General features: G+C 71.7%; 32 protein-coding genes, 1 tRNA gene and 1 pseudogene. 21 read left to right on the forward strand and 13 right to left on the reverse strand.

Translation table 11 applies throughout. The annotated features are described in order from the left end of the window. Positions 1 to 101: 101 nt before the first annotated feature. From ACZ38L_RS16840 to ACZ38L_RS16860, 5 genes are all read right to left on the reverse strand, one after another. Positions 102 to 3239, reverse strand: coding sequence for an ATP-binding protein (locus ACZ38L_RS16840; RefSeq protein WP_465693769.1), 3138 nt, complete (start codon positions 3237 to 3239; stop codon positions 102 to 104). Between the two features lie 160 nt (positions 3240 to 3399). Beyond that, complete coding sequence (locus ACZ38L_RS16845) at positions 3400 to 5160, reverse strand: relaxase/mobilization nuclease domain-containing protein (RefSeq protein ID WP_465693773.1); 1761 nt, start codon at positions 5158 to 5160, stop codon at positions 3400 to 3402. Continuing rightward, the gene (locus ACZ38L_RS16850) at positions 5157 to 5705 is read right to left on the reverse strand and encodes a plasmid mobilization protein (RefSeq protein WP_465693776.1); all 549 of its coding nucleotides are present in this window, start codon (positions 5703 to 5705) and stop codon (positions 5157 to 5159) included. Before ACZ38L_RS16850 ends, ACZ38L_RS16845 begins: the two co-directional genes overlap by 4 nt. 284 nt (positions 5706 to 5989) lie before the next feature. Further along, positions 5990 to 6973, reverse strand: a complete 984-nt coding sequence (locus tag ACZ38L_RS16855) for a DUF2637 domain-containing protein (protein WP_465693779.1) — start codon at positions 6971 to 6973, stop codon at positions 5990 to 5992. A gap of 126 nt (positions 6974 to 7099) precedes the next feature. Beyond that, positions 7100 to 8065, reverse strand: a complete 966-nt coding sequence (locus ACZ38L_RS16860) for a hypothetical protein (protein ID WP_465693783.1) — start codon at positions 8063 to 8065, stop codon at positions 7100 to 7102. Between the two features lie 502 nt (positions 8066 to 8567). On the opposite strand from ACZ38L_RS16860, the gene ACZ38L_RS16865 reads away from it, so the two are divergent. The 5 genes from ACZ38L_RS16865 to ACZ38L_RS16885 all read left to right on the forward strand — a co-directional run bounded on the left by ACZ38L_RS16865 (position 8568) and on the right by ACZ38L_RS16885 (position 14995). Then, on the forward strand, positions 8568 to 9062 hold the full coding sequence (locus tag ACZ38L_RS16865) for a helix-turn-helix domain-containing protein (RefSeq protein WP_465693786.1): 495 nt from the start codon (positions 8568 to 8570) through the stop codon (positions 9060 to 9062). Positions 9063 to 9619: 557 nt separating this feature from the next. Continuing rightward, the gene (locus ACZ38L_RS16870) at positions 9620 to 9841 is read left to right on the forward strand and encodes an excisionase family DNA-binding protein (protein WP_406112864.1); all 222 of its coding nucleotides are present in this window, start codon (positions 9620 to 9622) and stop codon (positions 9839 to 9841) included. After that, complete coding sequence (locus ACZ38L_RS16875; protein ID WP_465693793.1) at positions 9841 to 10998, forward strand: site-specific integrase; 1158 nt, start codon at positions 9841 to 9843, stop codon at positions 10996 to 10998. Before ACZ38L_RS16870 ends, ACZ38L_RS16875 begins: the two co-directional genes overlap by 1 nt. Before the next feature lie 574 nt (positions 10999 to 11572). Beyond that, complete coding sequence (locus ACZ38L_RS16880) at positions 11573 to 13603, forward strand: hypothetical protein (RefSeq protein ID WP_465693798.1); 2031 nt, start codon at positions 11573 to 11575, stop codon at positions 13601 to 13603. Positions 13604 to 14257: 654 nt separating this feature from the next. Further along, complete coding sequence (locus tag ACZ38L_RS16885; RefSeq protein ID WP_465693803.1) at positions 14258 to 14995, forward strand: hypothetical protein; 738 nt, start codon at positions 14258 to 14260, stop codon at positions 14993 to 14995. 322 nt (positions 14996 to 15317) lie between these two features. Here the strand turns inward: ACZ38L_RS16885 and ACZ38L_RS16890 are convergent. Then, positions 15318 to 15391, reverse strand: a tRNA-Gly gene (locus ACZ38L_RS16890). 213 nt (positions 15392 to 15604) lie between these two features. Here ACZ38L_RS16890 and ACZ38L_RS16895 point away from each other — a divergent pair. Further along, positions 15605 to 15790, forward strand: coding sequence for a hypothetical protein (locus ACZ38L_RS16895; protein WP_465693806.1), 186 nt, complete (start codon positions 15605 to 15607; stop codon positions 15788 to 15790). An 80-nt stretch (positions 15791 to 15870) separates the two neighbouring features. Further along, complete coding sequence (gene dcd / locus ACZ38L_RS16900) at positions 15871 to 16446, forward strand: dCTP deaminase (RefSeq protein ID WP_465693809.1); 576 nt, start codon at positions 15871 to 15873, stop codon at positions 16444 to 16446. A gap of 70 nt (positions 16447 to 16516) precedes the next feature. Here dcd and ACZ38L_RS16905 read toward each other — a convergent pair whose 3' ends face one another. From ACZ38L_RS16905 to ACZ38L_RS16920, 4 genes and pseudogenes are all read right to left on the reverse strand, one after another. Continuing rightward, positions 16517 to 17422, reverse strand: coding sequence for a metal-dependent hydrolase (locus ACZ38L_RS16905; protein ID WP_396556599.1), 906 nt, complete (start codon positions 17420 to 17422; stop codon positions 16517 to 16519). 38 nt (positions 17423 to 17460) lie between these two features. Then, positions 17461 to 18366 (reverse strand): Yip1 family protein, encoded by a 906-nt coding sequence (locus ACZ38L_RS16910; RefSeq protein WP_465693815.1) that lies wholly within the window; start codon positions 18364 to 18366, stop codon positions 17461 to 17463. Between the two features lie 178 nt (positions 18367 to 18544). Then, positions 18545 to 19618: pseudogene (gene manB, locus ACZ38L_RS16915) on the reverse strand (mannose-1-phosphate guanylyltransferase); the annotation flags it as partial. A gap of 291 nt (positions 19619 to 19909) precedes the next feature. Further along, positions 19910 to 22138 (reverse strand): (Fe-S)-binding protein, encoded by a 2229-nt coding sequence (locus ACZ38L_RS16920; RefSeq protein ID WP_465693817.1) that lies wholly within the window; start codon positions 22136 to 22138, stop codon positions 19910 to 19912. Positions 22139 to 22429: 291 nt separating this feature from the next. On the opposite strand from ACZ38L_RS16920, the gene dnaK reads away from it, so the two are divergent. The 6 genes from dnaK to ACZ38L_RS16950 all read left to right on the forward strand — a co-directional run bounded on the left by dnaK (position 22430) and on the right by ACZ38L_RS16950 (position 28997). Further along, positions 22430 to 24274 (forward strand): molecular chaperone DnaK, encoded by a 1845-nt coding sequence (dnaK, locus tag ACZ38L_RS16925; protein WP_396556605.1) that lies wholly within the window; start codon positions 22430 to 22432, stop codon positions 24272 to 24274. Next, positions 24271 to 24882, forward strand: coding sequence for a nucleotide exchange factor GrpE (gene grpE / locus ACZ38L_RS16930; RefSeq protein WP_465693823.1), 612 nt, complete (start codon positions 24271 to 24273; stop codon positions 24880 to 24882). Before dnaK ends, grpE begins: the two co-directional genes overlap by 4 nt. A 90-nt stretch (positions 24883 to 24972) precedes the next feature. Next, entirely contained in the window at positions 24973 to 26121 is a 1149-nt protein-coding gene (dnaJ, locus tag ACZ38L_RS16935; protein ID WP_465693826.1) for a molecular chaperone DnaJ, read from the forward strand. A gap of 6 nt (positions 26122 to 26127) precedes the next feature. Beyond that, the gene (locus tag ACZ38L_RS16940) at positions 26128 to 26622 is read left to right on the forward strand and encodes a heat shock protein transcriptional repressor HspR (protein ID WP_465693830.1); all 495 of its coding nucleotides are present in this window, start codon (positions 26128 to 26130) and stop codon (positions 26620 to 26622) included. Between the two features lie 114 nt (positions 26623 to 26736). Beyond that, positions 26737 to 27738, forward strand: coding sequence for a hypothetical protein (locus ACZ38L_RS16945; protein WP_465693835.1), 1002 nt, complete (start codon positions 26737 to 26739; stop codon positions 27736 to 27738). Between the two features lie 635 nt (positions 27739 to 28373). Next, positions 28374 to 28997 (forward strand): hypothetical protein, encoded by a 624-nt coding sequence (locus ACZ38L_RS16950; protein ID WP_396556617.1) that lies wholly within the window; start codon positions 28374 to 28376, stop codon positions 28995 to 28997. A 446-nt stretch (positions 28998 to 29443) separates the two neighbouring features. On the opposite strand, the gene ACZ38L_RS16955 is transcribed toward ACZ38L_RS16950, so the two are convergent. The 3 genes from ACZ38L_RS16955 to ACZ38L_RS16965 all read right to left on the reverse strand — a co-directional run bounded on the left by ACZ38L_RS16955 (position 29444) and on the right by ACZ38L_RS16965 (position 33379). After that, positions 29444 to 30493, reverse strand: coding sequence for a TrmB family transcriptional regulator (locus ACZ38L_RS16955; protein WP_465693841.1), 1050 nt, complete (start codon positions 30491 to 30493; stop codon positions 29444 to 29446). 718 nt (positions 30494 to 31211) lie between these two features. After that, positions 31212 to 32189, reverse strand: coding sequence for a LuxR C-terminal-related transcriptional regulator (locus tag ACZ38L_RS16960; protein ID WP_465693844.1), 978 nt, complete (start codon positions 32187 to 32189; stop codon positions 31212 to 31214). A gap of 86 nt (positions 32190 to 32275) precedes the next feature. Then, a complete protein-coding gene (locus tag ACZ38L_RS16965) occupies positions 32276 to 33379 on the reverse strand; it encodes an SLAC1 family transporter (RefSeq protein ID WP_465693848.1) in 1104 nt (367 codons plus the stop codon). A 70-nt stretch (positions 33380 to 33449) separates the two neighbouring features. Here ACZ38L_RS16965 and ACZ38L_RS16970 point away from each other — a divergent pair, with 70 nt between their 5' ends. The 8 genes from ACZ38L_RS16970 (at position 33450) to pyrE (ending at position 43922) form a co-directional block, all read left to right on the forward strand. Next, positions 33450 to 34352 carry a LysR family transcriptional regulator gene (locus ACZ38L_RS16970; protein ID WP_465693852.1) on the forward strand — a complete coding sequence of 301 codons (903 nt, stop codon included), beginning with the start codon at positions 33450 to 33452 and terminating at the stop codon, positions 34350 to 34352. Positions 34353 to 34403: 51 nt separating this feature from the next. Beyond that, positions 34404 to 36998, forward strand: a complete 2595-nt coding sequence (gene clpB, locus ACZ38L_RS16975) for an ATP-dependent chaperone ClpB (protein ID WP_465693855.1) — start codon at positions 34404 to 34406, stop codon at positions 36996 to 36998. A gap of 133 nt (positions 36999 to 37131) precedes the next feature. Then, positions 37132 to 37674 (forward strand): type III secretion system chaperone family protein, encoded by a 543-nt coding sequence (locus tag ACZ38L_RS16980; protein WP_465693858.1) that lies wholly within the window; start codon positions 37132 to 37134, stop codon positions 37672 to 37674. Between the two features lie 193 nt (positions 37675 to 37867). Further along, positions 37868 to 39037, forward strand: a complete 1170-nt coding sequence (locus ACZ38L_RS16985; RefSeq protein ID WP_465693862.1) for a pyridoxal phosphate-dependent aminotransferase — start codon at positions 37868 to 37870, stop codon at positions 39035 to 39037. Between the two features lie 545 nt (positions 39038 to 39582). Next, the gene (locus ACZ38L_RS16990) at positions 39583 to 40242 is read left to right on the forward strand and encodes a DUF2617 family protein (RefSeq protein WP_465693867.1); all 660 of its coding nucleotides are present in this window, start codon (positions 39583 to 39585) and stop codon (positions 40240 to 40242) included. A gap of 397 nt (positions 40243 to 40639) precedes the next feature. Further along, entirely contained in the window at positions 40640 to 42205 is a 1566-nt protein-coding gene (locus ACZ38L_RS16995) for a spermine/spermidine synthase domain-containing protein (RefSeq protein ID WP_465693892.1), read from the forward strand. Between the two features lie 89 nt (positions 42206 to 42294). Next, positions 42295 to 43371 carry an SRPBCC family protein gene (locus tag ACZ38L_RS17000; RefSeq protein ID WP_465693871.1) on the forward strand — a complete coding sequence of 359 codons (1077 nt, stop codon included), beginning with the start codon at positions 42295 to 42297 and terminating at the stop codon, positions 43369 to 43371. Positions 43372 to 43382: 11 nt separating this feature from the next. Continuing rightward, the gene (pyrE, locus tag ACZ38L_RS17005) at positions 43383 to 43922 is read left to right on the forward strand and encodes an orotate phosphoribosyltransferase (protein ID WP_465693875.1); all 540 of its coding nucleotides are present in this window, start codon (positions 43383 to 43385) and stop codon (positions 43920 to 43922) included. Positions 43923 to 44057: the final 135 nt, after the last annotated feature.

Below are 44057 nucleotides of genomic sequence, written 5' to 3' on the forward strand. Positions count from 1 at the left end.
TTCTTCCGCACACCACCCCCGCCCCCCCCCCCCCCCCTCCCCCCCCCCCCCCCCCCCCCCCCCCCCCCCCCCCCCCCCCCCCCCCCCCCCCCCCCCCGGCCCTAGCCGAGGTAGGTGTACCGGAAGAGGCCATCGAACCCGAGGCCGCAGTACATCTCCTCGAACGACTCCCACTCCCGCTCGTCCTCGATGTCGCCTCGGGCGGCGGTAACGTCGGCGGCCTCCAGGTCACGCTCTCGCCACTCGTGGGCACAGCGGCAGCGCACGAAGACCTGGGGGCCGACGTTCAGGAGGAGCCAGTCGCGGCGGGCGTGGCAACGCGGGCAGGTGATGGTGATGCCGCGGGGGTTGAGCTCGGCGGGGTGCGGGACGGCGAGGACGACGTTGCGGGCGGGTTCGGGGGCGGGGTTGTAGAAGTCGTGGTCGTAGTCGGTCATGCGGTCCTTTCGCATCGGCTGCGGAGCAGCAAGGACCATATGACGCACCGCCGTTGAATGGATCCCGGCAGGCGAAATGGACATCGAACCGACACCCGTGCCGGTGGCTGCCGCCTCCGGTGGTGAGGGCGGCAGCCGTCGGGGTGTGCTGGCTATCGGCTGTCGGTGGCCTGTTGCTCGGCTACGGCCTGGCGGGCGAGGGCGGTGAGGTAGGGGTCGTCGGGCATCCGGTTGTCGACCAGGGTGGTGACGGCGTCTTCCCAGGAGAGGGCGGGGCGGTCGGCGTGGAGCTGGGCGAGGTCGGCTGAGCCGATGGCGGTGATCTGGTCGGTGTCGAGGCCGGCGAATACCGCTTGGACGAGCCGGTCCATGGGGAACATGGCGTCGATCGCCTCGCCGACAGCCTCGACGACGCGGTGCCGCACGCGCTGTCGGGCGATGGACCACAGCTGGCCGTCGGGCGGTACGACCTTGCCGAGGGCTTGGTGGCGGGCGAGTCCTTCCTCGATGTAGGCGATGAGCTCGGGGGAGGAGAAGGCGTTGAGTTCGACGCGCTGGTAGCGCCACTTGGCGGGCTCGCCGTTCGGGCGCCAGGCGAAGGGCTCGCCCGTGAACCAGTGGCGGGCGGTGTCGGATAGGTGGGGCAGGATGCGGGCGGGCAGAGCGGCGTCGCGGGTGTCGGGCTCGGCCTCCAGTCCCTTGGCGGTGGCGTCGTCGACGGTCAGGCCGAGATCGATGACCTCCACGCGGTGGTCGGGCATGCGGGCGGTCTCCTCGCCGAGGGTGCGGGCGATGTTGTAGCCGTACGGGTCGGCGTCGTGGAGGACGAAGATCTGCACGTCGCCGGGGGGGCATCTTGGCGAGCAGTTCGCGGCATGCCTCGGTGCCGTAGCCCTCGTTGGTGATGACGGCCATGTCGTACTTCTCGGCAATGCCGGACTCGCGCACAGGTGGCCACAGGCCCGTCTTCTCGATGACGAGGATCTTGTTGTAGCTCCACTTCGGCGGGACGTACCGCTGGACCTCGCGGGTGCCCAGGCGCACGTCCCGCGTTCCGTCGGGGTCGTGGGGGTGGTGCAGGGTTCCGCGCGGCTCGCGGTACAGGCCCTGGACGGGTCCGTTCTGGCGCTCCCAGTCGGGGATCAGCTGCTGCTCGACGTAGGGGGCGTTGAGCTTGGCCCCGACGGGGAGGAGCTTCAGCGCGAGCGGCCGGATCTTGTAGAACAGGGTGTGCGCGGAGAACGACAGGCCCTCGGCGCCTCGGGCCTGGGCGATGGCCTCACGCATGACCGTGAACACAGCGTCCTTCTTGGACACCTTCGGCGCAGTCAGGTTGGCGGTGTTGGCCTTGTACTCGCGCTCGGCAGCCCGCTGCTCACGCCGGTCGGCGGCCTGCTTGGAGCGCTGGTCCTTGGCCAACACCTTCGTCGCAGCGGTGAGGGCCTTCGCGCAGGCGTCGGCGACCTCGCGCGGGACGACGAGCGCGGTCTTGCCCTTGTCGGTGAACTGCGGGACCGGGCAGACCAGATGGACGATGGCTGCCCGGCGCGACTGGTTGCCCAGGTTGGGGACGGCGTCAGCCTGGGACAGGAACGATCGCACCCCGGTGCTGGTGACGCTGTCGCCGAGCAGCAGGGTCTGGGCGAGCGGGTCGCCGAAGGTGGCCGAGTAGTTCACGGCGAAGCACACGGCGCCGGGTCGCTTCGTGCGGGCGATGGCCACCTCGATGCTCCACGGGATCCCCGCCGCGTCGGTCAGCTGCTTGCGCGCGAACCAGGCCTCCTCGACGCCGAACGCGTGGTCGAGGACGTGGGTGTAGTGGTCGCGGGGGACCTGGCCGAGGTAGGAGGGCGTGAGCGGCTTGCTGTGGTGCTTCATGGCGGCCAGCAGCACCGGGATCTGGTCCGGGTTCTCCTCGAACCTGGACAGGTGCGTAATCGCGGGAACCTGCTCGGCGACCTTCTTGGCTTTGGCCGAACCGGTCAGGCCCGCGAAGGTGTTGGTGAACACCCGAACCGTCAGGTCTGCACCACCCCGGCGGTGCTCGCGGATGTGGGCGAAGACCAGCTTCGTCATCGCGGCCTCGTCGTAGTGGTGTGCGCTGGTCGGGTCGGTGGGCAGGGGCTTGCGCCACCCCTTGGGCGCGGTGGGCTCGTAAATTCCGGCCTCCTCTGCGCCTTCGGTCTGAGCGTGGTCAACGATGCGGGCGTGCGGGTTGACGAGGGCGAACTTTTGCAGCCAGCCCGCCGCTTTCTCGGCCGTGACCTGGTCCGCGGGCAGCGGCACGGTGACCGAGGTGCCGGTGGTGCGGCTGGAGGGGGCCTTGGTGTGGCGGGTGGCGACGTCGCCCGAGGGGTCTGCGGACACCGCGATCTCGTGCCGCACCCCCAGCGCCTCGACCACCACCGGCTCGGCGATGCCGAGCGCGTAGGGGATACCGAGCAGGGTCTTGAACGCGTTGCCCTGCATTCCGCGGGTCGGCGAGCGCAGGCTCTCCTTGTCGGACACGTTGCGGGAGAAGTCCAGGATCCGCTCGACCACCTCGCCCGGCATGCCGGGCCCGTTGTCCGTCACACAAACCCGCGCCACACCGTCGGCCCACGACACTGCGAGGCCGATCTCGGGGCGGTCGCTCTTGGTCTCCGCCGCGTCGAGGGCGTTGTCGAGCAGTTCCTTGATGACGACGTCGCCGAACCGCTCGCGGGGCTGTCCGGTCTGGGACTGCAGGGCCCGCCAATCCAGGAACTCCGCAGTGCGGGAAGTCGAGAACACGGTGCGCTGCACGACCGGGATCGAACTCAAGAAGCTGTCTCCATCACTGGTGAGGATGTGCGGATCCGCCCCCCACCGGCTGGGCGACGGACGGACACGGGAAGAAGAGCCTGCTGGCCTCGTAGCTGCCGGCAGGGCGGGATGGTGGGCGGGTGTGCGATGGTGCTGGCACCCGCCCACCAGGGGTTGGTCAGCGCGTGCGGCGCACCTGGTCGGGTGCGGGCGGCGCTGGCGGCCGAGGCGGCTGCGCGACCGTGCCTGCCGGTGCGGTGGTGCGGCCGGTGGCGCTCCTGGAGCGAGCCGCATTGGTACGGCGTTCCTCCGCTGTGGCCTTCGGCGCGGGCGCCGGGAGGCCGGTGTTATGCCGGACGCGCCAGGTCAGCACGGCGGCGGGCGAGTCGGCGCTGGCCAACTCCCTCTGACCGGCGGCCTGGGCGAGCAGGGCCTGCGGGTCGTGGCCTGCCTGTTCGGCTTCGGCCAGGGTGGCGGCGAGCGCCGCCCAGCCGTCCTCGGCGAGCACCCGGGCGGCCTGGTCGGCGGGCAGCGCCTGGCGGACCGCTGTCTCCTGCCGCTCTCGGACCGGCTCCGGGAGCTGGCGGCCCCGGGTGTCGAGCAGGGCGATCGGGCGTCCGGCATGCCTGCCGTAGGCGGCACGCAGATGTGTGGCTGCCGCGTGCGCGGCCTCGGCCTGGCGCTGGTTTCCTTGGGCGGCATGCCACTTGGCGATGACGATCGCCAGCAGCACCAGACTGGACAAGACCGTGGCGGCGGCCGTTCCCTCCTCGCCGCTTCCGCCGGCGGGACCGCCGTAGAGGAGTTCCCGGGCAGCGGAGCGCATCGCCCTGACCTCAGTGCGGGCGGCGCGGGTGCGGGCGACGGCGGTGAACTCCAAGGCCCGGGCAGCCTGGTTGATCTCCTTTCGGGACAGGATTGGGCTGGTCAGGGCGAGGGTGTCGAGCACCTCGATGGCGCCGCCGACCACCGCGGCAGCCTGACCGGCCCGAGCTTCGTCGTCGATGGTGCGCACGGCACGGTCAGTGGTGGTGCTGGCCCGGTACCGGACCGCGACCGACCGCCCCTGATCACCCGGGCGGCTGGGTGCGGGCTCGTCGACGCCGATGGCGAACCGCCCGTGGATCTTGGGCAGGGTCAGGTCGGCGGCGAGCTGGCTGCCGGAGAACCACACCGGACCACCCGGATCACCCGTGGGCAGGGCGAACTTGTAGCCCTTGGCGTCGCCGGAGGGCAGACGGCGGACCTCGAACTGGATCCCCTGCATCGTGAGGCGGGCAAGGAACTCCTCCTCGGTGGCGGCGCCGGCCAGGGCCCGGCGCACACCGGTCCGCAGCCGGGCCCGCCCGGTCTCCTCCTGCCCCAGACGCTCGGCCTTGCGCAGCTCAGCTGCCTTGGCGCGCTTGGGGATCGCGGCCCGGTACTCGGGTGTTCGGGTGTCGGACAGGTCCTTGAGCCGGTACTGCCGTTCGATCTCGGTGAGTTCGGTCTCGGCCCGGTACTGGTCGCCGCGCAGGCGGGCCTGGGTGAGATCGGCGCGGACCACAGTGGCGAGGATGTGGATGTGGTTGTCCCCGTGGTGCACGGCGATCCACCGGCAGCCGTCCGGATCGCCGTCGGGGGCGATACCGGTGGCGGCCACGATCCGGCGGGCGATGTCCGCCCACTCCTCGTCGCTCAGGTTCCGGTCGGACGGGTCGGCGCGGACCATGCGGTGGTAGACGTGCTTCTTGACCGGCTGGCCGTAGCGGATGACGTGCAGGTCGAGGACGTCCCGCAGCTGGGCCAGGGTGGCCTCGGGGTCGCGGCCCGGGTCCGGGGCGAAGCCGTCCCAGGACGCGACGAGGTGCGGGTCGGTGTGCTCGTTGCGCCTGCCAGGGCCGTACAGGTACTGCAGCGCCTTGAGCGTGTTCTTACCGGATCGGGCAGTGGTGATCACCGGCGGCCGGCCCGCGCCACGCGCATCGCCGAGGCGTCGACCTGGGCGGCGGCCCGGCGGATCTCGACCATCAGCTCCCTGGCCTTCTCCAGAGTGACCTGCGCCGGGCCGCGGTCGATGCCGATCTGAGCGTTGAGCTGGTAGGCGATCTGGTTGACGTTGACGCCGACCCGGCCAACCTGGAAGCGCACAGCATCGAGCGCCTGCACGGCCTCGTCCAGCTGCTCGTCGCGGGTCACCATGCCGGCGCCGTCGACGGTCAGGGCCTGGCGCTCCAGGTAGTCGGCCACGTTCAGGCTGGCCGCCTGCGCGAGCCGCTTGATCTGCGCTTCCCGCTCTGCGGTGCAGCGAAAGCCGAGCTTCTTCGTCTTGGGGTTCTCGTTGTCACGTCGGCGGCGCTTGGGACGGCGCGTGCTGGCACGCTCAGCTCGGTCAGCAGCGCGGGCGGGCGTGGACGGCTCGACGGCGAGCGTCTCCTCCTGCTTCGCCGTGCCCTCGCGGTGGAGCTCCGGTGCTGCCGCCCTCGGCAGCACCGGCTCGTCCACGCCCCCCTGGGCGTGGACATTCGCGTGCGTGGCCCCGTAGGGGCCCCGTACGCACTCGCTTGCTCCGCCAGGGGCAGAGAGGTGGTCAACTGCGTTGCGTTCCACGGAGCTTACAGCCTCCTCGGATTGGTCGGTCGAGATCTGGCGGGTGTCGTGCAAGGTGCGCTCCTGGGGCGGGCTGTGGGCGCGATGGTCAGCATCAGGGCGTTGGCGGTTTGGCCCGGCCGGACTTCGCAGGCGGGGCGGCTGCAGGTTCGGTCCGGCAGCCGCCCCGCCTGCGCGGATCAGCCGAGGGTGAGCTGCTCGGCGGCGTCTTCTTCCTCGGCCCGAAGGATGTCCATGACCTTGGTGAGCCGCGTGCTGGCCAGGGTGGTCCCTCGCGCGCGGACCGCGTCGTCCACGACCGTGCGGCTCAGGCGCCCCGAGGCGCGCCATGCCGCGCGGCCGATCTCGACAAGCTCGTCCAGCGAGGCGCCCGGAGGTCGCCCAGCGGGCTTGGTCACCTGAAGCCCAGCGGAATATCCGCCCGGCCTGTGACCTGCGAGGTCGGCGGCGACACCATCCTCGGCCCGCGCGTGTTCCGGGCTGGACGGGCCGCTCGGCGAGGCCCCGGCGGAACTGGTGGACCAGCCCTGGACGGCAGCCTCGCCGGGTGTGATGACCGGACCGTGATCGGCGCTGAGGCCGTCGAGGCCGTCGAGCTCTGCGGACCGGGCGGTAGCACGGTCCCCAGATCCGCACGGGTCGGCGGAACTGCGGCTCCCACTTCCGCATTGATCGCCTTCCGCGGACCGCGCCTCGTGGGAGGTGCGGACCGCCGGGGCGTGACGGGCGATCAGGATGTACAGGTGGACGGAGCCGGCGAGCGCGAGTGGCGCGAGCGTGGACAGCAGGCCGACGACGCTGTCTCCGAGCCGCAACCGGCTGCTCAGCATGGGTAGTTCGTTGAGGCGGACCGCGTGCAGGGCGTTGGCCCACACGCTGGCGCCAGTGGCCCCGCCGAAGAGGGTCCAGGCGTAGGCGCGGGCCGGCCACGGAGCCTCGCGCAGGACGAGCAGCGCGCGAACCCCGTAGGCGATGAAGCCGTCGATGGTCAGTGGGAACACGTACGTCAGCGGGCCACGCACGTGGATCGCGACGGCCATCTGCTGCAGCGCGTCGTAAGACAGGGCAAAGCCGATGACGCCGAGCAGGGCGACCGCGAGGCGGTCCCAGACAGTGACGCGGGCGCGTGGGGTGGGGGTATGCGGTATCGACAGGGTGGTCAAGGTGGTGTGCTCCAAGGTGGCCTGGCCGCAGGCGGGCGTGGGGCAGCGGCCGGGCGATGGCGAGGTGAAGGGTGGGCAGGGTGAGGGAACGCCCGGCTTTCCCGCTGGGCGTGGGGAGAAGGAAGGTCAGCCTGCGGCGGGTGCCGTGCGCGTAGCGCTGGCGCGGAGTGCGGCTCGGACCTTGGCCATGCCACGTACGGTCGCGGCTTGGCCCTCGCCGACCGCAACCGGACGCGGGGCCAGGCCCGCGCAGGCACGGCAGATCCCCTCGTGCGGCACGGGGTCGGCGCAGGTCGGACACTCGCTCCAGCGAGGCACCGGCGCGGGTGCGGCGGCAACGGGCTGTGGCGGTGGCGGGAGCTTGCGGACCAGACGGTCGCGCAGCAGGGCCACCGGGGAGTGCACGCGAGCGGGCAGCCCCGGCAGTACGGCGCGTGCGAGGTCCTGCTCGCTGTGCCCCTGGTCCAGCCACCTGGCCACCAGCGGCGCGAGTTCGAGCGCCTCCACCGCCCCGACGCGCAGACGCGGTTCGGGCCGCAGGACGCGGAACAGTGTGGCGACGCTCTCCCGGATCGACGGATCCACCGCATCCTGGCCGGCTTCGTCGGTGGAGGTGGTGGAGTCGCTGTAGGTGTCCCTCCCGCCCTCCCCCTCGAGCGCGTCGCCGCTGCGCGGCTGCGCTCCCGCCGGAGGCTCGGGGAGGGAGGGTTCTTTCTCCCGGTCCTTTACGGGGTTGGTGCCAGCCGCATCGGCGGCTGCACGACCGGAGCCCGGAACGAGGCGACCCGGAGAAGCTGGAATCTGCGGGGTGTCGTAGACGTGGGCGACGCTGATAAAAGTGCCGTCCGGCTGGCGGACCTTCTCCACCCGGTAGTAGCCGGCCTCTGCCAGCTCCCGCAGCGCCTTGGAGACGGCGGTGCGGCCCTGGGGACTGGTGTCGGCCATCCGCCGACCGTCCTCACGCCAGCCGTCCGGGCGCGACAGCAGGTCGACCAGCAGACCGCGGGCGGTGTAGGACAGGCTGCGGTCCTGGAGCAGGGTGTTGGGCAGGGCAATGAAGCCGCGCTCGTGGCGGCTGCGATTGATGCGCATCAGGAGTGAGCGCTCCCCTCGCCGACCCGCGCCGACGTTCCGTCCACGCCAAGCAGCGGCTGGCCGAACGTCAGCCCGGACGGCGTCAGGCCGCGGCCGGGCGCACCTGCAGCGCGGCGGAACGCCGGGATGCCCGGCGGGGGTGCAACGGGCGGGTGAAAGCCCGTACTGTTGAGCACAGCGACTCCTCACTCGGCGGCGCCGGGCGGCTACCCGGCTCCACCGTTGGTCGACACGTCCAGGGATGGGCTGTTACGAGGATCTGCGTCGGGCCCCCGGTGTTCGTAGCACCTGGGGCCCTTGCCTTGCCGGGGTTCTCTCGGCCGGGGTGGCTGGCCACCGGCTTCGATCCCCCTTCGCGATGCGCGCGCCCCGCTCCTGGGACAGGCGGCAACCCACCCCAGGCGCGATGCGCAGCGAGTTGCTTGCATCTCGTTATGCATCACGATATGCTCCCGGCGACGGGATTGCAAGCCGCATCGAGCTAATGCGAGGAGGATAGATGGCCGCCACCGGAGGACCCGAGTCCAAGAACCCCCGACTGGCGGGCGAGGAGAACGCTGCCCAGCGCCTCAAGATGGAACGCGAAAGCCGCGGCTGGAGCACCGCCGAGGTCGCCCGCCGCATGTCCGAGGCCGGCTTCCCAATCAACCAGTCCTCCGTCTGGCGCATCGAGAGCGGCGAGCCACCCCGGCGCATCAACCTGGACGAGGCCATCGGCTTCGCCAAGGTCTTCGGCATCACTCTCGTCGAGCTCGTCGGCCCGTCCGGCGGCGCCGTCGATGCCAAGATGCTCCATCTGTTCGAGATCTTCCGGGAAGCCGCCCACCGCGCCCAGGACGCCCTCGACGAGATGGACACCGCGGAGAGCACCCTGTACGCCTACGCCGACCAGCACCCCGAGGCGTACGAGGCCCTCGACGAGTACACCGTCAGCCTCAGCATCGCCCGCCAGGAGGGCCGTCTTCCTCCTCAGGCGAGCGAACGCAGCTGGTAGCCGAACTGGACCACTCACGCGCACGGCGAACACCTCGTCAGCGGCTTGGTCCGGCCGGAACCACGAGCTAACCTCCACACCCACGCCGCGGACTGGTCCAGCCAACCAGCACCGCCGTCCTCCCCTCCGCTCACCCACGCCACCGGCCCCGGCGCTACGAACGCCGAGACCCACGGCCCGACTACAACCCCATAGCAAGCCCCATCCCTGGACCCGTCGACCACGACGGCGCATAGCCGAAAGCGCCGCCGAGAGGACTTCCCATGTGCCGACACCACGCGTGTCCCAACCGCCACCAACACGCATCCCGGACCGAGTTGGCGGTTCTTCTCCAGCTGTCTCCGCCGAGCCCCAACGCTCCTCTGCCACAAGGCCGCTGACACAGCTTCCCGCACCGACCACCGACGGTCTCGGCTGGTCAGGTTCCTGGCGGCCCGCCCCGCTGGCCGGTCGCCCCTTCACCGCTCCCGCTCTGGAGCGCCCTCCCCAACCGCACATCACTGACACCGCAACGCGGTGGCCGACGGCAGCCCGTCAGCCACCGTGCGAGGAGCCGCATGCCCGAGCAGTACCTCACTGTCGCCCAGGTCGCGGAGCGCCTGGGTACCAGCGAGCGCTTCCCCCGCCGCCTCATCGCCGAGCGCCGCATCGCTTTCGCCAAGATCGGCACCCACGTCCGCATCTCCGAGAGCGCGCTTGCCGCCTACATCGAGGCCAGCACGGTCCCGGCCATTCGCTCGGTCCGCTCCGGCCGCTCGCGCTTCGGGAGGACTGCCTGATGGCGAACAACTCCGGTCGCCGGCGCCGCTGGGGCTCCGTCCGCAAGCTCCCTTCCGGCCGCTTCCAGGCCCGCTACCCCGGCCCCGACGGCCTCCTGCACAACGCCGAGGAGACCTTCGCCACCAAGGGCGACGCCGAGGCGTGGCTCGTCGAGACCGAGGCCGACATACGCCGCGAGCAGTGGCGCGACCCTAACGCGGGAGCCGTCAACTTCCTTCTCTACGCCACCGCCTGGATCGACGAGCGCGACCTCGCTCCCCTCACCGAGCAGCTCTACCGCCGCAACCTTCGGCTGCACCTGGCACCGGCCTTCGGCGAGCTGGAACTGAAGGAGATCACCGCTCCCCAGGTGCGGGCCTGGCGCGCGGCGCTGCGCAAGGCCGGCAAGAAGACCACCGCTGCCAAGTGCTACCGCCAGCTCAAGTCCATCATGGAGACCGCCGTCGACGACGACCTCATCCGTCGCAACCCCTGCCGCGTCAAGGGCGGCGGCAAGGAGGAAGCCGCCGAGCGTCCGCACGCGACCATCGAGCAGGTCCTCCAGCTCGCCGACCTCATGGGCCCGCGCTGGCAGCTCATGGTATTCATCGCCGCATTCATGGCCCTGCGCCCCGAGGAGCAGGCCGAACTCCGCCGGGGCGATGTCGACCTGGCCAAGAAGGTCGTGTGGGTGCGCCGCGCGGCACCCGAACTGACCACCGGTGAGAGGGCCGTGGGGGATCCGAAGTCCAAGGCCGGCAAGCGCCCGGTCGGGATCCCGCCCGAGATCGTCCCGGAGTTCGAGCATCACCTGGCCTGCTACGCGCAGGAGGGGGACGACGGCCTGCTGTTCGTCGGCGAGCGCGGAGCCCCGTTCCGCCGCTCGACCTTCGGCCGCAAGTGGCGAAAGGCCCGCGCGAAGATCGGCATGGACGACCTCCACTTCTACGACCTGCGCCACACCGGCAACGTCCTGGCCGCCAGCACCGGCGTCAGCCTCAAGGACCTCATGGCCCACATGGGCCACTCCTCCGTCCGAGCCGCGCTGATCTACCAGCACGCCACCGCTGAGCAGCAGACCAAGATCTCCAACGGCATCAGCGCCGCCGTCGTCGACATCCGGACACGCCGTCGGCACGCCCCCTCCGAGACCACTGGAGAAGTTCGCGAAGCGTAGAAGCCTCGATGGCCAGGGAGCCCGGCCAGCCCCACCTGCTGACCGGGCTCTCGCACGTCGGCGTCCTGCGCGCTGCCACTGCCCTCTTAGAAAACAGGGTGCGGCGGACTTCTCTACAACTGGAGGTCTGAGCACCCAGGCGACCAGAGCGTGGCAAGCCGCCAGGTGGGCGAGCCTCACCCCCGCACCGCGCTGCACCGAGGCGGTGCGAACCAAACCGTAGCCATTGATTCCCCTCCGAGTCCCAAGAGTTGACGGACCGTGTGCTAATCTCGCCGAAAGCCTGCGACGCGTGGAGCGGAGCAAGGTCGCCTCGGGGCGAACCCCGGGGTAGGCAACGTGGAGGCATGCCTCCTCACACCGCAGACCCTGCCGAGCACCACGTTGCCGCCGAAGATCACACCAGGGCTTGCCCTGGTCAAGTCTGAGGGGATGCGCCTGACGGCATTTGCCGTCCGACTCCCGGGCATGGTCCACATCCGTGTGGTACGCCGGGAGTAAGCGGACGTGATGCTCTTCTTCGTTCCTTGCCCCTTTCGGCGTGCCTGCCTACGCCCAGGAAGGGCGATAAATCGTGACTACGATCTTCGAAGAGACGGCCGTTATCCATGATCACGTTCCGCCGCGGCCGGTGAACAAGCTCCCTGAACTTGCTCCAATCGCCGCACGTCGCAAGGCCGCCGAGAAGCTCGTCGACGCCTTCGGCCTCAACTCTGAAGCTGCTTCTTGCATTGCAAACGCAGTCGTCGACCCCGCCGAGCTTCGATGCTCGATCGAGATCCCTACGGAGCTCGCGATCACTGGCGGCGTCCTTCTGGCTGTCCGAGCGCGAGTGTGGACACGGCGGACGCTGCCGGACATTCGCAACCCCCGTATCGGTGATGCCCGTCGGCACCCAGTTGCGGTTGAACCGGGGACTGACGAGGAGTCCCGGTTTGCTCCGGTTGACGATCCCACAAGTACCGGCACCACGCCCCACCTCGAAGTCAAGGTTGAATCAGCAGAGCACATGACCTGGGCCTCAGCCCTTGCAGCGCGCGCAGTACTGGACGCGAACGACTGGCGGTACTCGATTCGCAACCAAGGAGTGCTGACCGAGGTATGGCTGGTCGCCAACCGCTATGTCCACACGGCTGAAGACATCTCCGACCTTTGGGCGGTCACTACGGCCGAAGGGTCCTCGCGTACTACCGCCGCTCACGACATTCTCGGTGACGCCAACAGCGTCGACATGGTCGTGAAGGCTGAGTCCGACACGTTCATGCGGTCCCGGATCAAGGAACTGAACACCGCGCTCGAGCAGGGGCCCACAGTCAAGCAGTCCGAAGCGCTGCGTTGCGAAACCATGCCGGCGCTCATTCTCGTCGGGTACCGGCCATTGCCAGGAGGCCCGGACCGGTTCTCCTCAGCGGTCAAGTCTCTCGTGGCACTCCGCCACGTCGACGCCCCGAAGGAATGGGGTGAGGGACCAGAACTGGAGTCCCTCGCGGACGAGGCGCTGACGGTGATGGAGGATCGGCGCATCCTCACCTCACGGCGTCGGCGATGGCTTGCGGGCGCCATTAGTCGCTCGGAAGCGACGAAGGCCCACCTCCCTGCCGATCCTGCAATTCGGGCCGCCGAGATCATCGCGCTGTTCACACGCGACGACCAAGCCCTCCGCGATGCGATTCGCGACGCAGTAACCCGCCAGTCGACTCGCAAGCGGATCACCAAGAACTTCCGCGTGAAGTTGGCAGTGGCACTGATCGTGAGGTCGGTGGCTGGAGAAGGAGCTAGCCCTGATCGCGTCCGCCGCTACATGCAGCATGGCTTCGTCTCCGTACGCGACAACCACTTCACCCCTACACACCGCAATGCCGACGACGTTCTTGTCGATGCGCTAGACGAGTTCGAAGACGATCCGGCAAGTACTCCTCGGAGGGCACGCCTGGAACTCGCGGCCCGGGCCGCCTACCCACTCATCGCGACGCTGTCTTTGTGGGCCGACCGCGGCAGCCGCGACAATCCGAACGATGACGACCGACGGCGCCCGGGCGAGGTGATTGACACAATGCTCACCTCACGCCTTGGCATCCGTCAGCTTCACCGCGCCATCGTCGACCACAGCGATGGCCGCCGTACCCTCCGTGCCGTGAATGAGGACGGCACCATCCGCCTGACCGAGGATCGTGCACAGGACCAAACCCTTAACGATGTCTACCTACGCTCGACGTTTCCCAAGGCAGGAGCGCCGGCTCGCCCCTCTTCCACGAACACCCCTGACGACGCGTTGCGTGATGCTGCCGCCGTTCTCGGCGCTGCTGTGAGGGCTGTCGGGGAAGCCATGGCGGCCATGCGGGCGGTCAAGGCGGCCGATGGTGCCGACCACGTCGAAACCGTCGGCGTCGATCTGAACCATGTAAACGAGTGGAAGAACGTCTTGGCCTCCACCACGGATGACCTCGTCTACTGGGGCCGAACCTGGCAGCGCCGAAACAGCAAGAACGGCCGAGCCACTGCGCGGCGCGAGGACAGTTGGGTTTCCGAATACCTGGACGACCCCGACAGCGCTGTCGAGGCCTGGGAGGATGAGGACTCCGACACTGTTGAGACCACTTCATGACGCCGGAACGGCTCGCCTCTCTCGCCTCCTATGCCGGCGAGTGGCTGCATGCTCAAGGGCCGACTGGTCCGTTTCCATTTACGACAGACATTCCCGTCCGCCCATCGAAGGCTGTCTATGTCATTTGCGCCTGGTCCGGGCAAGTCCTTTACGTTGGCTCGACCGTCGTCGGGGTCTCCCAGCGCATCACCCAGCATCTGAGGGATCTTGGTAAGACCCTCGACTGGTCAACCGTATATGTCATTCCACTCAATGACGGCACCCCGGTCGGGACTGTCCGGCGGATCGAGGGACGTATAGGTAGAGCCGTCGGCCCCGCACGGAATAAGGCGCTGCCTCGTATCGCCACGGCGCGCTGATGAGTAGCCGCTGGTCCCGATTCGAGCCGGGACCAGCGGCGGCCCGAAGCTTGACGCAGGCAGCTGCAGCTTCCGCTTCTCAACTCCGCCACACCCGCAAAGTCGTCGCCGCTGGCACCAGCGATACGCAGCCTCGAAGATCTGCTGATCTGAGTGACTTGATCTTCGGCCTGCTCGAACGGCAGCCCAGCGAAACATCAGCATGCCCACGGCTGACCGTGGTGCCCCGACCTGCTATCACCCCGGCGACGGCACAGCTGCCCATCGTGTCGGCGCCGAGTGCCAGCATGCTCCCGTGCTGATCCCTGGACACGAAAACGACCCTCTGTTCGCCGGCGAGGAGTTGCTCGCCCTCCCCGGCTTCTGGGCCGCGTACCTGCTGTGGCTCGCGGAGAGTGAGGACTTCGAGCCTGATCCCGCACTGTTCGGCGCCGACGGCGCGGACTCCGACGCGGCCTACGAGCGCCTCTCCGACCCTGCTGCCTGGCCCGTCGTCCGGCTGCCCATGCAGAACGGCCACACCATCCTGATCGTCCACCGCAACTTCCCCGACGACGCCGGGATCGACTACTACCTCTTCCACCCGGACTGGAACCGTACGGTGCCGCTGGCCAGCATCGAGGGTCACTTCTCCGGCCCCGGCCTCGCCTGGCGCGAACTGGCCCACATCGCATGGCACCCCGGCGACGGATCAGAGATCACCGATCCGCACGCTCGCCTGCTCCTCCTGCTGCCCGTCCTCGGCGATGCGGACCTCCCGGCGGACGCCACCGTGACCATCGCCAGCGCCCTCGCCAGCATCGGCACTCCCTCGGAGGCCAGGGCGGCCCTCGCGGGGGCCCTGCTCGACCACCCCTTCTGGGATGGCGAGACCTGGTACCTCGAAGCCGGCTCCCCGCTCAGCGGCGGCTCCGCCACCGAGACCAGCCGGGTCCTTCGCTGCGGCGGCACCTACAGCCCGCGCACGGCGCGCCTCGGGCTCTCGCCCGAACAGGACATCCGCCTCGCCGAGGCCCTCGGCACCGCTGGGTGACATCGGACCCTGGCAACTCCATCGAGCGCTCGAATTGTCGAGCGCCTACAAGCGGGTCGGACCGCTCGCCGTGATCGAGGACCGGCTGCCCGCCGTGTGGATCACCCATCCACCTCAGGCAATAGCGTGACGCGGATCATAGAAAGTCGGTCTCATCATTTGAGACACCTGCCACCCGCGCAGGCCTGGAGGTACGGTCCGTGACCGAAATCCCGCTAACCTGACGCCGCGTCAGCCGCTATCTGGCACGAATCTGGCACGACTGACCCAAATTGGTCCAGACAACAAACAAGCCGCAGGTCCATGACCTGCGGCTTTGCACTGGAGCGGGCGACGAGAATCGAACTCGCGCTATAAGCTTGGGAAGCTCATGTTCTACCATTAAACTACGCCCGCGTGATGGGCCGTCAAGAACGGCTCGATCATGGTCTATGGTACCCCATCCCGGGGCGAGTGCCGTACACCGGCCGGGCGGGAGGGTGGGCGGCGGCGAGCCTTGGCGGGGGATGTCCGGAACATCCCCTAATGTGACGCTGTCCTGCGGTGAGGTCGCCCGCGTGCCGGGGGCTGCCGCGTTGGGGAAGTTGGGGAAGCGTGGGAAGGGGATCGATGGAGCAGCGCACCGTCGTTCGTTGTGCCGAGGGGCACCTGTTCAGCACCAGCACGTTCCCGATGCAGAATCTCGGCGTCGAGCGGCTCGGGCCGGGGCGGCTGATCCGCTGCCCGCGGTGTGGGCGGCTGCGCAACTCGGTACCGGCCGAGGTGGCGCCGGGGTCGGCCCGGGCGACGCGGTAAGGCGCAGTAAGGGGAGGAGGGCGGGGGACTCCAGCGGCAGGATTGGGAGGACTCCGGCGGGAGCACGTAACCTCGATGGCGTGCTGCTATCTGACAAGGACATCCGTACCGAGATCGACAAGGGCCGGGTCGTGATCGACCCCTTCGAGCCCGCCATGGTCCAGCCGTCCAGCATCGACGTGCGGCTGGACCGCTTCTTCCGGGTGTTCGAGAACCACCGGTACCCGCACATCGACCCCTCCGAGGAGCAGCCGGACCTGACCCGGCTGGTCGAGCCGGACGGGGACGAGCCGTTCATCCTGCACCCGGGTGAGTTCGTGCTGGCCTCGACGTACGAGGTGATCACGCTGCCGAACGACGTGGCTTCGCGGCTGGAGGGCAAGTCCAGCCTGGGCCGGCTCGGACTGCTGACGCACTCCACGGCCGGGTTCATCGACCCCGGGTTCAGCGGGCACGTCACGCTGGAGCTGTCCAACGTGGCGACGCTGCCGATCAAGCTCTACCCGGGGATGAAGATCGGGCAGCTCTGCCTGTTCCGGCTCTCCTCGCCGGCCGAGCACCCGTACGGCTCGCAGCGGTACGGCTCGCGTTACCAGGGCCAGCGCGGGCCGACGCCGTCGCGCAGCCACCTGAACTTCCACCGCACCACGGTCTGAGGCAGTCACACCGCGAGGGGGTGGGTCCGGGAGATCCCGGACCCACCCCCTCGGCGTAGCGCGAGCCGGCTCAGATCTGCTTCGGGCGGGTCACCGCGGTGAGTTCGGTGCCGTCCGCGGAGAGGGTCAACTCGGTGCACAGCTCGGCGAGTTGGCCGAGGCGGTGGAGGTGGGTACCACCACAGGCGATCTCCGCCGGGCCGGCCGGCAGCTCGCAGTGCCAGCGGCGGCGTGCGGTCAGCTCGGGGCCGGGGACCTCGATCCGGACCGGGGCGTCGGCGGCCACGAAGCCGGCCAGTCGCTCGTTGACCTCCGCGGTGATCGCGGGCAGCGCGTCGGCCAGGGCCGGCAGCTCGTCCGCGGCCTCCGCCGTGAAGCCCTTCTTGCGGAGCGACTTGCCGAGCCGGTAGACGTCGGTGCTGGCCTCGGTGGTCATCGACGAGGAGGCCATCGCCAGGCTGTCGAAGTCGGGGTTGCCGAAGGCGTCGGCGCGGCCCGGGTCCTTGCGCCAGCGCGGGGCGAGGGCGGCGTTCAGGGCGAGGGCGAGCAGGTGGCAGCCGGTGTGCGCGGCCGAGAGCGCGGCCCGCCGGTCGGCGTCCACGGTCAGCGTGACGGGCTGCCCCACCGCGTCCGCGGCGGGCGCCTGCTCCAGCACGTGCAGCACCAGCCAGGACCACGCCTCGTCGCCGCGCCGCACCGGGATCTCCGGGCCGACCAACGGCTCGCCGCCGTCCGGGCCGACCGCGCCGGTCAGGCAGTCCACCACCGGGTACTCGACGCCGGCCAGGGACAGGGTGCCGGTGTCGGCCGGCTGGTCGGGCCAGGTGTGGTCGAGCGGGTGGAACGGGGTGGCGGCGGTGACGACGGCATGCCGGCCGTCCGCCAGCGGGTGGACCGCGAGGACGGTGGAATCACCGGTGACCGCGCCGCTCGGGAAGCTGACGTGGGTGGTGGGGAGGGTGGTCGGGAGGGTCATTCGGGGACTCCGGGGAGAGGTGCGGGGAGAGAAGGGGGTCAGCCGAGGGTGGGGAGCTTGATCAGCACCAGCAGCACCACCAACTGCAGCGCCGCGGCGCCGGCCGCCTTGCCCCAGGGCAGGTCGTGCACCCGGCGGACCATCGAGGTCAGCAGGAAGCCGCAGAACAGCCAGGTCGCCCAACCGACCGCCTGGACCAGCCCACCGTTGGAGGGCAGCACCAGGGCGAGCAGCAGGCGCGGCGCGTCCGTGGTCCAGCCGATCAGCACCGCCAGTCCGACCGTGGACTGCCAGGGCCCGTCGCCGCCGAGCTGCCGGGCCAGGGCGTAGGTGACGGAGCCGAGGATCAGCCCGGTCAGCGTGAAGCCGACCGCGGCGCCGGCGAGCGACCAGGCGGCCACCGGGAAGGTCGAGTTGACCACCTCGCTGCGGGTGTCGCTGAAGCCGAGCACCACGAGCACCCCGTAGACCAACGAGACCGTGATCGCGGGGAGCCAGGCCTGGTGGTCGCGCATCTGGTCGAAGGTGCGGGTCGGGTTGCGGAAGATGCCGGCCAGCAGCGGCCGCCAGGGCAGCCGGGGACCCGTCGCCCGGGGCGTGGTGCGGCCGCCGGCCCGGTAGGTGGCGATGCTGTCCTGCGCGTACCCGTCCGGTTCGGTCGGCTCGTGGCCGTACCCGCGCGGGTACTCGCCGCCGCGCGGCCGGCTGTAGCCGGGCGGGTACTCGGGACGGTACGGCGACGGGTAGCCCCGGTCCGGCTCGGTCGGGTACCCGGCCTGGGCGTACCCGCCCCCCGGCCCTCCGTACGGCTCCCCCGCCCCGTGGCCACCGACCGGGAAGGGCCGGGTGTGGCCGGGGCTGTCACCGCGGTACGGGTCGTGCGGCGGGGCCGCGAGGTACTCCGGCTCGCCGCCCCACCCGTTCTCATATCCGTTGCCAGCCACCCTCCGACGGTACCCGCACCGGAGGGGTGCGATCGCGCCGGTCGGCCGTCGCGGGCGCATTGCAGCAAGGCTGTGACGCACCGCCGCGACGGTCCGGACCGGCGTTCGATCAGTGGCGCAGCACCGAGCCGTGCACCGCGGCCGCCGTGGTCTGGCCGGCCGGGCAGCCGCCGGGGCCCGCGGTGATGCGCACCGCGCCGACCGGGAGCAGCGTGCCGCAGGCGATCCGGATGCCGCTCGGCAGCTCGTTGTCGGCCTCGACGGTCGCGCCGTCGCCGATCACCGCGCCGTCCAGCGCGGTCCGGTCGCCGATGCTGGCGTACGCGCCGACGATCGAGTCCTTGACGAAGGCGTCGGCACCGATCACCGCGCCCGGCAGCACGACGCTGCCCTCGACGATCGCACCGGCCCGGACCACCGCCCCGGTCGAGACCACGGTGCCGGAGCTGAGCACCGCGCCCGGGTCCACCGTGGCGCCGGGCAGCAGCAGGGCGTCGCCGGTCGGGCCGGGCACGGCCGGCGAGTCGACCTTGCCGAGCACCAGGTCCGCCGAGCCGCGCACGAAGGCGGCCGGGGTGCCGAGGTCCAGCCAGTACGAGGTGTCCACCACGCCGCGCACCAGCGCGCCGGTGGCCAGCAGCTCGGGGAAGGTCTCGCGCTCGACCGAGACCACCCGGCCGGCCGGGATCCGGTCGATCACGGACCGGGTGAAGACGTAGCAACCGGCGTTGATCTGGTCGGTGACGATCTGCTCGGGGGTCTCCGGCTTCTCCAGGAACTCCAGCACCCGGCCGGCCGCGTCGGTCGGCACCAGGCCGAAGGCGCGCGGGTCGGCGACCCGGGTGAGGTGCAGGGTGACGTCCGCACCGGCCTCGACGTGGCCGTCCCGCAGCGCGGCGATGTCCAGGCCGGACAGGATGTCGCCGTTGAAGATCAGCACCGGCTCGTCCGGACCGCAGGTCAGGCCCTCGGCGGCGTTGCGGATCGCGCCGCCGGTGCCCAGCGGCTCGCGCTCGGTGAGGTAGACCAGTTCGATGCCGTAGGGCGAACCGTCGGCGAAGTGCTCCTCGAAGACCTCGGCCAGGTAGGAGGTGGCCAGGACCACCCGGGTCACGCCCGCGGCGGCGGCCCGGGCCAGCTGGTGCGCGATGAACGGCACACCGGCGACCGGCAGCATCGGCTTCGGGGTGTGCGTGGTGAGCGGGCGCAGACGGGTGCCCTGACCGCCAACCAGCATGATCGCCTGGGTCATGGTTTGCGTTTCTCCCCTTGGTTCCGGTCAGCGACCCGGCCTGTGGAGTGGTGACAGGCCGGCGCTTGGGTGCTTGTGGCGGCGTCACGGGCTGCTGTCCGTGGTGCCGCGGGGTGGCCGAAGGTCCTGTGGTGACAGGCCCACCCGGGCCACCGTAATACGTGATTCTGTGCAGGCTGTACCGGCACCGGGTCCGCGAAGCGACCTGCCCCGGGCCGCGGGCCCGGGGCAGGCATCATATGTGAGCTGAGAAGGTGCGAACACATTCGGACTCGGTCCGAACGCGGGCTGCTACACCCCGACCGGCTCGGCCGGGGCCTCGGGGGCCTGCGGGACGGCCTTCACGGAGTCGAGCAGCAGCTGGGCGACGTCGACCACCTTGAGGTGCTCCTTCGCCGCGCCCTCGTTCTTCTTGCCGTTGACCGAGTCGGAGAGCATCACCAGGCAGAACGGGCAGGCGGTGGAGACGATGTCCGGGTTGAGGGAGAGTGCCTCGTCGACCCGCTCGGTGTTGATCCGCTTGCCGATCCGCTCCTCCATCCACATCCGCGCGCCACCGGCGCCGCAGCAGAAACCGCGCTCCTTGTGCCGGTGCATCTCCTGCTGGCGCAGGCCGGGGACCTTGTCCATGATCTCGCGCGGCGGGCTGTAGACCTTGTTGTGCCGGCCCAGGTAGCAGGGGTCGTGGTAGGTGATCAGGCCCTCGACCGGGTTGACCGGGACGAGCTTGCCCTCGTCGATCAGGTGCTGCAGCAGCTGGGTGTGGTGGATCACCTCGAAGTGCCCGCCGAGCTGCGGGTACTCGTTGGCGATGGTGTTGAAGCAGTGCGGGCAGGTGGCCACGATCCGCTTGACCGGGGCTTCCTCCAGCACGGTGTTCAGGGTCTCGACGTTCTGCGCGCCGAGCATCTGGAAGAGGAACTCGTTGCCCAGCCGGCGGGCCGAGTCACCGGTGCAGGACTCCTCCTTGCCGAGGATGGCGAACTTCACGCCCGCGGTGTGCAGCAGCTCGGCGAAGGCCTTGGTGGTCTTCTTCGCGCGGTCCTCGAGCGCACCGGCGCAGCCGACCCAGTAGAGGTACTCGACCTCGGCGGGGTCGATGTCCTCGCCAATCACCGGCACCTCGATGCCGGTCTCCTTCTTGAGCTCCTTGACCCAGTCCAGGCGGGCCTTGGTGGCCATGCCCCACGGGTTGCCCTTGTTCTCCAGGTTCTTGAGCATCGTCCCGGCCTCGGTCGGGAACGAGGACTCGATCATCACCTGGTAGCGGCGCATGTCGACGATGTGGTCGATGTGCTCGATGTCCACCGGGCACTGCTCGACGCAGGCGCCGCAGGTGGTGCAGGACCAGAGCACGTCCGGGTCGATGACGCCGTTCTCCTCGGCGGTGCCGATCAGCGGGCGCTCGGCCTCGGCCAGGGCGGCGGCCGGGACGCCGGCCAGCTGCTCGGCGGTGGCCTTCTCGTTGCCCTCCACGTCCTTGCCGCCGCCGGCCAGCAGGTACGGCGCCTTGGCGTAGGCGTGGTCGCGCAGCGACATGATCAGCAGCTTCGGCGAGAGCGGCTTGCCGGTGTTCCAGGCCGGGCACTGCGACTGGCAGCGGCCGCACTCGGTGCAGGTGGAGAAGTCGAGGATGCCCTTCCAGGAGAAGTGCTCGACCTGGGAGACGCCGAACACGGCGTCCTCGGCCGGGTCCTCGAAGTCGATCGGCTTGCCGCCGCTGGTCATCGGCTGCAGCGCGCCGAGCGCCACCGCGCCGTCGGCGTTCCGCTTGAACCAGATGTTCGGGAAGCCCAGGAAGCGGTGCCAGGCGACACCCATGTCGGTGTTCAGCGAGACGACGATCATCCAGATGAAGGAGACCGAGATCTTGATCGTCGCGACCAGCCAGAGCAGGTTGTGCAGGGTGCCCAGGCTCAGCCCGGAGAACGCCTTCACCAGCGGGTAGGAGACCACGTACGCGGCCGAGTAGTGGTCGACCCCGGCCTGCGCGCCCTCCAGACCGCGCAGGGTCAGGATCGCCACACCGATGATCAGGATGACCGCTTCGATGAAGTACGCGAAGCCCATGTTGGAGCCCGCGAAGCGGGACTTGCGGACCGACTTGCTCGGCAGGCTCAGCTGGCGGATCACGGTCAGCACCGCGATGCCGAGGAAGGTCACCAGGCCGAGCACCTCCTGGAACACCAGGTAGGGCGTCCAGTCACCGACGATCGGGACCTCGAACTTGGGGTCGAAGAGCTGGCCGAACGCGCCGACCAGGGTCAGGATCAGCGCGTAGAAGCCGACGGCGACGCACCAGTGGGCGATGCCGACGATGCCCCACTTGTTCATCCGGCTGTGCCCGAGGAACTCCCGGATCACGGTCACCGTACGGGCCACCGGGTCGTTGATCCGCGCTCCGGCCGGGACGGGCTGGCCGAGCCGGACGAACCGGAAGATCCGCGCGATGGCACGAGCGAACAGCGCCACGCCGACCGCGGTCGTGCCCAGTGAGATGAGGATCGCTGCTAGCTGCATCCGGCTTCTCCGTACTCCAGCGGCGGTGATGGTAGAGGTCGGTCAAGTGTACTCGTGGGTAACTTAACGACCCACCGGGCGGACCCTATCGCCCTGTAGCACCTGTCCAGAAGACGCTCAAGGTATGGCGGCAGTCACGTAAGGCCATAGTCACCCATCCAGCCCCAAAGGGCGAGGAGCGTAAGCGCAGCATAAAAGTTGAGCCGCCTGCACTCAGCCCTGTTGACGCCGCCGCGGCGCTCGGGCATGCTTGAGCCCGTAAAGCTCAACTTCTCCGTGGAGGTATCTACGATGGCACGCGCGGTCGGTATCGACCTCGGCACGACGAACTCGGTCGTCAGTGTTCTCGAAGGCGGTGAGCCCACCGTCATCACCAACGCCGAGGGCGCCCGGACCACGCCGTCCGTCGTCGCCTTCGCCAAGAACGGCGAGGTGCTGGTCGGTGAGGTCGCCAAGCGGCAGGCCGTCACCAACGTCGACCGGACCATCCGCTCGGTCAAGCGCCACATGGGCACCGGCTGGAAGACCAACGTCGACGGCAAGGACTTCAACCCCCAGCAGATCAGCGCCTTCATCCTGCAGAAGCTGAAGCGGGACGCCGAGGCCTACCTGGGTGAGACGGTCACCGACGCGGTCATCACCGTCCCGGCCTACTTCTCCGACTCCGAGCGCCAGGCGACCAAGGAGGCCGGCGAGATCGCGGGCCTGAACGTCCTGCGCATCGTCAACGAGCCGACCGCCGCCGCGCTGGCCTACGGCCTCGACAAGGACGACCAGACCATCCTGGTCTTCGACCTCGGTGGCGGCACCTTCGACGTCTCGCTGCTGGAGATCGGCGACGGCGTGGTCGAGGTGAAGGCCACCAACGGTGACAACCACCTCGGTGGTGACGACTGGGACCAGAAGGTCGTCGACCACCTGGTGAAGACCTTCCAGGCCGGCCACGGCGTGGACCTCTCCAAGGACAAGATGGCGCTCCAGCGCCTGCGCGAGGCGGCCGAGAAGGCCAAGATCGAGCTGTCCTCGTCCTCCGAGACCTCGATCAACCTGCCCTACATCACGGCCTCCGCCGAGGGCCCGCTGCACCTGGACGAGAAGCTCACCCGGGCCCAGTTCCAGCAGCTGACCGCGGACCTGCTGGAGCGCTGCAAGGTCCCGTTCCACAACGTGATCAAGGACGCCGGCATCTCGCTCTCCGAGATCGACCACGTCGTCCTGGTCGGTGGCTCGACCCGCATGCCGGCCGTCGCCGAGCTGGTCAAGGAGCTGACCGGCGGCAAGGACGCCAACAAGGGCGTCAACCCGGACGAGGTCGTCGCGATCGGCGCCGCGCTGCAGGCCGGTGTGCTGAAGGGCGAGGTCAAGGACGTCCTGCTGCTGGACGTCACCCCGCTGTCCCTGGGCATCGAGACCAAGGGCGGCATCATGACCAAGCTGATCGAGCGCAACACCACGATCCCCACCAAGCGCTCGGAGATCTTCACCACCGCCGAGGACAACCAGCCCTCCGTGCAGATCCAGGTCTACCAGGGCGAGCGCGAGATCGCGGCCTACAACAAGAAGCTCGGGATGTTCGAGCTGACCGGCCTCCCGCCGGCCCCGCGCGGCCTGCCGCAGATCGAGGTCACCTTCGACATCGACGCCAACGGCATCATGCACGTCGGCGCGAAGGACCTCGGCACCGGCAAGGAGCAGCGGATGACCGTCACCGGCGGCTCCGCCCTCCCCAAGGAGGACATCGAGCGCATGATGCGCGAGGCCGAGCAGTACGCCGAGGAGGACCACAAGCGCCGCGAGTCGGTCGAGACCCGCAACCAGGGCGAGCAGCTGGTCTACTCCACCGAGAAGTTCATCGCGGACAACGCCGACAAGCTGCCGGCCGAGGTCAAGGCCGAGGTCGAGACCGCGATCGGCGAGCTGAAGGAGGCCCTGAAGGGCGAGGACATCGCGGCGATCCGCGAGGCCACCGAGAAGGTCTCCACCACCGCCCAGAAGCTCGGCCAGGCGCTGTACGCCAACGCCGACGCGGCCGGTGCGGCCGCCGGTGGCGCCGAGAACGTCGACTTCACCAAGGAGGACGACGTGGTCGACGCCGAGATCATCGACGAGGACAAGCCCAAGGGCGGTGCGGCATGACGGAGAAGCCGCAGGGCGTGGAGCCCGGCGACGACTCCAACGCCGACGAGGCCGTCCTCAAGGCCGCGGAGGAGGCCGTCAAGGCGGCCGCCGCCGAGGCCGGCGAGGGCGACGAGCTCGCCGCGGCCAAGCGCGAGCTGCTGGAGCGCACCGGTGACCTGCAGCGCCTCCAGGCCGAGTACCAGAACTACCGCAAGCGGGTCGAGCGCGACCGGCTGACGGTGCGCGAGATCGCCGTCTCCAACATCCTGGAGTCGCTGATCCCGGTGCTCGACGACATCGGTCGGGCCCGCGAGCACGGCGAGGTGACCGGCGGCTTCAAGTCGGTCGCCGAGTCGCTGGAGACCGTGGTCGCCAAGCTCGGGCTGCAGCAGTTCGGCAAGGAGGGCGAGCCCTTCGACCCGAACCTGCACGAGGCGCTGATGCACAGCTACTCCTCGGAGGTCACCGAGGACACCTGTGTGCAGGTCCTCCAGCCCGGCTACCGGATCGGCGAGCGGATCATCCGCCCGGCGATGGTGGCCGTGGCCGAACCGCAGCCGGGCAGTCAGTCCACCGGCGGCCCGGACCCGGAGGCCCCCGAGGCTGACGGTGCGGCCGACAACTGACACGCTGTGCGCTGCGGGGTCGCGCGTCACGACTCGTGACGCGCGGCTCCGCAGCGCCGTATCGACACATCCTGGGAGGTGGCTGCTGCCGTGAGTGCGAAGGACTACGTGGAGAAGGACTACTACAAGGTCCTCGGTGTGCCCAAGGACGCCACCACCGCGGAGATCAAGAAGACCTACCGGAAGCTCGCCCGCGAGTTCCACCCGGACGCCAACAAGGGCGATGCCAAGGCCGAGGAGCGGTTCAAGGACATCTCCGAGGCCTATGACGTGCTCTCGGACGACAAGCGCCGCAAGGAGTACGACGAGGCGCGCAGCCTCTTCGGCTCCGGCGGCCTGCGCGGCGGCGGCACCAACGGCGGCGGCTACAGCTTCGACTTCGGCGATCTCTTCAGCGGCACCCAGGGCGGCGGCGGGGGCGGCATCGGCGACGTCTTCGGCGGGCTCTTCAACCGCGGCGGGCGGGCTGCCCAGCCGCGGCGCGGGGCCGACGTCGAGACCGAGGTGACGCTCAGCTTCGAGGAGGCGGTGGACGGCGCCACCGTCCCGCTGCGGATGACCAGCCAGGCCGCCTGCCGCTCCTGCGCGGGCACCGGCGCCAAGGCCGGCACCACCCCGCGGGTCTGCCCGACCTGCGTCGGCGCCGGCACGGTGAGCCGGGGCCAGGGCGCCTTCGCGCTCTCCGAGCCGTGCCGGGACTGCAAGGGCCGCGGCATGATCGTGGACGACCCGTGTGCGGACTGCCACGGCAGCGGGCGGGCCAGCTCGGCCCGCACCATGCAGGTGCGGATCCCGGCCGGGGTGCAGGACGCGCAGCGGATCCGACTCAAGGGCAAGGGGGCCCAGGGCGAGCGCGGCGGCCAGCCGGGCGACCTCTACGTCACGGTCCACGTCGACGGCCACCCGGTCTTCGGGCGCAAGGGCGACAACCTCACGGTGACCGTGCCGGTCTCCTTCCCGGAGGCCGCGCTGGGCGGCACCATCGACGTACCGACGCTGAACGGGCCGGCGGTCAAGCTCAAGCTGCCCCCGGGCAGCGCGAACGGCCTCACCCTGCGGGCTCGTGGCAAGGGCGCCACCCGCAAGGACGGCACCCGCGGCGACCTGCTGGTCACCGTCGAGGTGACGGTTCCCCAGCACACCACCGGCGAGGCCCTGACGGCACTGGAGCAGTACCGCGAGGCCACCGCTGCTCAGGATCCGCGAGCCGCCCTCTTCAAGGCGGCGGAGGGAGCGTGATGTGACATGAACCCCGACTCCATCGGCGTGGGCCTCGGGGAGGGGCTGCCGGGCGGACCACCGCCCCGGCGGTCCGCGGCGGCCGGCTACGCGCTCACCGAGGACACCCCGGTCTACGTGATCTCGGTGGCCGCCGAGCTCTCCGGTCTGCACCCGCAGACCCTGCGGCAGTACGACCGGCTCGGCCTGGTCTGCCCGGACCGGACCGGCGGTGGCGGCCGGCGCTACTCGGCCCGGGACATCCAGCAGCTGCGCGAGGTGCAGCGGCTCTCCCAGGACGAGGGCATCAACCTGGCCGGGATCAAGCGGATCATCGAGCTGGAGAACCAGGTCGCCGCGCTGCAGGCCCGGATCGGCGAGCTGGCCGCCTCGCTGGAGGGCGCCGCCAGCACGCTCCAGGCCCGGGAAGCCGCGGTGCACGCCTCCTACCGCCGCGACCTGGTGCCGTACCAGCCGGCCCAGCAGTCCAGCGCCCTGGTGGTCTGGCGTCCGCGCAGGTAGACCCCTCAGCAGTGATCAGCCGCCGGTTACCCTCCCTCCGGGGGGTGCCGGCGGCTTCATGGCCTGCGAGACTGGTCAGCCGGGAGCACGGGGGGTGAGGAGCCGAGGATGAATATGCGGGACGAGCCAGGCATGTCCGTTGCCGGCACGGCTACCCTTTCGTCGTCTGCACGCGAACTTTATCTGTCGATCATCCGCTCGGACGGCCGGATCGACCCGGCGACGGCCACCGTCCCGGAAAAGATCTACCTCGACGAGCTGATACAAATCGGCCTCCTGGTGGTCGATCTCGATGATCCCGGCCAACTCGTCGCAGTGGATCCCAAGCATCTGGCCACCCGGCTGAGCACCGACTGGCAGCAGCAGGCGCTCGGCATGCTTTCCCGGGCAATCTCCCTGCCGGCCGAACTCCAGGATCTCGCCGACGCATTCCATTCGCCGTCGCAGGGCGGCGGGACCATTGAATATGTGCGCGGCAAAGCACTGATCAACCAGAAGTTGCGGCATGCCGTGGTCAAGGCCAAGGAGGAGGTGCTGGCCGCCCAGCCCGGCGGCCCGCGGCCTCCGGAGCAACTCGCCGGCAGCATGGCGAGCGACCTGCAGGACCTGCGGCGCGGGGTGGCCGCCCGGACCATCTACCACGCGAGCACCCGCTACCACGGGCCCACCCGGGACTACGTCGCCACGGTCACCCAGGCCGGCGGCGAGTTCCGCACCCTGGACGAGCCCTACACCAGGCTGATCGTGGTGGACCGGGCACTGGCCGTCATTCCGGTGGCGAACGACATGAGCCTCGCGGCGTTCATCCGCGACCGGGCCGTGGTGACCTGCCTCACCGAGGACGTCTTCGAGCGCAACTGGCGGCGCGCGCTGGTCTTCGACGGGGGACGGTCCGTGCCCCAACAGGTCGTGTCGCAACTACGCAAGACCATCGTCGACCTGCTGCTGGACGGCACCAACCACCGGGTGATCGCACGGCGGCTGGGGATCAGTGAGCGAACTCTCGCCCGGCACATCGCCGAACTGCGCGAGGAATACAACGTCGAGTCGCTGTTCCAACTGGGATACGCGATAGCCCGTTCCAGCGACCCGCCGGGAACCCCGAACAACTCCTAGCCCGCCGGCCCCGGAGTTTCCCGTCGGATCACGCGCCGCGAACACCGATCGGCGCGGGCGTCAGCTCCAGTTGTACTCGCCCGGGCTCATCGCGGCCGCCGGTGCCGCAACCGCCTGCACCGAGGAAGTCCGCACCACCCCGGACGAGTTGCCCGCCACCCCGGCATGCGAAGCGGCGGTTGCGCCCAGTGCACCCCCAACCGTCACCAGGCCAACGGCAAGAGACACTCCGACAAGTCGGACAAGACTGCGGATGTCAGGCATATCGCTACCTCCCAGGCGAAGATCGCTTCGGGCGTTCCAGGTCAGATTTAGGTCGAACAATCGCCCCAATGATGCCGCACGCCCTCGGCCTTGTCATCGCCACCCTTCCCGAGCGGGGTGTCATTTCGCTGCCAGGCAGTCGAATGACACCCCGTGTCAGTGGACTGCGCAGGAGGCCCCGTTGGACGATCAGCTCACTCGGGACACCACACCACAAGCTTCATCCTGAGTGATTGTCGTTGTCCATTCAAGAATCTTGTTCTCCTGCCGCAGCAGCCTCGGATCAGCCGCAGGAAAGAGTCATCCGGCACCCCGGCCGGCCGCCCGAGACTCACCCACACCACCGAATGAACCCCTTCCCCGGAGTCGACATGAGTGAGCCGTACATGCGTCAGCACGCAGCCCAGGCCCCCGATGGTCGCCGGGCCCGTGTCTTCCTCGCCGCGCCGCTCATGCGGCTGACCGGGCCGGCCGACAGCGTGGTCACGCTGGCCAGCCGGACCCGACTGACCGCTCTCCGCAGCTCGCTGCTGCGCAGCGGCGCCGCCGTCTTCAGTGCGCACCACAGTGACGCCTGGACGGTGGAGGGCCATGCTCCGGAACCGCGGGTGCCGTCCGACTTCCGCGCGATGCAGACCGCGGACCTGGTCTTCGCCTACGTGGGCGCTCCGCTCTCGGCGGGCGTCTCGCTCGAACTCGGCTGGGGCTCCGCGCTGCGCAAGCCGATCGTGCTGCTGGTGGACGAGGCCATCACGCACAACCCGCTGATCGCCACGATCGAGCAGGTCGCGCCGGTGCTGCCGCTGGTCTTCGACGACACCTGGTCGCAGGAGAGCCTGCGGCACATCGTGGAGACCGCGCTGGACTGGGCCGGCATGGCGCTGTCGCTGCGCGAGGGGTTCTGGACCGCGCCCGGCGAGCAGTTCAAGGCGGTGCCGACCCGGCACAGCGACCCGTTCGGCACCTGGCCGAGCAGCGGCGCGGCGACCGGCTGACCCCGGACGGACCGGACGGACCGGACGGACCGGACGCCGATCTGGCGCCGGCTCAGTCACCGGGCGTCCGGCCCCGGTGGCGCGCATCCGCCGGCCGAACTGGAAGGGCGTCCCGGCCCCGTACCGCTCGCGTGGCCGGGCGCCCAGGCGGCCACCCTGCGCCGACTCAGGCCCAGCCGGCCGGCGATGGTGGTCCGGGCACCCCGGGGACCGGCCATGGAATTGGGCCAACTCAACGGGCAGAGCTGGTGGTTGGTCCACACCGGCGAGCAACCCGGCGCCGGCCGCGCGGAGTTCGGGGCTGACCCGGGCGACCGCGATCCACGGATCCACCGCCACACGGGAGACCCCGTCGATCCGCTCGACCAGCGGGCCGGGTTGGAGCAGCCGGCGGAGGGCCGGCTCGCCGCGCGGACCGTCCGGGAGCCGGCCGTCCGGGTGCGGGCTCACCTCTCCGGCTCCCCCTTCGGATCGTCGGCCGAGGCCCGCATCAGCCAGCCGAGTTGGAAGAGCGTCTCGGCGTCGTAGAGCTCGCGCAGCCGGGAGATGTGACCGGCCACGGTCCGCTCGCTGAGGCCCAGCCGGCCGGCCACCACCCGCTGGGTCAGCCCCTGCGCGAGCAACCGGCCGATCTGGTCGTGCACCGGCAGGCCGGTCAGGTCCTGCGCGGCGGTGCCCCAGCGCACCGGCTCGGCGCGCTGCCAGTCCCGTTCGAAGACGCCGACCAGGAACGAGACCACCGCCGGGTCCTCGACGAAGGCCGCGCCGCTGTTCGGGGAGGCGGCCTGGATCACCGCCGTGGTCCGGTCGAAGACGAACATCCGGCGGAACGACTCGCCGAGCACCCGGAACCGCGCCCCGGTCTCGGAGGCCGCGGCGACGTAGGCGGCGGTCGGCCCGTCCGCCCGGGCGGAGGGCGCGTAGAGCACCCGCATCGAGCCGCCACGGGCCATGAACTCGCGGGTCCGCATCAGCGAGTCGCCGAGCGCCTCCGGCGGGCGGCCGCCACCGGGCTGCGCGGCCAGGATCTCCTCCCGGCAGTCGGCGCCCAGCCGGGACACCCGGCTGCGGATCTCCTCCAGGCCGTGCACGTGCTGCACCTCGCCGGAGCGGTCCACCTTGCGGGGGGCGCGGTCGTAGGCCCGGGTGAGGTCCTCCAGCAGGGCCGGCATCTCCTGCGCCTGCACCAGCAGCCTGGTCCCGGCCGAGCGCAGCTGCTCGCTCAGCCGGCCGCCGACCGTGCGCGGGTTGACGGCGGTGTAGGCGGCGTCCAGGGCCTCCCGGACCAGCAGGCCGAGGTCGAGCAGCTCGGCGGTGGCCGCCAGCACCTCGGGCGAGCGGAGGTCGGACATCCGGATCCGGCCGCCCTCGGTGAGGATCGCCAGATAGAGCTCGCGGGCCCGGTCGCCGGGGAGGCCGAACCCGCCCGGTTCGGCGGTCCGGCCCGGTTCGGCGGTCTTGGCCGGTCGCAGGTCTGGTTCGTCCCGCTCGATCATGGGCTGCTCTCCCCCAGCTGGTCGTCCGTCCACCCGCCGTGGGAGCCCGGTCGGCCGCTCCGGGGCCGGCCGGCCGGTCCCCTGTGGCCGGTGCCTCCGCCCTCCCCGGGCACGGCCGTCCGCATGGACCGGCCCGGTGGGAAGGGGGTGCGAGCACCGTACCGGGTGCGTCGGGCGGCGCTGTGGGCCAGCCCCTGAGTGAATCGCGCCCGGGACCACCGCGGGCTCGGCCGGAGGCGTCTCGCCCCGCGACCGTCCCGGCAGGACTCTGCTCGGCGGATCCGCGCGGGGCTCACCGCCGGGCACTGCCTCGCCCCGTATTCGAGACAGCCCGGCGGTTCCCAGGAAAGATCCGGCCCGGAGGCGGGGGCTCGAGGCCGCCCGGCTCCGGGCGGATCCACCTGTGTACGCCGGCAACCTAGGTGCTTCCAGCGAGGCGGAGCAGCAACGCCTCGCTGGGACCGGGCCTGGTCGCCATCACCACATATGGCGGACCACCCGGCGTTCCCCCTGTGTCGCACAGATACCTCTGCCCCTGTACGAGACCGGAGAACGAGTCACCACCAGCGGGCTGCGGTTGCCCGGGCGGTTCGGCGTGTTCCCAGCCTCACAGCGTGCGTGCACGCGGACAAGGGCGGTTCTCCTTCAGGTTCCCGCAACTGCACGAACTTGCAGCGACCGCTGCGCGAAGGTGCGGCGGACGGGCCCGGTGCCCGGGTCAGCGCCGCCGGGCCCGCAGCAGCCAACCCAACTGGAAGAGCGTCTCCGCCTCGACCTCGGCGCGCAACCGGGCGATGTGCCCGGCCACCGTCCGCTCGCTCAGCCCGAGCCGCCCGGCGATCGCCCGCCGGCTGTGCCCGCCGGCCAGCAGCCGGCCGATCCGGGCGGTGACCGCCCCCTCGTCCGGCACCGCGTCGGCCGAGCCCCAGGGCACCCGCTCGGCCCGCCGCCAGTCCCGCTCGAAGACCTCCACCAGCAGCTCGACCGTGGTCGGGTCCTCGACGAAGGCCGCGCTGCCCATGTCCGCGGAGGCCGGGATCACCGCGACCGCCCGGTCGAAGATCAGCATCCGCTGGAAGTCCTCGTCCAGCACCCGGATCCGGGCGCCGTACGGGGTGACCGCGACCGCGTAGGCGCTGGTGGCCGGGTCGGTCCGGGCGATCGGCTGGTAGAGCGTGCGCAGCGCGCCGCCGGCCCGCAGGAACGGGACGTCCTGGGAGAGCGCCCAGGCCAGGTGGTCGGCCGGCCGGTTGCCGCCGGGCTGCGCGGTGAGGATCTCGGTCCTGGCGTCGGCGACCAGCTGGGCTATCCGGTGCCGGATGCTGTCCCGGTCCTGCACGGTGTCCACGACGCCGGTGCCGGCCGGCGGGCGCGGCGCCGCGTCGTAGGCCTGGGCCAGCTCGTCGAACCGGAGCGGGATCTCGTCGGCCTGGCGCAGCAGCCGGGCCGAGCGGGCGCGCAGCGCGGCACCGGCCCGGGCGGCGAAGGCGCGCGGGCTGACGGCCGAGTAGAAGGAGCCGCCGGGGAGGCCGCGGACCAGGCCCAGGGCCAGCAGCCGGGTCAGCGCCGGGGCGTCCGCCGGGCGCACCTCCTCGGCCTTGACCCAGCCGCCCTGGCCGACGATCGTCAGGTAGAGCTCGCGGGCGTCGGCATCCAGCCCGAGGTCCTCGGGCAGGGCTCCCGAATCGGCCTGCATCCCGTCCTCCCCGGCTCGGATTGACTGGCCACCGCCATATCGTGCCAGTCGCACCGCACCGGCGCGAACCCCGGGGTGACCAAGCGTCAGCGTGGCGCTTCGGTGTGCAGCAGCCGCCCGGCGACCAGCTCACGGCCGGTGCGGACCGCGGCCACCGCCCAGGCGAGCAGCAGCAGCCCGTACAGCCCCGCGGCGACGGCGGCGAAGCCCGCGAAGCCGGTGTGCCGGTACAGCCCGGCGCTGCCGGTCACGCAGGTGCCGACCGGGAAGGTGAAGGCCCACCAGGTCATCGCGAACGGCGGCCGGGACCGCAGGTTGACGGCGAGCGCGATCAGCAGCCAGAGCAGCGCGAAGCCGATCACGGCGGCCCCGTAGAGCACCGCGAGGTCCAGCGCGCCCGGGGCCAGCCGCGGGGCGACCGTCCGGGCCGCGTCGGCGAGCTGGTTGACCGCGGTGGTGGACTGGCCGAGCGGGCCGAGCACCAGCACCAGCGAGGGCGCCAGCACGGCACTCGGCAACTTGCTGTGCACCAGCCCGGTGAAGACCACCGGCAGCACCGTCAGGGTGGCCAGCAGGCTCGCCCCGAACAGGCCGTAGCAGCCCCAGAACAGGGCCGGCCGCAGCCCGCCGGGAACGTGCGGCAGCAGCGCCGGGCCGAGCGCGGCGGCGACCATCGGGGCCACCACCGGGAGCAGCCAGGTGGGGTTGGCGCGCAGCGCGGAGAGCTCGTGCCGGGTGATCATCAGGTACGGGATGCCGGCCGCCACCAGGACCGCGTAGAGCGTGCCGAGGCTCCACAGCACCAGGTCGGCGACGGCCGCCGGGCCGGTGCCGAGCAGTCGGCCGCCGACCACCAGGGTGCCGTAGCCGACCGCCAGCAGGGCCATCGGCGGGCAGCCGTAGAACACCGCGCCGGCCGGGTCGTCCAGCAGCTGGGTGCGGGCCGCCGCCCGGTGCCGGGTCAGGTGCACCAGGCGGCCGGCGACCAGCACCAGCAGCGCGGCGGCGGAGAGCGCCCAGACCACCTCGGCGAAGCCGAGCTGTCCGGGCAGCCGGTAGGGCAGCGCCGCCGCGCCGTTGGCGACGATCGCGGTGCCCATCACCGCGGCGTACCAGTTGGGGCCGAGCCGGGAGAGGTCGAGCCGGCGGACGGAGGGCGCTTCGAGCCGAGTGAGCGTGAGGGTGGCCATGACCCCACCCTCCGGCCGGGGGGTGCCCGCCGGTAGCCGCCCGTGCCCTATGGGGACATAACCTGGCTTTATGCCACTCTCCGCACGTGTCCCCGAACTCGGCGCCCTGGAACTGCTGCTCGCGGTGGCCCGGCACGGCAGCCTCGGCCGGGCCGCGGCCGAGCTGGGGATCAGCCAGCCGGCCGCCAGCGCCCGGATCAGGGGCATGGAGCAACAGCTCGGCGTGCCCCTGCTGACACGCTCGCCGCGCGGCTCGCGGCCCACCGAGCAGGGCCGGCTGGTGGTCGAGTGGGCCCGGGTGGTGGTCGAGGCGGCGCAGGCGCTGGACGCCGGGATCGACGCGCTGCGCGGGCGGCGGGACTCCCGGCTGCGGGTGGTGGCCAGCCTGACCGTGGCCGAGTACCTGATGCCCGGCTGGCTGCTGGCGCTGCGGGCGGCCCGGCCGGACACCGCGGTGACGCTGCGGACCGCGAACTCGGCGAAGGTGGCCGAGCTGGTGCTGGCCGGCGAGGCCGAGCTGGGGTTCGTCGAGGGCAGCGGCACGCCGCCCGGGCTGGCCGGCACGGCGGTGGCGGCCGACCGGCTGGTGGTGGTGGTCGGCCCGGCGCACCGCTGGGCCCACCGGGGCACCCCGGTGAGCGGCGCCGAGCTGGCCGCCACCCCGCTGGTGCTGCGCGAGCCCGGCTCCGGCACCCGGGAGGTGCTGGACCGGGCGCTCGCCCCGTACGGCGGGATGGCCACGCCGCTGCTGGAGCTGGACTCGACCACGGCGCTCAAGGCGGCGGCGATGGCCGGCGCGGGCCCGGTCTGCCTGAGCGAGCTGGCGGTGGCCGACGAGCTGGCCACCAGCCGGCTGGCCGAGGTCGCGCTGACCGGCTTGGACCTGCGCCGCCCGCTGCGCGCGGTCTGGCCGGTCGGCCGGCGCCCGACCGGCCCGGCTCGCGAGCTGCTCTCCTTTACGCGGAAAACTTGAGCGCGCTAGACTCAACTTAATTCTTCGGATCGACCTCAAGGAGCAGCAGGAGTGGACGCGAGCAAGTTCACCACCAAGACGCAGGATGCCCTGTCCGCCGCGATCCGGCAGGCGGGCGGCGCGGGGAACCCGGACGTCAGGCCGGTGCACGTCCTGCTCGCCCTGCTGGAGCAGCCGGAGGGGATCGCCCGCCCGCTGCTGGAGGCGGTCGGCGCGGACGTCGCGCAGATCATGGCCGCCGCCCGGCACGAGCTGCGGGCGCTGCCCAGTGCGCACGGCTCGACGGTCGCCGCGCCGCAGCTGGGCCGGGACACCCTGGCCGTGCTGACCGAGGCCGGCAAGCGCGCCGAGGAGCTGGACGACGCGTACGTCTCCACCGAGCACCTGCTGGTCGGCCTGGCCGCCGAGGGCGGCGCGGTCGCCGAGCTGCTGGCCCGGCACGGCGCCACCCCCAAGGCACTGCTGGCCGCGTTCAAGGAGGTCCGCGGCAGCGCCCGGGTCACCTCGCCGGACCCGGAGGGCAGCTACAAGGCGCTGGAGAAGTACGGCACCGACCTCACCCAGGCCGCCCGGGACGGCAAGCTCGACCCGGTGATCGGCCGGGACCAGGAGATCCGCCGGGTGGTCCAGGTGCTCTCCCGGCGCACCAAGAACAACCCGGTGCTGATCGGCGAGCCCGGCGTCGGCAAGACCGCGGTGGTCGAGGGGCTGGCCCAGCGGATCGTGGCCGGCGACGTGCCGGAGTCGCTACGCGGCAAGCGGCTGGTCGCGCTGGACCTCGGTGCGATGGTGGCCGGCGCCAAGTACCGCGGCGAGTTCGAGGAGCGGCTGAAGGCCGTGCTGAACGACATCAAGGAGAGCGACGGCCAGGTCGTCACCTTCATCGACGAGCTGCACACCATGGTCGGCGCGGGCGCCGGCGGCGACTCCGCGATGGACGCCGGCAACATGCTCAAGCCGATGCTGGCCCGCGGCGAGCTGCGGATGGTCGGCGCCACCACGCTGGACGAGTACCGCGAGCGGATCGAGAAGGACCCGGCGCTGGAGCGGCGCTTCCAGCAGGTGCTGGTCGGCGAGCCGAGCGTGGAGGACACCATCGCCATCCTGCGCGGTCTCAAGGGCCGCTACGAGGCCCACCACAAGGTGCAGATCGCGGACGCCGCGCTGGTCGCCGCCGCGACCCTGTCGGACCGCTACATCACCGCCCGCTTCCTGCCCGACAAGGCGATCGACCTGGTCGACGAGGCGGCCTCCCGACTGCGGATGGAGATCGACTCCTCGCCGGTCGAGATCGACGAACTCCAGCGCGTGGTGGACCGGTTGCGGATGGAGGAACTCGCGCTGGAGAAGGAGTCCGACGCGGCGTCGGTCGACCGGCTGGCCAAGCTCCGCCGCGACCTGGCGGACAAGCAGGAGCAGCTCTCCGGCCTCACCGCGCGCTGGGAGCAGGAGAAGAAGAGCCTGAACCGGGTCGGCGAGCTCAAGGAGCGCCTGGACGGCCTGCACGGCGCCCTCGAACGGGCCCAGCGGGACGGCGAGTTCGAGCAGGCCTCCAAGCTGATGTACGCCGAGATCCCGGCCGCCGAAGAGGAGTTGGCCGAGGCCCAGGCCCGCGCCGAGGACCAGGACACCAGCACCTCGATGGTCAAGGAGGAGGTCGGCCCGGACGACGTGGCCGACGTGGTGGCCTCCTGGACCGGCATCCCGGCCGGCCGGCTGCTGGAGGGCGAGAGCGCCAAACTGCTGCGCATGGAGGAGGAGTTGGGCCGCCGGCTGATCGGCCAGCAGGCCGCCGTGCAGGCCGTCTCGGACGCCGTGCGACGGACCCGCTCCGGCATCGCCGACCCGGACCGGCCGACCGGCTCGTTCCTCTTCCTCGGCCCGACCGGTGTCGGCAAGACCGAACTCGCCAAGGCGCTGGCCGACTTCCTCTTCGACGACGAACGGGCCATGGTCCGGATCGACATGAGCGAGTACGGCGAGAAGCACTCGGTCTCCCGGCTGGTCGGCGCCCCGCCCGGGTACGTCGGCTACGAGGAGGGCGGCCAGCTCACCGAGGCGGTGCGCCGCCGGCCGTACAGCGTGGTGCTGCTGGACGAGGTGGAGAAGGCCCACCCCGAGGTCTTCGACGTGCTGCTGCAGGTGCTGGACGACGGGCGGCTCACCGACGGCCAGGGCCACACGGTGGACTTCCGCAACGCCATCCTGATCCTCACCTCCAACCTGGGCAGCCAGTACCTGGTGGACCCGACGGTCCCGGAGGAGAAGAAGCGGGAGCTGGTCCTGGAGACCGTGCGGGCCTCCTTCAAGCCGGAGTTCCTCAACCGGCTGGACGACATCGTGGTCTTCGACGCGCTGGGCACCGCCGAGCTGAGCCGGATCGTCGACCTCCAGGTGGCCCGGCTGGCCGCGCGACTGCGCGACCGGCGGCTCACCCTGGACGTCACCCCGGCGGCCCGTGACTGGCTGTCGCTCACCGGCTACGACCCGGCGTACGGCGCCCGGCCGCTGCGCCGGCTGGTGCAGTCGGCGATCGGCGACCAGCTGGCCAAGGAGATCCTCTCCGGGCGGGTCCGGGACGGGGACACCGTGCTGGTCGACCGGGACGAGACGGGCGACCGGCTGACGGTGGCGCCGGCCGGCTGAGCCGGAGTGGCCGGCGGGGGCGCCGGGGACCTGCCGGCCCTGTGCCCCCGCCGCAGGATGAGGCAGGATGGAGTAGTCATGGAAGGGCGGCCCCGCAACGCAGCCACCCTCGTGCACTGTGAAGGGACCCCCCGTGAGTATCGACCCGTCGTCCATCCCCTCGTTCGGCGCTCCGCAGCCCCCGCAGGGCGGCCGACCGGCCGGTCCGCCGCCCGTGGTGGTTCCGGACCAGGCCCTGGTGACCCAGCTCCTCGACCAGATGCAGCTCAAGCACGTGGTGGACGAGGAGGGTGACCTGGCGGCCCCCTGGGAGGGCTTCCGGGTCTACTACATGTTCCGCGGTGAGCAGAAGGAGCTCTTCGCGGTGCGCTCGTTCTACGACCGCCCGCACCCGCTGGAGAAGAAGGCGGAGCTGCTCGACCTGATCGACGAGTGGAACCGCGAGACCCTGTGGCCCAAGGTCTACACGCACACCCACGAGGACGGCGTGGTGCGGCTGATCGGTGAGTCGCAGATGATCGTCGGCACCGGCGTCAACCTGGACTACTTCGTCACCACCACCGCCAACTGGACCCAGGCCGCGGTGGGCTTCGAGCAGTGGATCGTCGAGCGCCTCGGCCTGCAGAAGGAGATCGAGGACGAGGCCGCCTCGGACGACGACACCGACGAGGACTGACCCGTCCGCCTCTCCGGCCCGGCCCGAACTCCCTTCGGCCGGGCCGGAGTCGGTTCGACCGGCGGTCAATCAGCCGGTCCGACGGGGAGGTTGCGCCGACACTGGTCGAAGGGCCGGGCCCACGACGGGCGGCGGCGTTAAGCTCGCTGCGGTCCCCGCGCCGCGGGACCCTGACGGAGGAGACCGGGTGCGCATGGACGACAGGCCTTTGCTGAACCGCCGGCTGGCGGGGCTGGGGACGACGATCTTCGCGGAGATGTCCGCCCTGGCGACGGCCACCGGGTCGATCAACCTCGGGCAGGGCTTCCCCGACACCGACGGGCCGCGCGAGATCGCCGAGGCCGCCGCCGAGGCGGTGCTGACCGGACAGGGCAACCAGTACCCGCCCGGCCCCGGGGTCCCCGAGCTGCGCGCCGCCATCGCCGAGCACCAGCAGCGCTTCTACGGGTTCGAGTACGACCCCGACAGCGAGGTCCTGGTCACCGCCGGCGCCACCGAGGCGATCGCCGCCGCGCTGCTCGCGCTGCTCGAACCCGGCGACGAGGTGATCGCGTTCGAGCCGTTCTACGACTCCTACGCGGCCTGCATCGCGATGGCCGGCGCCACCCGGGTGCCGCTCACCCTCCAGCCGCCGTCCTTCCGCCCCGACCTGGAGCGGCTGCGCGCGCTGATCACCCCGCGCACCCGGCTGCTGCTCATCAACACCCCGCACAACCCCACCGGGATGGTGCTCACCGCCGACGAGCTGCGCGAGATCGCCCGTCTCGCCGTCGAGCACGACCTGCTGGTGGTGACCGACGAGGTCTACGAGCACCTGGTGCTGGGCGTCGCGCACTACCCGATCGCCGCGCTGCCCGGCATGCGGGAGCGCACCGTCTCGATCTCCTCGGCCGGCAAGACCTTCTCCTTCACCGGCTGGAAGGTCGGCTGGGTGACCGCGCCGGCGCCGTTGACCGCCGCCGTGCGGACCGCCAAGCAGTACCTGACGTACGTCAACGCGGGCCCGTTCCAGTACGCCGTGGCCAAGGCGCTGCGGCTGCCCGACGAGTACTTCGCCGGGCTGCGCGCGGACCTGACCCGCAAGCGCGACCTGCTCTCGGACGGGCTGGCGGAGGCCGGGTTCGAGGTCTTCCGCCCCGACGGCACCTACTTCATCACCACCGACATCGCCCCGTTCGGGTTCAAGGACGGCCTGGAGTTCTGCCGCACGCTGCCCGAACGCTGCGGGGTGGTGGCCATTCCCAACGTGGTCTTCTACGACAACACCGAGGCCGGCCGGTCCCTCGTCCGGTTCACCTTCTGCAAGCGGGACGAGGTGCTCGAAACAGCGGTCGACCGGCTCTCCCGGCTGCGTCCCAGCTGACACTCCACGCGGTCCCGGTCCGGTTGGTCGCCCGGCTCGCCGGTGCGGGCCGCGCCGGGCAGGTCGGAGCGGCCCGCACCGGGACAATGATCCGGCACGGCACGGTGGTTGGCACCGGGCGGCGCCGATCGCCGCCGCCGCGGCGGTAGTTGACGACCCGCCCCGGGCCGGACGGCACTGGCCCGGGGCTTTCGGTTGCCCGCCCAGGGCGCGGGAAGGTCGACGCACGCCCCAGCCCTCGGAGGCGCGCGCCAGGCCCGGAGGGCGCGTACGCCGGTCTGGACGGCGCGCGGCGAGCAATCCCGTTCAACACATCGATCAGACCTGGCCAGGCGCTACGCCCAGAACAGTGAATGTGCAACAAGAATGGGTAAATCCCTGACGGACCCGGAGAATTCGTGCTTCTCTGCTGCTGAATCTCCAGCCGGAATCCTTCCTTCCACGGTCGGCCGCGCCTGGACCGCACAGCCTCGAAACAGCCTCGCCTACGGCCGAGTCGGACGCTGCACGGCGGGCGCGTACGGAGCTGAAATGCGGAGCCGAGCATGCTCACCACACTGCAGACCTCCTATACCGATACCCGCGCGGGCGACCTGGCCTGGTGTCTCGGCGGCGGGCCGCTGCCCGCGCTCGCCGTCCGCGACCTGCCCCTGCTGCCCGGGGACGAGCGTTCCCCGGCCCTGCGGCTGGGAGGCGCCCCCACCCCCGGCCCGGCGGCCGAGCGGCGCCCGGAGGCCGACGGCAGAGCGGAGGGCACCCTGCAGCTGCGCCTACTGGGCGCCTCGCACCAGGTGGTCATCGCGGCCGGCCCCGGCGAGTGCCTGGAGACGGTGGCCTGCATGCCCGGCCGGCGGACCCCGCTGCCGGCCCGGGTCGCCGAGCAAGTCGCTGGCTGGGAGTACGAGTTCGCGGCCCGGATCGAGTCGCTGCCACCGCACGTGTTCGCCGCCCGGGCGCAGGAGATCCTGGCCCTGGTGGACGAGCACCCGCGCGGCCTGGCCGGGGTCTTCCCCGGCGACCCGTGCGCCTTCACCGCGCTGGTCGCCCAGGGCAGCGCGCAGCGGGTGCTCTGGCGGACCTGGCACGCCTACCCGCAGGAGGGGCGGCTGGTCTGCACCCGCTCCTCACTGGTGGTGCGCGGGCCGGCCGAGCCGGCGCCCGACCCGGCGGCCCGCTGCGCGCTGGCCCGGCCCACCCTCCGGTGACCGTGCCAAGCGGTCGCTCCCCGAACACCGTGACGATCCGTCAAGGCGAACATCACCGCTACCCCTCGTTCGAGGGCGACTATTCGCGGCACCGGTCGCCTAGCGTTTCTGCGTGATCTACCAGCCTGCGGGTCCACCACCGCGGCCCGGCCTCGACCGCGACGGTCCCTCCCCAGCCTCCGGCGGTGGCCGGACCGCACGGGCCGCCGCCCGCCGCCGGGGGCAGGGCCGGGCCCACCAGCAGCCGCCCCGCCGCCCCGGCACCCCCGCCGGGCCCACCCCGCGCCCCTGGCTGAGCGCCCGCCTACGCCTGCGCGCCCCCGGCAGGCTCCGCGGCCACCCGGACGGCCGCACCCGAACGGGCGAGCGCGGCAGCCCCGGCGGGCACCGCCCGTGCCTGCTGCACCACCGCCCGGAGCTCGCCCGGGTGCTGGTGCTGCTCGCCGCCTTCGTCTGTGCCGCCTGCGGGCTGGTCTACGAGCTGGAGCTGGTCGCGCTCGGCGGCTACCTGCTCGGCGACTCGGTCACCCAGACCTCGGTGGTGCTCTCCGTGATGGTCTTCGCGATGGGGGTCGGCTCGCTCGGGGTCAAGCGGATGGCACACCGACCGGCCACCTCGTTCGCCCTGGTGGAGTGCTCGCTGGCGGTGGTCGGCGGGCTCTCGGTGCTGCTGCTCTACGGCAGTTGGGCCTGGCTGGGGGGCTGCCAGTTCGCCATGGTCGGCCTGACCTGCGCGATCGGGCTGCTGATCGGCGCCGAGATCCCGCTGCTGATGACGCTGATCCAGCGGATCCGCCGGGAGGAGGCCGGGCAGGCCGCGGCCGACCTGTTCGCCGCCGACTACGTGGGCGCGCTGATCGGCGGGCTGGCCTTCCCGTTCCTGCTGCTGCCCGCGCTCGGTCAGGCCACCGGCGCGCTGCTCACCGGCGCGGTCAACGCGCTGGCCGGCGCCGCGGTGGTGCTCTGGCTCTTCCGGGACGAGGCCGCACCGCGGACCCGGCTGCTGCTCTGGGCCGGCTGTGGCGCGGTGCTGGTGCTGCTCGCCCTGGCGACCGCCTTCAGCGGCGCGATCGAACGGGCCGCCCGGCAGGCGCTGTACGGCGCGCCGCCGCGCGCGGCGGTGCAGAGCCGGTACGGCGAGATCGTGCTGACCGGCGGGCCCGGGACGGGGCCGGCCCGGGTGCCGGCCCAGCGACCCTCCCCCGGCGGCGATCCGCTGCGGCTCTACCTGGCCGGCCGGCTGGCCGTCTGCGGCACCGACGAGTACCGGTACCACGAGGCGCTGGTGCACCCCGCGCTGGCCGGCGGCGCGGACCGGCGGGTGCTGCTGCTCGGCGGCGGCGACGGGCTGGCGCTGCGCGAGGTGCTGCGGCACCGCGGGGTCGACTCGGTGCTGCTGGTCACCCTCGATCCGGCGCTGCCGCGGCTGGCCCGGACCGACCCGGGGCTGGCCGCGCTGAGCGGGCACGCGTTCGCCGACCCCCGGGTGCGGGTGGTGGCCGCCGACCCGCTGGAGTGGCTGCGCCGGCCCGGCCCGACCGGGTTCGACGCCGTGCTGGCCGACCTGCCGGCCCCGGAGGGGGCGGGCCACGGCGAGTACCGCTCGGCCGAGTTCTACGGGCTGGCCGCCGCCCGGCTGGGCCCGGGCGGGCGGCTCGCGGTGCCGGCCGGGGCCGCCGGGGCGGGGCTGTGGCGGGTCGAGTCCGGGCTGCGCGCGGTGGGCCTGTGGACCGTGCCGTTCCCGGTGGCCGGCGGCGGTCCGGCCTGCGACCCGGCGGGCAGCGGCGCGACGGCCGCCGTGCTGCTGGCCGCCCGGGACAACCCGCCGTCGCTCGGGCTGGCCGCGGACGCGCCGCCGCCACGCTCGCTCGACCCCGCCTCGCTGGCCGCCGCGGCGGCCCGGCTGGCCGCCACCCGGCCCGAGCGGCTGCCGCCGCCCAGCACCCTGCTGCACCCGCGCTGACCGGGCCGGCCCTCGGGCGCGCGGCCGGACGAGCGTCAAGGCGGCGCCGTGCCCCACCACCCGTGGGGCGGGTCGGTAGGCTCACAGGCATGGAGCATGAGGTTGTCGTCCCGCTGTCGGCCGAACTCGTCCAGCGCGCTCTGCAGGACCCCGCGCTGCTCGCGCGGTGCGTCCCCGGGCTGAGCGTGGACGCCGACGACACGGAGGGGCGGCCGGCCGGCGGGCGGCGCGGCGGCAAGGGGGGCGCGAGCGGCACGGCCGCGGCCGGCCCGGAGGAGATCAACGGCCGGCTGCGGGTCCGGATCGGCGGATCCACCATCACCTACCGCGGCGTGATCTCGCTGATCCGCGGCGGTGGTTCGGGCGTGCTGACCGCCTTCGTCGAGGGCCAGGAGGCGCGCGGCGAGGGCGAGGTGACGGCGACCGTGCGGCTCAAGGTGGCCGAGGACGGCGCGGAGCGGGCCGTCCTGCGGTTCAGCGGCGACCTGACCCCGGGCGGGCGGCTCGCCGAGTTCGACGAGGAGGCGCTGGCGCTGGCCGGGCGCCGACTGCTGGACCGGTTCGTCGGCGCGCTGACGGCCGAGGCCGAACCGGGGGAGCGCCCGGCCGGGCTGACGGTGGTCGCCGACCTGACGGTCGAGACCGACGACGAGTCCGGGACCGAGGCCGGGACCGAGATCGAGGGCGGTGCGGCCGATCAGCAGCGGGCGGCCGACGAGGAGCCGCTGCCCGACGACCTGTTCGCCGATGACCTCTCCGACCTGATCGCCTTCTCCGCCCCCGAGGACTTCGGCCTGGAGGCCGAGCCGGAGCAGCCGGCCGGGGCCGAGCCCGAGCCGGGCGAGCGGCTGGACGTTCCGTACGGCGACCCGCTCTCCCCCGAGGACGTGCTGGCCGGTCCGGTCCGCCGGAGCATCGTCGGCCGCTCGGCCGAGGAGGTCGACCACGCCCCGCCGCGCGGCCGGTACGCCCCCGCGCTGCCCGCCCGCAGCGCCCGGGCCCGGGCCGCCAGCCGCTGGTACGGCGAGCAGCCGCCCGGCGCACCGGTGGCCGCCCGGGTCGGCGGACGGGCGGCGGTGCCGTGGGTGATCGGCGGCGGCGTGGCGCTGGTCGGCGGTGCGGTCGTGCTGGCCCGGGTGCTCCGCCGGCGTACCGGCGCGGCCTAGACTGGCTGTCCATGAGCAACGACCGCGACGCGCTGCTGGCGCAGATCAAGACCAAGGCCGTGGTGCACGGCAAGGTCATCCTCTCCTCCGGCCGTGAGGCCGACTACTACGTGGACCTGCGCCGCATCACGCTGGACGCGCAGGCCGCGCCGCTGGTCGGCCGGGTGCTCCTGGACGCCACCGCCGACCTCGACTACGAGGCGGTCGGCGGGCTGACCCTGGGCGCCGACCCGGTCGCCGCCGCGATGCTGCACGCCGCCGCCGCCCGCGGTCGCGAGCTGGACGCCTTCGTGGTCCGCAAGGCGGGCAAGGCGCACGGCCTGCAGCGCCGGATCGAGGGCCCGGACGTCAAGGGCCGCCGGGTGCTCGCCGTCGAGGACACCTCCACCACCGGTGGCTCGGTACTCACCGCGGTCGAGGCACTGCGCGAGGCCGGTGCCGAGGTGGTCGGCGTCGCGGTGATCGTCGAGCGCGGCGCCAAGCCCGCCATCGAGGCCACCGGGCTGCCGTACTACACCGTCTTCACCGCCGAGGACCTCGACCTGGCCTGAGGTCCTCCGCCGGAACGGCGACGGGCGGGGGGGGGGGGGGGGGGGGAAAAAAAAACAAAAATCTGGGGGCAGGGGGGTGGGGCCTGAAGGTGGGATCCCCGGCCCCCCCTACACGCCCACTCCGTGACAATACAC

The sequence above is a fragment of the Kitasatospora sp. NPDC024654 genome (assembly GCF_055559155.1).

What these genes read in the sequence shown, in the direction of transcription:
- ACZ38L_RS16860 (WP_465693783.1), bottom strand. Translation starts at nt 8,065, where the DNA reads ATGCGCATCAATCGCAGCCGCCACGAGCGCGGCTTCATTGCCCTGCCC.
- ACZ38L_RS16865 (WP_465693786.1), top strand. Translation starts at nt 8,568, where the DNA reads ATGGCCGCCACCGGAGGACCCGAGTCCAAGAACCCCCGACTGGCGGGC.
- ACZ38L_RS16870 (WP_406112864.1), top strand. Translation starts at nt 9,620, where the DNA reads ATGCCCGAGCAGTACCTCACTGTCGCCCAGGTCGCGGAGCGCCTGGGT.
- ACZ38L_RS16875 (WP_465693793.1), top strand. Translation starts at nt 9,841, where the DNA reads ATGGCGAACAACTCCGGTCGCCGGCGCCGCTGGGGCTCCGTCCGCAAG.
- ACZ38L_RS16895 (WP_465693806.1), top strand. Translation starts at nt 15,605, where the DNA reads ATGGAGCAGCGCACCGTCGTTCGTTGTGCCGAGGGGCACCTGTTCAGC.
- ACZ38L_RS16905 (WP_396556599.1), bottom strand. Translation starts at nt 17,422, where the DNA reads ATGACCCTCCCGACCACCCTCCCCACCACCCACGTCAGCTTCCCGAGC.
- ACZ38L_RS16920 (WP_465693817.1), bottom strand. Translation starts at nt 22,138, where the DNA reads ATGCAGCTAGCAGCGATCCTCATCTCACTGGGCACGACCGCGGTCGGC.
- dnaK (WP_396556605.1), top strand. Translation starts at nt 22,430, where the DNA reads ATGGCACGCGCGGTCGGTATCGACCTCGGCACGACGAACTCGGTCGTC.
- grpE (WP_465693823.1), top strand. Translation starts at nt 24,271, where the DNA reads ATGACGGAGAAGCCGCAGGGCGTGGAGCCCGGCGACGACTCCAACGCC.
- ACZ38L_RS16940 (WP_465693830.1), top strand. Translation starts at nt 26,128, where the DNA reads ATGAACCCCGACTCCATCGGCGTGGGCCTCGGGGAGGGGCTGCCGGGC.
- ACZ38L_RS16945 (WP_465693835.1), top strand. Translation starts at nt 26,737, where the DNA reads ATGCGGGACGAGCCAGGCATGTCCGTTGCCGGCACGGCTACCCTTTCG.
- ACZ38L_RS16950 (WP_396556617.1), top strand. Translation starts at nt 28,374, where the DNA reads ATGAGTGAGCCGTACATGCGTCAGCACGCAGCCCAGGCCCCCGATGGT.
- ACZ38L_RS16955 (WP_465693841.1), bottom strand. Translation starts at nt 30,493, where the DNA reads ATGATCGAGCGGGACGAACCAGACCTGCGACCGGCCAAGACCGCCGAA.
- ACZ38L_RS16960 (WP_465693844.1), bottom strand. Translation starts at nt 32,189, where the DNA reads ATGCAGGCCGATTCGGGAGCCCTGCCCGAGGACCTCGGGCTGGATGCC.
- ACZ38L_RS16965 (WP_465693848.1), bottom strand. Translation starts at nt 33,379, where the DNA reads ATGGCCACCCTCACGCTCACTCGGCTCGAAGCGCCCTCCGTCCGCCGG.
- ACZ38L_RS16970 (WP_465693852.1), top strand. Translation starts at nt 33,450, where the DNA reads ATGCCACTCTCCGCACGTGTCCCCGAACTCGGCGCCCTGGAACTGCTG.
- ACZ38L_RS16985 (WP_465693862.1), top strand. Translation starts at nt 37,868, where the DNA reads ATGGACGACAGGCCTTTGCTGAACCGCCGGCTGGCGGGGCTGGGGACG.
- ACZ38L_RS16990 (WP_465693867.1), top strand. Translation starts at nt 39,583, where the DNA reads ATGCTCACCACACTGCAGACCTCCTATACCGATACCCGCGCGGGCGAC.
- ACZ38L_RS17000 (WP_465693871.1), top strand. Translation starts at nt 42,295, where the DNA reads ATGGAGCATGAGGTTGTCGTCCCGCTGTCGGCCGAACTCGTCCAGCGC.
- pyrE (WP_465693875.1), top strand. Translation starts at nt 43,383, where the DNA reads ATGAGCAACGACCGCGACGCGCTGCTGGCGCAGATCAAGACCAAGGCC.